The organism is Butyrivibrio sp. AD3002 (genome assembly GCF_000420905.1).
In the GTDB taxonomy this organism is placed as follows: domain Bacteria; phylum Bacillota; class Clostridia; order Lachnospirales; family Lachnospiraceae; genus Butyrivibrio.
On sequence record NZ_ATVV01000013.1, the window covers coordinates 1 to 57,671 of the forward strand.

Here is a 57,671-nt window from a genome sequence, read left to right on the forward strand (position 1 = left end):
GAAAACGCTTGGGTGACTTATCCGTCACGGTCATGATATAGCTGCACAGATCTTTCGCCTTTGTTATGACGGATAATTCGCTCTTCGCTATAAGACATCCTCCTTTTCCTTCGATCTTTTGAACACAAAAACCGCCGAACCTGACAGGGTATAGTAACCCCGTCAAGTCCGACGGTTATCCATCACGAATATAGTATTCAGTTTCAAGCGCCTCGCAAGACGCAAAAAGGGCGCAGTTAGCCCATGCTCTGCTCTGCTCTGCTCTGCTCTGCTCTGCTCTGCTCTAAGGAACGTAGTTCTATTCCGCATTACTGTCAAGTATCGATGCTTCAATGCTCTTCCTCATTTTAGAATGTTGATAAATACCATATCTTGATTATATAGAATTATCTCTAAAATGAGTGTTAAAAAACAAAAAAAAAACTATTAAGCAACGCTTTATCAAAAAGTACATAAGATAACAGGAAGCATTCATTATACCCATCGAAGTACAATAGATGGAATTCAAGCCAATTCAGCTGATGAACTACTCAAAAAATTGATGTCTGATCAATGACAAAAGGCATCTTTACTGAACAATCATTCAAAGCAAGCACCTCAAATTTTTGTTATAATATAGTTATATAGATATGGAGGTACTGCATTATGACTAATGAACAAGCATGGGATTATGCAATAGGAATGATAAAAGTCGATGATCTGGAACCAACAGATGACTTTAAAGAGTATATTGAAAAAGAGAAAAATGGCGAAGTAACCATGGAGGATGCTAAAAAATTTCTGGATAAGAAATATCTCAATTTATAAAGAAGAGGATGTTTTAGGCGGACAGTCGATTGAGTATTCAGATCCTTTTGATATTGTTAACGATGTACATCATGTATTATCTGATATGCGGGAAAAACCATGGAAAAGCATGGATAATGATACCGTTACTATTGAGTTTTGTGATTCATTAGCCAAACTATGGAAGATTCATCCCTTTAGGGAGGGTAACACAAGGACAACCGTTACCTTCTGTTGTCAGTTTATTGATGATCAGGGACATATTATTAATAGAAAGCTTTTTGAAGATAATGCAAGATATGTAAGAACAGCTCTTGTTGCTTACAATGCCTACTTTTCTGATGGAAGTAATTTCTCAAAAAAGGAATATCTGGAAAGAATAGTGAGAGACTCACTCAGTTGATTTTTTTATTTCTTCCAAATTATCTTTATTGCGAAATAACGACAATATATTTACCAAACCTCCGCAAAGCATTTTATCTTGCGGAGGTTTAGTTTCGTGATTGATACAATTTCACTGGTTTTGAATTCGCATCCAATAACGGTCTTTGCTTTTAGTTTCGAAATATCCATCAAGATATATCAAAACTCCAAGATATGTAACCTGAAATAAGATTAGCAGTGCCACAAGGTTGATGCTCATGATACTGTGGATACCTTCACCGAAGACTATGACAGCACCTGTGGATAGCCTCATCTTTTATATCCCCAAGTTCTTCCAGTCCAACAGTTCTTCTGAAAAAAGCGCTCTTTAGAACATTCTTACATTCATTTATAGTGATCCTTATGATCCAAGCCTTTTCATCCTGGTGACTGGCAAATTCTTTTCCTGCGGTTATGTACTTCAGAAATACCGTCTGACATATATCCTGCGCCTCACTCCTACTTTTCACGTACCCCGAACTGATTCGCAAGATCATGTCTGCATAGTTGTCGACTATCCGCCTTGCTTCCATTTCCTCCATGTAATGCTGTCTCACTTTCTGATTTCCTTTTAGAAGGCCTTCTATCTATAAAACAATTCATGATGTCAAAACCTGACACTTATAATAAAAATACTAGGAATTTTCATTATAAAGGCCTATGTAGCTCCCATATTGTATTATTTCGCCTTTATCATCACCCATATATGGATAGAATAGAGGCATTGAAATAAATAATATTAAATGATACTATTTAACTAAACATACGCAAATCATATAGTTATGCGGAGGTTTAGGATGATTTATACTTACGAAGACAGTGTAAAACTATTCGGAACAAAATACTATCTAAAAAAAGCCGTTAAGGACGGGCAAATATATCAGCAGGAAAAGGGTATCTACTCTGATAAAAAGTATGTTCCTGCACTAGCCATCATTGCTCAAAAGTATCCTAATGCTGTTTTTACAATGAATAGTGCATTTTATTATTATAATCTAACAGACAGAATCCCAGAGAAATACTATCTTGCTACAGACAGAAATGCTGCGAAAATTCCTGATAAACGGGTTGTACAGATTTTTGAAAGAAGCGACTTATTGCAGCTGGGCGTTGTTTCTATGGATCGAGAAGGCTGCAGCATAAATATCTATTCAAAAGAAAGATTATTGGTTGAGCTGATACGCCATAAAAGCAAAGTTCCCTTCGATTTATATAAGGAAGTACTTCTAAATTTCCGGGATATTATCTATGATATGGATATTCAGGCAGTCCAGGAATATGCGTATGAAGTACCTAAATCTTCTATGATTTTACAAACATTACAACTGGAGGTTTTATGATTGATATAGACTTAATGATCAAGAAAGAAATAGAGAATGGCTATGGAGATGCTAACGCTCAGGCGAAAGTTTGTCAGGACCTTATTCTTAAAGCTATAGCAAAAAGTTCACTTAATAGGAACGTCACCATAAAGGGTGGCGTTGTTATGCGCGGAAAGACTGGAAATGTCAGAAGAGCAACACAGGATTTGGATCTTGACTTTATCAGATATTCTCTTAGCGATGCCTCTATAGATGCCTTTATTTCAAAGCTAAATTGCCTAGAAGGTCTGACTTTAAAAAGGGTAGGCGAAATAAAAGAATTAAAACAACAGGACTATCACGGAAAAAGGGTATTTGTACAGATCACTGATTCCAAGGGGTTCACAATTGAAAACAAAATGGATTTGGGCGTACATAACAAGCTTGATATTGAACAGGAAGAGTTCTGCTTTGACATAGCTTATGATGATGAAGGTGCCAGTCTATTGGTTAATTCAAACGAACAGATGATAGCAGAAAAGCTAAAATCTCTTTTGAAATTTGGAACGCTTTCCTCACGTTACAAAGATATTTTTGATATTTATTATCTGAGCCAGCATATTAACAAGGATACTATGCGGAAGTGTTTTAAGACCTACATCTTTGACGATCCTAATATGCGTGAAAAAGACCTTAATGGAGTATTAAGAAGATTGAGCCTCATTTTTAAAGATAAGCTTTATGTCAGCCACCTTAATGCAACAGACATAAACTGGCTTGAAGAAGATATAGACGTTGTTATCTCTGGAATTATTTCATTTATCAAGAAAGCGTAAAGACTTACCTAAACATCCGCAAACCAACACGTTTTGCGGATGTTTAGGTCACTTATCCCTTGGTTCATCGTTTCTGCAACTTTTCCCAATAGCGCTCCCTGTTTTGAGTTTCAAAATATCCATCAAGGTATATTAGAACACCAAGATATGTTGCCTGTATAATGATTAACAGTGCCACAAGATTGACCCTCATGAAACTGTGTATGCCTTCTCCGAAAACTATGACAGCACCTATGGATACCAACAGCACCTTAAGAGACAGGCTGCACCATCGTTCTCTGTAGTACTGGACAATTCTCCAAATGCCGTAACAGATGCCAACAGCTAAAGCGGTGTAGAAGAAAACGCTTGTAATTCTGAGTAGCCATGCCATTCCGGTGGAATAGGCATATCGCTGTTCGATTCCCTCAATATACCTGGAATAGTATGGAATTTCCAACCAGTAAGCATAGTCATTTATTCCATTCCAAGCCCATACGAAGGGCAACGTTAGTGCATCCAGCACGTCATTTAGAAATGCAGGATTGGCGATAAGACAGCAGAAGAGAGTAGAAGCGAGGGATCTCCAGGCTATCTTTTCTTTCTTTTTTGCCATCTTAACTCTGATATCAGCAGTTCGAATTGCAGCACTTTTTTCATTGACTGCCTCAGCTACTTTGGAATCAGCAGCATCCCTGTAATCCGCAATGTCCTTCTTGGCTTTAAGCTCGGCAGCCGCCTGGGCTGCCTGAGCTTTTTTAACAGCATCAGCATTTGACATGTTGACAAGTCTTTTGGTATCAGCGAGAAGGCTCTGAGTGTCTGCGAGATCTGCGACTAATTTCTGCTGTTCTTTCCTGCTCATGAGCCCTGCGCTGTTCCTCAAGTCGTCGTTCTCTTTCACGATTTCTAGATTCTGCTTCTGCGTGTACAATAACTCCTCGCTGGTTTTTGCTACTGTCGATGTCAGCTTCAACTTTTCTGATGAGAGAGTCTGTATCTGATTCTCCTTTAATGCTATCGTCTCGTCCTTCTGCCGAATCACTACTTTCTGCTTCCGTATTACCTCCGCCTGAGCCTCCACCAGAGATTCCAGCGATAGCTGATTCGACTTCTGCATAGTATCGCTCGAAGTATTCTGCTTCGGGATCTTCGGTGCTGTCTCTGCGTTCTGTGGCTTCTGTGTTTCCAAGCCTGAGTTCATTCTGTCTTTCAAATTCAATTGCTAAATCCTCCTTGTTCACACGGAGACCTGAAAAGGTCTTTTCAATCATGCTGTCACGGACCTTATCTCCGTTTTCATTTTCAAATACTATATGTTTGCGTTTGTCCTCCCACTTCACAGACCAGCCTTTCTCTGCCATTCCGGAAATGAATTCCTCTTTGCTGGCTGACTTTGGGATTACTTCCATAAGGGCAATTCCGCAGTCTGCCAAAAAGCTCTTTTTTGAGTCATTAGTAAGAAGCTTGTAAGTATTTTTGTTCCATGTGATGATCTCGCCTGACTCGATAGGAGTACCATCAAAGTGATGTCCTTTCTCAGCTACATTCAGTCCTCTTTCACGGCAAAGGTTGTTGGTAAATACCTTCTGCTGTTCCAAGTCTTTTTTAGACTGATGGAGCTTTCTGCCATCAATATAGGAAACGCTGTTGGTTACGATATGACAGTGAAGGTGGTCTCTGTCCTGATGAACTGCAATAAGGCTCTGGTGCCCTGAAAAGAATTCCTCCGTAAAAGCCCTTCCTATTTCAAGAACTTCAGCAGGAGTGACCTGTTCATCTTTGTGAAAACTGATGACGTTATGAGCACACATCCTTCCCGAATCCTTATCCCACAGTTTCTTTTCTTCCAGCCAGGCCCTATACACCGCATCGTAGTTGACTGTAGGTTCAAGATAAGGCCCGATCACATCCAGATATCCTTCCCTGACCTTTTCATCCTTTAGTACGTACTCTATGGTATTTCTCAAGCCCCCGTGGCTTTTAGCGGGCTTACCGACTGCCTTATTAATCGCCATCTGTTATCATCCTCCTTTCGAAATTCCAAAATCATATCAGCAATCTCATCCATTTTTTCTACTGTTGGTAAGAGACCCTGACCATTTGCAACATGTGCCATCTGATTAATGTTGGTGGCTATTCCTCTTAGCTGCCTGTCCTGATCAGCAAAATTCCTGCTGATATCCTTTATTACCTCTAACTCTTTGGCAGAGGTGATGTTTGTGTTACGGATTGCACTTATGATAAATGACTGCTGCGTCAATCCGGATTCTTTTATTTTTTCCTGCAATGCATCATATTCAGTATCATTCATGCGTATGGTGATCGCTTTATTTCTTCTTCGTTTAGCTTTTTCCATATTAAATATGCTCCTCTCTATTTTTACGCTGGTTTCCAAAGGAAGCGGATCCCTTTGGCGGATGCAGAGTTGCTGCGTGCCAGTGGCACGCGTTTAGCAACGACCGAGCCGGAAGGCGTGACCTGCGCCTCTAGACTATTGGACGTAGGGAAAAGAAATTATCCGGGGGATGATTTCTATTTCTGAAGTCCGGTAGTCGACTCCGGTGTGCAGAGGTTGGATAAACCTTTGCTGGGGGTTCCAAGGGGGCGAAGCCCATCTGGCAAGTTTAGGAAGAGCCGAAAGGCCTCTTCCGGTGCAAATGTGGCTTGCCACTTTGCGAAACTTGCCATATTTTTCCATCGCCGATATGGCACTTAAGTGTGGGACGGTGCGGCGGGCGATGGGGAAATATGTGGTCTTGCGATTTGCCCGGGCGAGAGATACCGATGCGAGCTTTTCATTCCTGCAGCAAGCTTCACTAGGCTCGAAAGAACCTCGCCAAGTGAACTTGCATGGCTCGCACTAAGCTCGTAAATACCTCGCTAAGTGCTCTGCTCAAACAAAGAAGGAGCAAACAGTCCAGTGGACTATTTGCCCCTTCGAAGTGGTCAGGTATCGAACGAACCGGGAAGAAATGAAATCGGTGCGAACTGCGCCGGTTTCATTTCTGGTAAATCGCCTTGCTCCCATGAGCAAGAAATGTTTGGCATCAATCTGATGCCATATGAATTTTATAGGTGGCACCAAAGTGATGTCATCTTAAAATTCATCAAGAAAACTTAGGGCATCTTCACTGACAGCCCTATATTCATCTGTGAGTGATGAATCCTTGGAGATTGCTGTTGTAATGTCTCTGGTTTCACAGGCAGGTATTTCTTTGATTTGCCTTATACCTGCTTCCAGTTTATTGGTGACCAGATCAGCAATTCTTTCCGCAATCATATTCCATGAACTGGTTTCAATGCTCTCGGCACTTACTGCCCCCTTACATATGAGCCTGAGTGCAACTGCATTCTTGGAAATATTTTCCTCCTCAGAAATCCTTTGGAGTAATTCCCAGGCTTCTTTATCCTGAGGATTATCCATGCGGAATCTGATGCTTAATCTCTTTTCTGACATACAATCACCTCCGGGAAGAGAGCTTACGCGCCTTTCCTCAGTATGTGCTGTGCGTTGTAGATTTCTTCGTAGCCCTTGGCTGTAGCGCAGATGTCTTCAATGATCTCTACGCTTGAGGTATCATACTTTCCAAAATTTCTGATCAGGCATCCTCCGCCTCCAATGATATGGAGCTTAACAAGCTCCGAATCATACTCGTATTCACTGAGCTTATCGAAGATCATTTCAGTATATTTGACCGCCTCCCTGTGCATGACAGCCTGAATCCTTTCTGACACTTCAGACGTTCCACTTATTAGAAAGTCTTCAATAACGCTCTCATCAGGAATCTTTCCACATTCAGCCTGTACTTCATTCATGATTTTTTTTACACACTCATGAACACCAATCTTATCGGTATATTTTTTGTCAGAGACTGGTCGGCCATTAGTGATGACCAGTGTGTTCATTGTTCCATTTCCGATATCTGCCAGCATGTGGACTCCTTTATAATCCTGGAGCGAAGCTGCTATAGCCGCATAGCCCTGAGGATAGATCGCCACATCGCAGATTCTGATGTGATAATACTGCCCGCAGTATCTGTAACTAACTTCCCTGCTTCTCATCAGGTAATCCCTGAAGGAATCTTTCTGTTTTGACATCCAGTGAAGCGGAAGCCCAACTGCAAGTATCACATCTGCCGATCTTAAGCCTCTGAGTTCCAGTTCTTTTGCAACAGCAGCCAGAGTAAGGATATAGTAGTCATCGTCTGCATTCTTATTGGCTATGAATACCTTGTGACTTTCACCGATAACGTAGTACATACCGTCAAGCTGCAACACATTTGTTGCAATAGCCGGATCCTCACTGTACTTCTTAACTCCACTCTTAAACACTGTATTTCTCGTCTTCATGTTCCCATATCCGTGATCAACTCCGATCACTAACTTTCCATCAATATATATATCTTTCATACCTTTCAATCCTCCATTTTTTCTGAAATTTGTTTTTAGTTACATAAGAGCAGTCTTTCCAACTCTTCATAGTCATACTCATTCTGCTGAAAATTGCAGAAGGCATTCTTTTTGGGCAGGGCTCCCGGCATTGTCGCGGGGCAGTTCAGCCTTTCCCTGCACCAGGCCCTGATGGTATCGTGGTTAAGGCATCCCTTATAACCATGATCCTTGATACGCTGTATCTGATAGTCAACACTTCCTTTGCCAAACTCCTTTATCAGATCTTCATATTCATCATCTGTGAGTGTGTCCTCCTTACTACACACTTCTTTAGTATTAGATTTATAGTTATTAGATATATTATTAATATATTGTGACGGATTCTCCGGCTGCGGTTTTTCCGCATACGGGTTTACCGCATCCGGATTTTCAGGACACGGTGAAGTCTCTGGTTTTCTCGGGAATTCTTTGATCACTTTCCTTGACCGATCAACTGGATCAGTGGAATCGGTGGGCTGTGTTGGCTCAGTAGGCTTTACCGGTGTCTCATGGACCTCAAGAATAGTAGAGTCAAACTTGCCTCCTCCATCCCTGCTCTGTTCTCTTGTGATATACCCTTTATCAATAAGACTGTTCAGGGTTTTAGATACCTTGTCTTTTCCATCCGGAAGTATCTGGCAGAGCCCCTTGATTGTGAGCTGCCAGCTGTCCGGTAATGATAGGAGAGTCAGAAGCATGCCTCGCTCCGTAAGCGATAAGTTTTTGTCTCTCATAATATTCTGAGAAACCAATGTGTAGTTTCCCTGGGTTTTGTTTTTTAATACTGCCATAAACTGCTCCTTTACTTGCATTAAAAAAGAGCTCAAAAAAGCTCTCCATAAACCTTGTGTGAAAGTTTATAGAGAGCTGACAATTCTACCTTTTGTTCTACCAAAAAAGCTCTATTCATCATTTTATTCTGTGTTATATGGTGTTATCATATAATCGTTGGATCGGAAAGTCCTTGAAATAACAGGCTTTGGAACGAAATAATACAGAACGGGAAATCCGTATCTATATTCGGGACGCAGAGGCCGCAGGTTCAAATCCTGTCATTCCGACTAAAGTTTAAGGACTTGAAGAGATTCAAGTCCTTAATTTTTTGCTTTCAGTATTATCCTGCTCTCTTTTGTCCATAAGAAATCCAATAACAGTACCTATTACAACTCCTGAAATCGTTCCCATCCACAGGTTTGACAAAGTTATTCCGATAATAAACCCGGCTATCATTCCAATCATGACATATAAACCTGTCCAGGAAGTCTTCTGCTTTTTCATGGAGTAATAATCATTTCCGTCCTTAAATTCCCGAAGGACATAGCCTGCTTTTTCGAGCCCGCGAACCAGGTTCTCATTCTCATGTCTGCAGACAGTACAGATTTCCTTAACCTTACCGGATTTAAATACAAAGCTGGCTACCGCATAAAATATCTCCGAAATATATCCCGCTTTATATGTATCATCAAATGAGACACTAAAATGGATCTCCCCATGGACATTGGTATTCTCAAAGCGAAGACTGCCTATCTTCTTTTTATCTACGTTTTTTAAACATATATCCCACTCTTCATCCCAGATATTCTCTATGTCTTGTGGCTGTATTATAAAACGCCCTGTATCAAGCGGCAAAACATTCTCTTTCATATATCCATATCCTCGTTTCTATTTATCTATATCCAGCACGATAGTCACCGGACCGTCATTTACCGATTCAACCTTCATATCTGCCCCGAATTCACCTGTTTGCACATTAAAACCTCTGTCTCTGCACTCGGAAACCACAAGCTCATATAAAGGCTCTGAAATCTCCGGTCTTGCAGCGTCCGTAAAGCCAGGTCTTCTTGAACTGCAATCCGCATATAAAGTAAACTGGCTTACTATCAAAAGCTCAGCTCCCGCATCCTTGGGGTTAATATTCATTTTACCATTCTCATCCTCAAAAATCCTGAGTCCACAGATTTTATCGGCAATCTTTTTTGCTTCTTGCTCCGTATCACCCACCTTGACTCCCAGAAGGACCAAAAAGCCCTTTCCTATCTCTGAAACCTTCTTACCATCTATTGTAACCGAAGCCGATAATACCCTTGTTAAAACCGCTCGCATTTTATCCTCCCATTCATAAAGCCTTAAGGCCGTATTAACCTCTATTTTACAGGAAAAACAAAGATTTTTGCAGAAAAAAATACCTTCCCCGATTTTCAGGGAAGGTATCTGTAGTCTGTTAACAGAAAATATTACATCATCTTAAGTACTTCATCTCTCACACCGTCCATACGGGCATCAGAGAGGCCGAAATCCATCTCTTTGTAGCTCCATGCAGCACGACCGATGTTGTACTTGTTAAAGCAGGTTCCAATTGCTGTATACCACTTTAATGCATCCTCGGGAGTAGCTCTCTCTATAACACCGTATTCACCGCAGTAAAGTGCAACATTTCTCTCCTCAGCTACTCTTACAGCCTCCTGCATATACTGCTCGAAGTACTCAATTCCAAGCTTCTTATCAGGATCGTCAACTTTGATTTCCTCAGGTCTGTTTCCAAGCTGAGCAAAAGCATTCTCATCATACTGACGATATGTGGAATCAAAAGCCATACGGAAGTTCGGATCCATAGTCTCAATCCACGGTGCTCCCTGATGTGTGAAGATCAAAGGCTCATAGCAGTGGAAATTGTAGACCACGTTCTCATCATAAGGATCACAGATGTCCTTGAGTGCAACAATACTGTTGTTGTAATAACCTCCAAGAAGAATCTTGATTGTCGGAGCATAAACTCTGATTCTCTTGATACACTCGGTTGAAATGCGATTCCAGGTCTCGCCGTACTCAGGCTTTGTTACCTCATTTAAAAGCTCAAAGGCAAGTCTGTCTTCATACTTTCCAAAACGCTGCGCAAACTGCTCCCAAAGCTTATAGAAACGCTCCTGAAATTTCTCATTTTCAAAGAATCCTGCTTCCTGCTCGCCGCTGTCAAAGCTGTAGCCATAAGTCTTATGAAGATCAAGCACGGTATTAAGACCGTATTTTCCGGTCCAGTCAAGAGCCTTCTGAATATATGCAAAGCCTTCCTCTTTATAAGTTCCGTCCTTCTCCTCAACAAGATCGTAGTCTACAGGAATTCTTATATGATCAAGCCCCCAGCTCTTTATCTTTTCGATATCGCTCTCTGTAATAAAATTGTCGTAACGCTCTTTGGTATGATCGCACTGTGACAGCCATCCACCAAGGTTAATTCCATGTGAAAATCCCGGGAATTGTTTCATTTCATTCTCTCCTTAAATCTTATTCAAAATAGAAATCTACAGGTGACTATTTTATTACTGCATATATCTTATTTTATACTAAAACCATATTATTTTTATCAAAATCATGGCCTTATTATGATAATTTAAGGTCACCCTCGCCAATCCAGCCGATCTTTCTGAAAAATGCTCCGAAAATACATGTAAGAACTGCAGGAAGAATAAAGCAGATAAGCGCAAGTCCAAGCCAGTCAAATCCGGTAATTCCTGCCTTTGCACCTGTAGCAACGTCATTTACCCATCCGGCATAAACACCAATCTGTCCAACAAGTCCGCAGGTTCCCATTCCGGAGGCAACCGCACTTGCGGGATCGTTCATCTGAAGATGGAACACACATGTTGCAATAGGTCCTGTTATTGCACTTGTGAGTATCGGCGCAATCCAAATCTTAGGGTTCTTAACAATGTTTCCCATCTGAAGCATTGATGTTCCGATTCCCTGTGAAATGAGGCCGCCCCACTTATTTTCCTTAAATGACATGAAGGCAAAGCCGATCATCTGTGCACAGCAACCTGCTACGGCAGCTCCTCCCGCAAGACCAGTAAGTCCAAGGGCTGCGCAGATGGCTGCAGAGGAAATAGGTAAAGTAAGAGCAATTCCCACAACCACGGAAACAATGATTCCCATGAGGAACGGCTGCTGCTCCGTAGCCCACATAACCACGCCTCCGACTGAGGAAGCCGCGGTTCCGATAGCAGGTGCAATTAAGGCTGCCAGCCCAACACCCACAAGAATAGTTACTATCGGAGTTACCAGAATATCTACCTTCGTTTCTTTAGATACCGCTTTTCCGAACTCAGCGGCAATTATTGCTATGAAAAGAACAGCAAGCGGGCCACCGGCTCCGGATCCACCCGAAAGTGTTGTACTTCCCAGAGCATTAGCTGCATATCCAACCGTTACAAGTGAAAAAAGTACAAGGGGCGGTGCCTGTAGCGCATAACCAATCGCTACGGCCATAGCTGCTCCGCTCATCGACGAAGCATACTTACCAATCTCGGATAACCACGCAAGTCCGCACTGTGTGCCAATGGTGTTAAGAATTGTTCCAATCAGCAGCGACGCAAACAATCCCTGCGCCATTGCAGACAGTGCCTCGATACCGTATCTCTTTCCGGAGATTACGATATTCTTTCTTTTCAAAAACTCTTTCATTACTCCTCCTTGCCTCCTTATATCAGCCTCTTTAGGCTGTATACGTGAAGGTCTTAAAAAATTATTAGTTTCCGAACACGCCCCCATACGCGTTCATAGATTTATGCTTCAACGACAGCTGTCACGAAGGCTTCAAGCTCCGGTTCATCTGTCACATGAAGTGCACTCTTGATCGTGAGAACAGGCTCTACTATAGTTACATTTTTAAGAGTCTGAAGCTTCTCTGTCATGAGTTTACCTGAAGCAGGTGCCCAGGTTCCGTTTTGCGCAAGTGCGAATATTCTGTTCTGAACTGTAAGCGCCTGGCAGTCTGACAGGAAGTTCTCCATAGGAATATATATTCCGTTATTATATGTAGGGCAAAACAGTACAATCTTGCCGCAGCGCCAAACCTCGGATATCAGCTTTGAAGGATGGGTCTGTGATACGTCATAAACACTGACCTTCTTTCCGCTCTTTTCACGAATCATGGCTGCTGCTCTCTGCGCCGCACTCTCTGTATGTCCGTAGAGACTTCCGTAAATGACAACAATTTCGTCATCCTCGGGAGTATAGGTGCTCCACTTCTGATATTTATCTATAAACCATGCTATATTCTCTCTCCAGATCGGACCATGAAGCGGACAGATATACTTAATGTCGATGGCTGCGGCCTTCTTAAGAACTGCCTGAACCTGCATACCGTATTTGCCAACAATATTAGCATAGTACCTTCTGGCCTCGTCAAGGAATTTCTTCTCGAAATCATATTCATCCGCAAAAATTCCCGCATCTATTGCACCGAAAGTACCAAATGCATCAGCACTAAACAATGCTCCGGTTGCCTTATCATAGGTAAACATTGCTTCCGGCCAGTGCACCATAGGTGCCATTACAAAGGTCAACGTGTGCTTACCAAGCTCAAGGGTATCTCCTTCAGCAACAGTGATTTTACTCTGAGCGCCGAGCTCCGGGAAAAACTGTGACAGGAAAGTGAAAGTTTTAGCATTACCAACCAGCGTTACCTCAGGATACATAGCAACAACAGTAGCTATCTGTGAGCAGTGGTCAGGCTCCATATGATTAATGATCAGATAATCAAGCTTCTTATCACCGAGAACGCCGGCTACATTTTCCAAAAACTGATCGGAGATTGAAATATCGGCTGTATCAAAAAGTGCTGTCTTTTCATCCGCAATCACATAGCTGTTGTAGGATACACCATCCTCAAGAGGGAAGATATTCTCAAACCTCGAGAGTCTTCTGTCGCTTCCTCCAACCCAGTAAGTTTCATCTGTAATCTTTGTGTAGTTGATCATTGTTTCTGCCTCCTTTTACCCTCATCTTTTAAAAACGGACGCCAATACTGTAATTGGCGCCCGTATAAAATCAGTCTATTTCTATCTCTTCGTCCTCTGGATTCTTTGCCTCCGTGGATTCATGATATTCTTTCTCTGTATTAACACTCCAGATGTTGCTCCTGTCGCGTGTGCCTGAAAGAATATTCTTTACAGTTTCAAAAGAAGTGCACATTGAGTGGTCTATATTGTTGTATCTGTGCTGTCCGTTACGTCCAACGCAGAAAAGGTTGTCGATGGTGTTGAGATAATCTACAAGTGTGTCCATCTCATCATAGGTGTCAAAGTAAGCCGGATATGCCTTTTTAACACGCTCTACATGATAATCAAGAACCTCTTTTTCCTCATCGATGAGGTTGATCTTAACCATCTCCTTGATTGCCATCTTGGCAAACTCATCATCTGTCATACTCCACATGGAATCGCCTTCGTTGCAGAAATACTCAAGACCCATCCATACGGTATTATCAATATCCTTAACAAGATAAGGTGACCAGTTGTTGTAGATCTGGAAACGTCCCATAGATACGCTGCGATCATGAACATATACCCAGTTATCCGGAACGATGTTTCCAATTGTTTTGGTGCTTGTCTTATTCTCGAGATTAAGATGCGGAATAAGAACACCCAGTGTCATGTAATCTCTGTAAGGAAGTCCTGCTGCGATTCTTGCAGGATCAGCGGGAACATCATTCATTCCTGCCACGAGATCCTTTATAGGCATGGAGCTTATTATGTAATCACCCTCTATGGTGACATTCTGTCCATCCTTCACATAAGTAACACCTGTGAGATGGTCTCCATCCTTATTAATCTTGGTAACCTTTGCACCTGTAATTATGGTACCGCCCTTTTTCTGAATTTCGGATGCGGTTACGTCCCAGAGCTGTCCGGGACCGAGCTTCGGATAACTGAACTCTTCGATAAGAGATGTCTCAACCTTTCCGCCTGTCTTGCCGCTCTTTTTCTTAAATGCATTGGCAAGAACCGCCATTATGGAGACACCTTTAACGCGCTGAGCTCCCCAGCTGGGATCGATCTCGGAAGGATGTCTGCCCCAGAGGTTAGCTGTGTAGTGCTCAAAGAACATTGAGTAAAGCTTCTTGCCGAAACGATTTACGTAAAAGTCTTCAAGTGAATTCTCTTTGCGCTTAAAGAGCATCGCCTTTATGTATGAAAAGCCTGCTACGATAGTTGTGCCGAGTCCCATGTTCGTGAAAGTCTCAACCTTCAGTGTTATGGGATAATCAAAAAATTTGCCGTTAAAGAAAATACGTGAAATACGATTTCTTCTAAGCATAACCCTATCCTCTGTCTCAGGATCGGGACCGCCCTTTACAACAGTAGACGGACGTTTTAAAACTATATCATCATAGGACGGGCTTCCCTGTCTGGGGAGCATATTATCCCACCATTCATTAACTTCAGGGACCTTAGAGAAAAATCTGTGTCCTCCCATGTCCATACGGTTTCCTTTATACTCAACCGTTCTGGAAATACCGCCGAACTTGTCTGTCTCCTCAAGGACAACAACTTCTATATCGTTGGCTTTTTCCAATAACTCATATGCTGCCGTAAGTCCGGCCGGACCGGCACCTATGATCAATGCTTTCTTCATCTTACTATTTGCTCCACTATCTTATTAATATACGTTCACAATAGTGTAATTTTATCATTTAATAATCTCTATGTCGACTGCATATTTGTTTTTAATGACAAAATTGTAGCCTCCACAACCTTCATATCTATGGGCTTTGACACATGTGCATTCATTCCCGCATCAAGTGCTCTCTGCACATCATCGGCATAGGCGTTCGCAGTCATAGCAATTATCGGTATTTGTGAGGCACCCTCCTTGTCCAGTTTCCTTATTGCTGCCGTCGCCTGATATCCGTTAAGGAATGGCATCTGAATATCCATAAGAATCATGTCATAATATCCGGGCTCTGCCTTTTCAAACATCTCCACAGCTTCCCTGCCGTTGGATGCCCTCTCGATCACAGCACCTTCCATGTTCATTAGCTCTGAAAGTATGTCTGCATTTATATCATTATCCTCTGCTGCCAAAAGCCTTATTCCCTTAAGCGGTTTTTCAAGTTGCTTTTCCTTTTCCGTACCAACCCTGCATACAACATTTTCCATGAGTTGACGGAAAGTAGATAGGAAAAACGGCCTTTGCAGGAAATCATATATTCCGGCCTCCCTGGCCTCAGCCGCAATTTCTTCCCACTCATCAGTTAACAGGATAAAAACAGGCTTATGTTTAAGCGGCTTTTCCTTGAGATATGATGCGACCTCAAAGCAGCTAAGGCTCCTTATCTGCATGCCAAAAACAATGACATCAATGCTCTTATCTTCCTCATCACCTGCATCTATGAGCTTAATTGCCTTGTATCCGCTCGAGCAGATAAGGACTTCTACCCCTGTATCCTCAAATACTGTCTCTATGTTATGGCACTCATCTATATCTTCGTCAATTACAAGTAATCTGCGGATTTTGTTCTTTTCCCAGAAATCATCCGCCTCATGTCTGATACTCTGAAGTCTCAGGGTTATTACGAAGGTGGATCCCCGGCCCTCCTCGGAGTCTACCGAAATGGTTCCGCCCATCATCTGTACCAGACTCTTGGTTATGGCCATTCCAAGACCTGTGCCCTGAATTCCAGAAGTCTCCTTTCTCTCCTCTCTGGTAAAGGCATCAAACAGCTTTTCCTGAAAATCCTTGCTCATTCCTATTCCGTTATCTCTTACTGAAAAACGCACATCCCAGTAATCCCCGCTGGTGCACTTTTCTTCTGATACGGAAAAGACAATTCTTCCGCCTGTCGGTGTATATTTGACCGCATTTCCAAGAATATTTACAAGCACCTCATTAATTCTTTTTTTGTCGCCGACAAAACGATCCTGGGGCATTGATCCGGATTTTATCTGATAATCCAATTGTTTACTTTTAGCCTGAAAAGCCACAACGGAATTGACCTCTTCCAAAAGAAGCCCCAGCGCAAATTCTTCATTGTGAATATTTGCTTTTCCGCTTTCAATCTTACTCATGTCAAGAACATCGTTCAAAAGCGAAAGAAGATTCTGACACGCAAGTCCGATTTTGTGTGTATAATCCCTGACTTTCTGTGGATTGTCTGAGTTCTTGGCAATCAGAAGATTAAAGTTTGTTATGGCATTCATGGGCGTTCTGAAATCATGGGACATATTTGCGAGAAAGCTCGTTTTTGCCTCATTAGCGGCATTAGCAACCTCAATCATATCCTCCATCTGGCGCTTTCTTTGGATCTCCTCTGTAATATCCACCCAAATCAGAAGGAAGTTGTCGCCTCCGTCCATATCTGTGTGGTTAATGCTGCCTCTGAAATATTTTGTCTCTCCTGTTTTCTGATTATGTGCTTCTAATACTTCGGCCTCTATAGTCTGTCCCATCGGAACCTTTTTAATAGTGTCGTCCGAAGGCGGAATCTCTTCCTCTACCCTCACTCCCAAATCTATAAGATTTCTGATGTCCTTGTAAATGAGTTCTCTGTCCACGCCAAGAATTTCCTCAGCATTATCAGTCAGAAATTCAACCTTAAAATCCTTTGCTGAGAAAATAGCAGCTACCGTTCTGTTTTGTTTTATAACATAATCAAAAAACCATTCCTTGCACCGGATTTTTTTGTCCTGTGCTTTTTCTTTATTATCACTCATAGGCTCTCGTGCCCCCTGACCTTAAGTGCTTTGACCGTATTCTCAAAAAGCTTTAAATCAATCGGCTTTGGTATATGTGCATCCATCCCCGACTCACTGGTTTTTTCTATATCATCCTTAAATGCGTTTGCACTCATCGCTATAATCGGAATCTTGCCTGCATCCTTCCTGCCCTCATCCTTCATCGCCCTAATGGTCATAGAGGCCTGGTAGCCATCCATGTTTGGCATTTGAATATCCATTAGAACCATGTCATAGTAGCCTTCACCCTTTTCTTTGAATGCTTCTACAGCTTTTTCACCGTCCTCAGCTACGTCCACAAGCGCTGCGCCCTGCATTTTAAGTATTTCTGTAAGTATTTCCGCATTCAGCTCATTATCCTCTGCCGCAAGGAAACGCATCCCCTCAAATGTATTCTCATCCCCGGAATCATCCTGCATATTTCCGTTTTCCAAAACCTCTTCAATCTCTCTTATCTCATCCAGTTCGGTTTTGGGCGCTATATCAAAGGCCAGTCTCACGGTAAAGATACTGCCCTCATTAATCTTGCTCTCAACATTAATGGTTCCGCCAAGCGATTCAACCATCTTTTTGGTTACCGTAAGTCCAAGACCTGTACCCTGTTCCTTGCTTGCATTTTTCCTCTGTTCCCTTTTGAAGGGCTCAAAAATGTGCTCCAAAAATTCACTGCCCATCCCGATTCCGTTGTCCTTGATCTCGAATCTGAGCATAAGCCTCTCGGTATCTTCTTCATTTTCGGGAGTGATATCAACATTAATGATTCCGTCATTCTCTGTGTAAGTTACAGCATTCTGAATTATGTTCTTAAGAATTATCTCAAGCTTAAGATCATCACCGACAAATATATCCTCTTTGACCTTACCTCTGTCTATCGTAAGCTTCAGCCTTTTGTTATCCGCAAGCGCTCCCATCTCCTGCCCGACTCTGTTAAGAACATCACTCAGATAAAATCTCTCATACCTGACCTCGTCGCCTCCTTCTTCCATCTTGCTTAGATCAAGCACGCAGTTGATCATATTGAGCATATTGCGATGAGCATACTCGGCCTTTTCTCCGTATTCCCGGACTTTATCGGGGTCATCTGCATTTTCTTTCATAAGGTTCAGATATCCCGCCAATGCGTTCATAGGTGTCCTGAAATCATGGGACATGTTGGCAAGAAACCTTGTCTTTGTTTCATTCGCGGAATTGGCAACAACAAGCATTTCCTGAACAGACAAATAACGAACTATCACCATAATGACAATTAGAACAATAGCAAATGCCACAATAAGCAGTATATTGTTGATCATTTTTACCTGAGAAATATTCTTATCTACAGCATTTGCCGGAGTAAGGCATACAAGCATGCTGTCATCAATTCCGCAGGGCATAAAAGTTATATAGTAAGCTATCTCATCCAGTTCCATGACAATAACACCGGTCAAACGGCTTTCAATTTCTGCCCTGAAGCCTTTTCCGATGGGATCATACAAAACCTCGCCGTTTTCCGAAATGTAATCGACAATGTTTTCTATTTCCTGAGATTGCTTTACAGAGGTGATTATCAGATTTCCGCTTTTATCTACCAGGTAGTTCAAAGATCCGGCCATGTCACTTCTCTTTACAGAGAGCCGGCTCTTCATCTGATAGGAATCAAGCCCCATACCAATTGCGCGATAAGTGACACCCTCATATTTTCCGGGCTTTACACTTAACACAAAAAGGTCCAGACGCTTACCGTTTGTACCAATTATGTGGGAAACCTGCTTATCCCCTACGGTTTTAAGGCGATTGATAAAGTCCTTGTTCTCATCAATCGAACCTATATTACCTTCCGTATCCAGATAGTTTCCCTCTTCATCAAACAGGTATATCTGCTCGACGTCCCATATTCTCTTTTCTGTGGAAATGTAAGAATTGAAATCTTCTATCCCTGATGATTTCTCGTGTTCAAGATGATATGACCAGCTTCGAAGGAGCTTATAATATCTCGTAAATCTGGTCGAAATAATAGACTCCAGCTGCGAATAATAAGTTGTCAGCTGAACCATGCGATCGCTGTATATGAATCTGCTCTGAATGCTGTTCACCATGAATATCAAAACAGCAAAAAGTATGACAATGGCTATCGGCACTGTCCACTTTGACTTTATTGCACTACGCATATTATCCCCTCATAAAATAGTGCACTTAAAAATCTTTATCTGAGTTCGTACATTCTGTCTCCTTTAAAATACTCTCCGCATTTGGAAAACTCAGACAATACCAGATTATAACTTTTCACATTATCCATCCATGTATCTATACATATTCCCCTTGTAACAACAGGACATACTGTTATCCTGATGTCACGAAGCTCCGACTGAAAAGTCATGAGCGCTCTCCTTGCATGAAACGCCTGACAGCAAAGGATTATGTGGCGTATATTTTCCTCTTTCAGATCCTCTTCTATTATTCTTCTGGAAAACTTCGCATTCTCAAAGGTGTTTGTTGATTCCTCTTCAAGGATTACTGCATCCTTATCGACACCCTCTCTTATCATGAGCTTAGTAAGAAACTCTGCCTCCGTTACAGCTCCGTCCCTGTCCCCGTTACTTGCAGAATATCTGTTAAACTCATCCTCAAGACTCTCATAAGTCATATAAAATTTTCCGGTGACAAGTATCTTTGGTGCAAAACCTTTTTTCCACAGTTCTGCTCCGTGAAAGGCAAGTTCCTGCAGCGGTGCCCCGGGAATAAGAATAATATCTGCCGGAGTTGGCTCGTCAGAAAGAAAAATAAATTTTCCTATTTCTTCGAAGGATGCTATATTTGCTGCTTTCATCGAATCATTACCTTTTTGATCTCAGCTATATAATAATAGTGATAATCACCCTTTGCGTAATAATCGGCAATCAATCTTCCGTTAACAAAGCATTCTTCCTTCATAAGCTGCTTATACAGAACTCTGCATATAATGACATTATCTGCCTCGTCTATAAACGGAACACCGTCATCAAAGTTCACATTAAGCTTTGCATTCTTTATCTTGTCCTCATCTCTTCCGGATACAGAACCAAGATATTTCTTAAGAGATTTATATGTGTCATGATGAAGAAATGAAAGTGAAAACTTCTTCTGGGCATCAATGAATTCCTTTGTATATCTGGACTCACGAACATAAATAATGGCACAGGTTTTATCCCAGATATGCGTTATACCGCCCCAGGATATCGTCATGGTATTGGCTTTTTCTTCATTTCCCGCTGTAAGCAGTGCCCAGGTATCGCCTCCAAATTTAAAAGCGCCTTCCAATATTTCATCCAAATCAACAGGTTGGAATACATGAAGTCCCATATTTCTTCCTCCTTAAAAGTCTCTTAGCTTATCTTCTTCTGTCAGTTCCGTGTTCTCTATCTTCAGGATAGTTATGTCATAGCTGTAGTCACTGTTTACTTCTATAGTGAGCTTGTCTCCCACTTTATGTCCGAGAAGCTGTTTCCCCATGGGAGATTCTATACTGATAAGGCCCTTTAAAGCATTTCCTCTCATGGTGGTAACTATCTTATAAGTAGCTTCCGATCCGTCATCCTCCAGTCGCACTGTGACGGTCTTATTCATTCCTACTTCATCCTCCTTACTGGAGTCATCTATTATCTCAGCGGTCTTTATCATTCTCTCAAGAAATCTGATTCTGCTCTCATTGGCATTTTTAGCTTTCTTTGCCGCATAATATTCAAAATTCTCGCTTAAGTCTCCCTGGGCTCTTGCTTCCTTAACATCCTCAAGGAGTTCCTTTCTGACAACGGCCTTGCGGTGCTCTATCTCCGCCTCCATGTCCTCGATGTCTTTTTTTGTAAGCTGGTTGTGCATTTTATTAACCTCCCTATTCCCCTCATCCGTCGTTTCCCTTACGGGAAAGCATAGGATGATATACTAATTTTACACGATATATTGAAAAAATAATATTAAGAAACAGTAAAATATAAAAAAGCTGCCACAGGAAAACCCATGGCAGCTTTACATTTTATATATTCGCTTTTATCAAGCCTTACCGTCAGAACCAAGAACGTTGATGATCTTGTCGTGAACGATTTCCTTAACATAAGCGCGGCCGTCGCCAAGATACTGACGAGGATCGAAGTGCTCAGGATGCTCAGCGAAGTGCTGACGGATACCTGCTGTCATACCAAGACGAAGATCGGAGTCGATGTTGATCTTGCAGACTGCACTCTTAGCTGCTGCACGAAGCTGCTCATCCGGAATACCGATAGCATCCTTCAGAGCGCCGCCGTTAGCATTGATGATTCCAACGAACTTCTGAGGAACTGCTGAAGAACCGTGAAGAACGATCGGGAATCCGGGAAGTCTCTTAACAACTTCCTCAAGGATATCAAGACGAAGCTTGGGATCCTGGCCGGGCTTAAACTTGAAAGCACCGTGGCTTGTTCCGATAGCGATAGCCAGTGAATCAACGCCTGTACGCTTCATGAAATCCTCAACCTGATCAGGATTTGTATACTGTGCTGCATCATCAGCAACGTTTACATCATCCTCAACACCTGAAAGTGTACCGAGCTCAGCCTCAACTGTGCAGCCCTTTGAATGAGCGTAATCAGCAACCTTCTTGGAGAGCTCGATGTTCTCTTCGTAAGGCTTTGAAGAAGCATCGATCATAACAGATGTAAATCCGTTGTCGATACATTCCTTACAGATTTCGAAGCTTGCACCGTGATCAAGGTGAAGAGCGATCGGAATAGATGTTGACTCAGCAGCTGCCTTAACCATGTTTACAAGGTAAGGGAACTGTGCATACTTGATTGCTCCTGCAGAGCACTGAAGGATAACGGGGGACTTGAGCTCGTCACAAGCCTCTGTAATAGCCTGAATGAACTCCATGTTGTTGATATTGAAGGCACCAACAGCATATCCACCGTCATATGCTTTTTTGAACATATCAGTCGTTGTAACTAATGGCATAATTTGTACCACCTTTCGTAAATATTGTTAACAAAACACTGAAAATATTATAGCTCATTACTTAAGGCAAATACAATCTTTATTTGCTATCAGATTGGTTTTTCCTAAGGATTTTTATGATACAATAAAGCGTGGAATTTCCGATTCAAATTCATTTTTTTCGTTAACGGAAATCCGTATTACCTTTGGGGAGGAAATAACGTGAATAAAAAGCTCTCACTTTTCATAAAAACAGCAGTGTTTCTCGCTATTCTCTGCGTTTGTTTTATCTGTATGTCACTTCTTGTAGAGCGCAAATCCAGCTTCAATAAAAATCAGGAGTTTTTCGAGGAGGCCAAAAAGGATCATATCGATGCATTTTTCCTTGGTTCCTCTCATGTCATAAACGGAATCAATCCTCTGCAGCTATTTGAGGATTACGGATATACTTCCTACAACCTCGGCGGTTACGGAAGCGTTCTTCTTTCAAGCTATTGGCAGATGATGCTTGCTCTCGATTACTGCACTCCTAAGCTGGTGGTTGTCGATTCGTATATGCTGGAAAACAATATCAGATACATAGATGATCCCGAGGCAAATGTAAGCAGCGATGAGCTTCATCTCAATATTGATCGTTTTCCCTTAAGCAGAACAAAATATCACGCCATAAACGATATGTTTCAAGACAGAGACGAAAAATACCCTTATTTAGCTGACTTCATTGTCTATCACGACAGATGGAAGGAGCTTGAGGCAGACGACTTCAAGCGCTTTACAAAGGATGCTGACGTAAATCGCATGATGGGAGCGGTTATGGAATATGGCATCCACTCTCAGGAGTATACCTACACCGATTTTCAGGCAGGGACTCTTGAACAGGAAACCGTCGGAACCGCTTATCTTCGAAGGATCATTGAAGAATGTCAGAGCAGAAACATTCAGGTTGTGGTAGTAACCCTTCCCTTCCTTGCCATGTATGATAATCAGGCAGCTGCTCATACTGCGACTCAAATAGCTGCAGAATATGGTGTCCCTTCACTCAATATGCTCGAGATTCCCGGAATAATTGATGTCAATACCGATATGGAGGATGCCGGTCACCTGAATGTACTTGGCAGCAGAAAAGTCACTTCCTGCCTCGGAGATTTCATAGCACAGAACTGTCCTCTCCCGGATCACAGAGAGGATTCCGGATATGAAAAATGGAATAATTACATCGGGGATTACAATGCAGAACTGGCTTCGATGTGCGAAGGAAATGATGACCTGTACACTCAGCTAATGATGCTGCAGCTGAATAACTCCAATAAAACCTTCACCATTTCGGTAAGAGGTGACACTGCTGTTTATTCCGACCCCAGCCTTGTACGTCAGCTTCATTCACTTGGCGCCACGGAAATGCTTGATCAGGCAGTTTCTTCAAACTGCTCCTATATGATGATTTCCGATCATGGAGTGATCACAGAATTTGTCGGAGATTCAGAAAATGAATTTTCTGTGGAAACCTCTGACGGAGTATTTTTATACAGTCCTGCAAGTGCAATATACAGGATTCTGTATGTAAACGGTGATACTGAGAATAACTACCTATATTCCGATGATCATGCCTATGCGGATGTGCAGCTTTTGTTCTTCTCGGGCGGCGTTTGCACATCGCATCAGTACTACACCTGCGATCATTTCACCTATGATTATGACCAAAGATAATTAAATCCGGAGGATGACATGCAATTTGTTTCACTTAAATTTCTACTGTTTTTACTAATAACCATATCCGTTTATTTTGTTCTTCCAAAAAAGATAAGATATATCTGGCTTCTTGCAGCGAGCTGGGGATTTTACTATAAGCTAAGCGGTAAGCTCCTTTTACTGCTTATCGCTGTTTCGGTTATAACCTATGTGGCTGGAATTCTTATGGGAAGATCCTATACTTCCGGAGAAAACAGAAAAGGCAAAAAACCTGTACTCGTTACAGGAATTGTTCTCCTGCTCCTTGTTCTCGGATACTTTAAATATACGGGATTTCTTCTTGAAACAGTCAAATCGCTCCAGGATGCCCTCGGGATTGAGCCGCTCGGAATCGTCGCAGAGATCGCGCTTCCTGTCGGTATATCCTTCTATATTTTCCAGGCGATTGGCTATCTCGTAGACACCTATAGAGGAAAAATGCCCGCTCAAAAGAACTTCCTTCGTCTTGCTCTTTTCATCTCATTTTTTCCTGAAGTTATGTCGGGACCTATTGAGAGAGCCGGCAATATGATTCCTCAGTTTGAAAATCCGAAGGACTTTTCCTATGAAAACATGAGGGAAGGACTTCTTCTCATGCTGTGGGGATATTTTCAGAAGATCATAATTGCCGACAGGCTTGCTCCCCTTGTGGATCACATTTACTCATCTTACAGTAACTACACCGGAACGCTTCTGTTCCTTGCTACAATTTTCTATACGCTGGAAATATACTGTGACTTTGCCGGTTACTCCAATATAGCAATTGGAAGTGCAAAAATACTTGGCATAGATATCATGAAAAACTTTGAGCAGCCCTATCTGTCGCGCTCAATTGCAGAGTTCTGGCGAAGATGGCATATTTCTCTTTCTTCCTGGTTAAGGGACTATATCTATATACCTCTTGGCGGAAACAGAAAGGGCTATGTCAGAAAACTGATAAACATATGTATCGTATTTGCTTTAAGCGGACTTTGGCACGGTGCTGCCTGGACCTTTGTTTTCTGGGGACTGCTCCACGGCTTGTATCAGGTAATCGGTATCATTACAAAGCCCCTTAAAGAAAATCTGACAGCAAAATTAAATATTGACCCGCAGGGGCTTGCGCTCCGGCTGGTCAATATAGTGGTTACCTTTATTCTTGTAAACATCGGCTGGATCTTCTTCAGAGCGCCTTCCTTCAAGGTTGCACGTTACGTTCTTACAAACATGTGGAAGTTTAAGCCCTGGGTATTATTTGACGGAACACTTTTCAATCTCGGACTTCCCGAAGCTGACATAAGGCTTCTCGGTGTTTCGATCATCGTCCTGGCTATAGTTGATGTATTAAACTACAAAGGCATTGTGGTTCGAAAAGCCCTGACAAATCAAGCGCTTTGGATCAGATGGATAGTTTACTTTGCCGCAGTACTGTTTATTGTTACCTGTGGTGTCTGGGGACCCGGCTATGATGCAGCATCATTTATTTATTCTTCTTTCTAAAGTATGCTGCAATAATAACCAAAACAAATGCGAGTGTTACAAGCTCAGCTATTCTCCAATATAAAGGTTCTCTGAATCGAATCTTTATAACTGAGTCACATCCCGTGGGAAGAGTGATCCTGAGTTTATTATTATCTCCTGCAGACAGCTTATAGCTTTGCGCACCATCTGTAGCGTAGTAGTGAGGATATGCAAGAAGCGGAAGGTCTGCATAGCCCTCTTCCCCGGAGCTGTTGATCAAATGAAGTTCATACACACCTTTTTCTCTGCTTTCTCCATCGTAGGTTATTTCCTCCGATGAAGGAAGCACAGATGCATACTGAAGTCTCTCAAGATCTGTACCTGTCAGCATGTACTGTCTGTCATCATCGAATGAAGTCCATTCATCAATACTCTCAATAGACACAATATTTGTCTGCTTTTCAAGAAATGTATTTATATATCCTCCGCTCTGCCAGATGGTAAGCGCAAGAATCACCGCACTCATAACATAAGCCGGTCTGTGCCTTCTTATAATCGCATATAGAGTACAAATCAGCATTGTTGCCGCGGTAAGGTATCTTGCAGGATACTGAATACTTCCAAGTAGCTTAAACAAAAGCTGCGCCTTGCTAAGTAAAAGATCATATGGGAAGTAACAGGTACTAAGTACAATTGCAAATACTGAAAGCGCTATCAGCGTTATTGCTACCCTCTTATTCTCTATCTCTTTTCTGTCCTTAATAAGAACAATCACAGCTATCACACAAATAAGAAGAAGTGCCAGCCCGGGTGACTGGGGAAGCTCATCCACTGGCTCTGTTCCAAGCTCCAATATTGGGGCAAGAACATTGTAAAATGCTCCGCCGAGCTGCCTCCAAGTTATGCCAAAGGTCTGGATCGGAGTCTTTTCAGCTGAGTTAATTAGCATTGGTGCATTCTTGTAATAATCCATAAGGGGTACAAGCTGCCACAAATTGAAGACAAGCGTCCCCACCGCTGCACCTATAAGACTCTTCCATCTTCCCTCTGAAAGCATAGTCTTTATATCAGCTATCACAAATATGACAATAAACAGCATCGCCATCACAACGCTGAGAAGATGCGTCATAAAAAGGCCTGTCATACCAAGGCCAAGGATAAATGCTCCGCGCCCGCTATTTTCATTCCTGTGGATTCTGGCAAGGCCAAGGACTATGAGCGGCAAAAATGCAAAGGCACTGTATTCTCCGACAGCTTCTCTCGAAAGGAGATCCGTCAGTCTCCAGAAGGAGAGCACATATAAAAGCATTGTGATAGCAGCTGTAATTCTGTCGCCTGAAATATACTTAAAGCAAAGATATGCAGTAAGCGCCGTGAGAATCTGTATCAGCGCGAAGTACCACATATATGCCATCCATAGCGGCATTCCCATAAGATGAAGAACCGCCGGAATATATAAAAGGGCATCTCCGTACATAACGCCTACCGGATAGCCATAGTTATTAAACCAGTAGTGCTGCATCTTTACCGGGAATTCCCCGCATTTTAGACCCTCTGCAATTCCCGCAATTCTTCTTAAGTGGAACGGAAGATCATGTCCGAAAGGTACTCCTGCCTTATCGGATTCCTCTTCAGAATTCGCAATGTCTACAGGCTCTCCACACCAAACGATAGATGAGCCTTCAAATTCAAGAGTCTGGTTACAACCGATGCTATAAAGTGCATCTACAGCCTCGGGATTTCCCTCAAATACAAGATAGACATAATCCGGGCTGAGGTCCTCTGGCATATTAAATAAATATCTTCCGTAGAAAGAAGTATCCCCCATGTTAAAGTCATAGGGTGACAGCTTTGTTCCGAGCAAATAGTAAATATATGGCGGAATATATGGCTGGTTGTTATGAATTACAACAACCTGCTTTTCAGCAAAATATTCCTCTTCGGAAAGAACCTTTATAGGTTCATCCAGAGGCTTTTGGAAAAGATAGAGATTATCGGAATAACTTCCCAGATATTTAGTAAAGAATGCTCCTCCAAAGCCTATGAACACTGCCCCGAGAACAACGCCAGCTGCCAGATATAGCTTCTTGTTTTTGGAAAAAAGACCAAGCAGGACATCCATTCCAAAGGCCGCAAAAAAGGCAAGCGTAAAGAATATTCCGTTCATCTTATTTACGTTTGGCCCGTCTCCTCCGAGCATTGAGCCTATAAGGAGCTCCGCCAGAAACCAGATGAGAGGCAAAAGCGCAAAATTCAGCTCTTTTTCCTTAACTGATTTTCCTATGGAGATGAATGAACGTATAAGTCCTGCCACAATGAAGGGAATTGTAATATAGTACATCGTTCCAAAGGTAGGAATACTGTTGTAATCAAGGCTGTCATAGAGAAATATGCTCTTTAAAGCATTTATAAAGCCCGAAAGTGTCGGCGCCATTATCTCTCCGCCGCGGTAGAAAGTAAGTGCCGGCATTGTGATGATTCCAAACACTATGGACTCTCTTCCCGTGATATTGACATATTGCGTTATAAGGAGCGGAAGTGCCAGGATTCCAAGCGGAATAACAAAGCAAACAACTCTCAGTATGTTTAATTTCTTTGAAAAAAGAAGTATCAGGAAAAATACCATCAAAAAGATAGGCATAATGGCATAGCAGATTGCATAAGTATAAAGAGATACTCCCGCAAAAACGCCGGCAAGAGCATAGTCACCTGCTTTTCCCGAATCCACTGCTTTCATAAGTCCATATAAAAACAGCGTAGTCATTCCGAGCATGAGATTACAGTCAAGACCAAACCTGGCACTCATAACAAATGCAGGGCATACCGTATACAGGACGGGATAGATGTAAGAAGCCGCTGAATCCTCACCGCAGACCCTTCTGACTATCGCTTCTCCGGCAAAGAGTGTTATAAGTGAAAAGAGCACACCCGGCAGTCTTATCGCGATCATATTAAGTCCCATAAACTTAATAAATATCGCTGCCACATATGCGTAGAGTGCACTCTGTCCGCCGCCGTAATTTATGAGATATACAGGAAATGACAAAAGATTTCTGTCTACGCCGTAGTTAGCAAGGCAAAATGCATCGTATGCCATTCCTGCTTCATCCACGTGAAGCCCTGCTGGCGCAGTCTGAAGGAAAATAAGCCTCGAGCACACTGCAATTATATAAACTATAATAAAATACCAATTTCGTTTATTTATGCTTTTTGTATCAGACAGCATTCTTTTTCTCCGTAACTAAAAGTATTATGAGTGCTATGATTCCAGCTATCGCCATCAATATTCCCATGGTCAACCCAGGTGTGTGATATCTAAGCTCAATGCTATGGGTTCCCGCACTAATTGGAGTCCCAAGGAACATGATATTGGCTTTTTCCGGAGTTCTTTTTTCTCCGTCTACATATATTCTCCATCCCTTATCATACGGAATGTTAAGAACAAGGTAGGAATCCTGACCGGCACTTATAGTGCCGGTAATTTCATTTGTCATAAGCGACAGGGCATTTCTGTGAAGATTATTATCTGTCATTGTTTCTTCCGAGAGTCCGGCTGCATTTTCCGTAAAGCCGTTCATCGGCTGACATATAACCTTCAGCGCATCAAAACTGTATTTTCCTTTTGCGGTAAACGTTATCTTTATGCGGGTTCTTGCCTCATCGCTGTAGCACATATTCACCAGATAATTGTGCCAGCCGCTGTAGAACTGGCTTAGCGGTGTCTTATAAAAAATCGTCTTGGTAACCTGCCTGTTTTCCGGTGTGTCCGTGGAAACAATTATATTTACCGCATCATACTTACTTTCACACTGGAGGTTCTCAAAATATAAATAGGTTTCGCAGCCAGGTACCCCTTCAAAGGTCAAAGTACATTCAGCGTTGTCCTTTTTTGCCTTAAAATATCCATCCTTTACCTTCACACCATCCGTGTCGGTTATCTCATAAGGTACCTCGACATCCGAGTAATATGTAGGATCTTGAACATTCATTTTCGTAAGTTCACTGTCATCGTTTTTACTTTCCGATTCCCTGACGGCGCCATAAAGAAGTGCCTGCTGCCTTTTTATCGGCGAAAGCGCATCATAATCATCTCTTGAAATAACCTGATCCTGTGTATATCCAAAGGCAGGGACGTTATTTCCCGCATATATTCCGAAATTGTACCACTCGGAGAAGGGCGCATAGTCATAGGGCACATAGCTCTGCTCCTGTTCGTTGTTGTATCGAAGAGAATAATATTTAACTCCCGAAAGAGTCAGTGGAATCGCTCTGTCATCAAGCCCAAAGAACTGGAAATTTGCCATCTCGTTAATTGCCATTGACTGCAAAAAGTCTGATACGGAACCGTTTGCAAGACTCCAGTAAAACTGAGTTGAAGGAATACTGTAAGGAAGCGAAGCATTGAAGGTAAGATTTCTTCCGGTATAACTGTAATATTGCTCATAGCCCTCGGGAACTGTCTCTGTCAACGCTCTGAGCTCCGTATTCATGACAAGCTTGTCATACTCCTCGGGCGACATCTTATCCACATAACCGCTCGGAAGGTTTCCTGCCTGCGGCGCATTGGCTGCATATCCGTTTTGAACAACAGCAAGAAAAACCAGTAATAATATCGCTGCTCTTCTTACACTTGCCGGAATCTTTTTTATCAGAATTATTATCCAGAACACTCCCAGAAATACCAGCTGGGGGTAAATCAATTTGGATGTATCTCCGAATATAAGAACTGCTGCCGAATATAGGATACAAATAACCCCGAGGATAATCTGTTTAACCATGCTGAGCTTATCCCCGTTTTCCGTAAGCTCTGTCGCCAGATAGGATAGCAACAGACAATATGCAAAACTCCAACGATTTATTGTATAGGAAAAGCCGGTCATAACATACCCGGCAACCGGGAACAAAAGCATCAATGTCATAAGCAAGGCAAGGATTCTCTGTCTTAAAAGCGTCCCTTTCTCATCCTCTTCTCTTTTGAAGATAAGAAAAACAAGTGCCGGAAGCGCGATGAAAGTAAAGCCTATAACCGTGTCATAGGACGGGAAATATCTGTACGCAATAAGACTTCCGATCAGTTCCTTATAGTACTCTGCCTTGTAGATAAGCGGAACACCATGAGAGCCGAGTCCGGCTCTTGGATTAGACAAAAATGCGAGAATTACAGGCAAAAGGATTGGCATGGATATTAATGTTCCGATAATGCCCATGCACATAAATCTTCCAATGAGCTGAAATTTCACAGATAATGTCTTAACCTCATCAGAGGTAAATATGTAGATTAGCCCGTAAACAAGCGTCATCAACACAAGCATGTAGAAGAAATAGAAATTACTCACAGCGGATAGAACTACCGCCAGAATAAACGGAAGCGATTTCCTTTTACTAATAAATGTTCTCACTCCATACACAAGAAGCGGAAGGCAGATCATCGGCTGAACAAACTGCGGATTCCACATTCCTATGAACATAACTATCCCGCAAAAGGAATAAGATATTGCTCCTGTGAGCTTTGAAACAAGAGTAAATCTTTCTTTTCCGGATACCAAAAGCAAAAAGGAAAGTCCCGCCAGATATGGACGAAGCAAAATAAGAAATTGAAAATAGTAATAGACGTATTTTGAAGGCAAAAATGCCATGGGGAGATTCAATGGATCTCCCACGGCATAATATTGCATTGAGGTCAGAAAATCGGCTCCGTATCCGATTCCCAGATCATAACTTTGAATATCGAATTTGTGCTCGGAAAAAATCCTGTGTGCAACACCTCTTAGAAATCTTCCGTATTTTGAGAGTGCATTAATATGCTGCTCGAACGCATCCGTCGCATTTATCATGGACTTTTTGCTGTAATAAAACCAGCCCCATACAAGCAGTGCGGTAATTATATATAAGATAGTAAAAGAAAAAAACACTGCTTTCTTTGAATGTCCTGCTGTATTCTTCATTGTCCAAATCCTCGGATACGTATTTTGTATTATTACATGCGGAAGAAGTTGGTGGACCAGAAGGATTCCTCGTTCACCGCAGTAATTCTGCTATATTGCAGAACAACGGCTGAATCAGCGCCGTAGGCTCTGACAAGCTTGCCGTTTTTTACACTATAAGTTAAAGCGTCTGTCTTAAAGCCCTTAGAACCGCTCTCCATAACCCTGACAAGTCTCGCTTCCTCAGGTATTCCAAGCGGAGCAAGGCTTATCTCGCTTACCGTAAGATAGTCTTTTGTGTTTATTACGACTATAGTGGCACTTATACGATTGAATCTTCCATAGGCAAGGATGCCCTCACCGGCATCCAGTCTGACCAGCGATCCGGTTTTAAGCTCTACGCTTGTCTTATGAAGATGGATCATCTCCTTGTGAAACCTTATCATCTCCTGGTCTTCGGTTCCCCAGGGATACGTTCTTCTGTTATCGGGATCCGTAAAGCCGCAAACGCCAGCCTCGTCCCCATAATAAATTGTAGGTGCTCCGGGCCAGGTCATCTGGACAACAACTGCCTGCCTCATGATAGCCTTACTTACACCCTCTTCAGCGGCTTTGTGTCCTCTGGTGCCGCATCTGCCCACAACATGATTTGTTCTGGTAAGAAATCTCGAATGGTCGTGATTCGAAAGTTCATTCATGGCCACAAGAAGAGACGGATGTGAAAAGTTTTCTGCCGCCGCACCCAACATGCAATCCCAGAATCTGTCCACATTGCCGATAAACTCGCCATGATAACCGTCACTGTGCTTTTCCATTCCCGTCAGGAAATAGGTCAACGGCTCCATAAAGGCATCGTAGTTCATAACGCTGTCCCACTCGCCGCCTACAAGCCAGTTATGCGCACTTCCGTAATGCTCAGCCAAAATCAGGGCGTCTGGGTTGGCTTCTTTTACAGCCTTTCTGAATCTCCTCCAGAAGCTGTGATTATAGTCCTCCGAATGTCCCAGGTCCGCTGCAACATCCAGTCTCCAACCGTCAGCAAAATACGGAGCGGAAACCCATTTCTTTCCGATTTCGATTATGTAGTCCTCAAGCTTTTTACTACCCTCATAGTTGAGCTTTGGCAGAGTATCATATCCCCACCATCCCTCATAATTATTGTTATAGGGCCAGTTACCGCCTGAAAAACCGAAGTAATCATGATAAGGGCTGTCCTTCGAAACATAAGCTCCCTTTTCATATCCCTTGGCATTTTCATATATACACTCTTTGTCCATCCACTTGTTAAAGGATCCGCAGTGGTTGAACACACCATCGAGAATTACTCTGATTCCGCGCTTATGAGCTTCCGAAACCACTTTTGCAAAAAGCTCATCCGATGCCTCCAGATTTTTCTTGTTTGTAACTCTGTCTATATACCTTGTAGCATCCTTGTTCGAATAACTATTGGTTAAAAGTTTTCCTTTATCCGATACAATTTTTCCAAAATGAGGATCGATATGGTCGTAGTCCTGAGTATCATATTTATGCGATGAAGGAGATACGAAAAGAGGATTAAAATAAATAACCTCTATTCCAAGATCCTTAAGATAATCAAGCTTATCCAGGACTCCCTGAAGGTCTCCGCCATAGAATTCTCTTATATCAGCGTCAGGATCCGGATATTGATTCCAGTTTGTAACCTGAATGCTTTTTCCGCCAACATAATTGTACTCATCTGTAAGAACATCATTATCCGGATCTCCGTTTCTGAACCTGTCAACAAATATCTGATACATGACAGCTCCCTTCGCCCAATCCGGCGTATAGAAATTCGGAATCATTCTGAATTTGAATTTATCGGGAACAGTTTCCCCTGCTCCCCTCTGATCATAGTAAAGAGTCTCCCCCTCTGACTCAATCCTGAAATAATACTGAACTATACCACTGGTTTTAGGTACTATGCCCTTGGCAAGATAATAATCAAAGCCGTCCTCCGAATGGTGTATCTTCATCTCAACCTCATCGGATGCTACTTCGCTGTCATAGATAAGCGTTATCCTGCCGGCATCGCCCTGTCCGCACCGAAAATATACAAAAACCTGCTTTCCGGGTTTTGGCTGTGGCGGCTGGTAGTAATCCAGCGTCAAATCATGGAACAATCTGTCCCGCCTAATCATAAATAATCTCCTAAAAAATAGATATAAAAAAAGACAGCTTAGGGTTGCTGTCTTTTTTAGAGAAGGTATTTCTTTCTTATGGGTATAGCAAAAAACTTTAATGTATTGGGGGTTACAAGAGTATATTAGCACCACCTCGATAATGGGTAAATACTCACGTTTCACAAAATTACTAAAACCCCGTATGCATTTTTGTCTATTTTGCACAAGCGTCAAATTTTATCTGCCAGTGCAGCTATGTCTTCTCCCAGTGAAACAGCCTGATGGAGCGTGAAAAGAGCTTCAAACTCTGCACGTCCTATTTTTTCTTTTTGAATTAAAAGCTCAGCGCTGGAGTGAAGAATATCCTCATAGGATCTGAGAATCTCTTTTGCCTTTGCATAGCACAAATCGATGATATCCTTGACCTGCTTATCAATCTCGCCAGCCATAAGCTCAGAATTGCGCTTGTTGTGCTGGATATCATAACCGATAAACACGTCTTCTTCCTGCTCGTTATAATTGATGATACCGATCCTCTTGGACATGCCATAAACAGTAACCATCTTTCTTGCTTCGCTGGTAGCTTTCTGAATATCGCTTGATGCTCCGGTTGTAATATCTCCAAAGATGATCTCTTCGGCAATTCTTCCGCCGAGGACAACCATTATCTCCTGAAGCATTTTGCCTTTCGTAAGGAACATCTCATCCTTTTCGGGAAGCGGCATCGTGTAGCCTGCTGCTCCCATACCTGTGGGAATAACAGATACCGTATATACAGGTCCTACATCGGGAAGAACATGGTAAAGTATCGCATGTCCGGCCTCATGATAAGCAGTTATCTTCTTTTCCTTATCGGAAATGATATGACTGTGTTTCTCTGTTCCTATCCCAACCTGTACAAAAGCTTTCTGGATGTCTGACTGCGTGATGAAGCCTCTGTCATCCATCGCAGCATTGATTGCAGATTCATTTAAAAGGTTCTCAAGATCCGCTCCGGTAAATCCTGCTGTAGTCTGTGCAATGCTCTGAAGATCAACGGTCTCTGCAAGAGGCTTATTTCTTGCATGAACCTTAAGTATCTCCTCACGTCCTCTGACATCCGGACGGGCAACCGTGATCTTTCTGTCAAAACGTCCGGGACGAAGTATCGCGGGATCAAGAATGTCTACACGGTTTGTGGCCGCCATGACAATTATTCCTTCGTTTACACCAAATCCGTCCATCTCAACAAGAAGCTGGTTCAGTGTCTGTTCACGCTCGTCATGTCCGCCGCCCATACCGGTTCCGCGGCGTCTTGCAACCGCATCAATCTCATCGATAAATATAATACAGGGTGAATTCTTCTTTGCATCTGCAAAAAGGTCTCTTACACGGGAAGCTCCGACACCTACGAACATCTCTACGAAATCGGATCCCGAAATGCTAAAGAACGGAACACCGGCTTCACCAGCGACAGCTCTTGCAAGCAGGGTTTTACCGGTTCCGGGAGCACCTTCCAAAAGTACACCCTTTGGTATTCTGGCTCCAACTCTTGTAAACTTTCCTGCATCCTTAAGGAATTCGATTATCTCGGCAAGCTGCTCTTTTTCCTCAACAAGTCCTGCAACGTCCGTGAGCTTTATCTTGTTATCATCGCCTGTGGACAGCCTTGCTCTGCTCTTGCCAAAGTTCATCATCCTGCTGTTGCCGGATGACTGTCCCTGCGCATTATTCATCATCACAAACAAAAAGGTGATGACGAACAATCCTACCAGAATCGGTATAATGCTGCTTATCAGAAGATTCTCACCGGGAACATCCCTTACTACAGGGTCTATTCCGTTCTCAACAAGAATTGCTTCGATCTCGGAAATATCCGTAGCATATAATACCTTTTCGTTTTTATTGGTAAGAACAATCTTTACAACTCCGGTCGGAGTCTCCTCATTCGGAACGATTTCCGCGGAATATATCTTGTTTTCCTGGAGATCCTTGACCAGCTGGCCTCTGGTGTAGGCTGTATCCGATGACTGAATTCTGCCCTTACCGTACTCAAGAAAAGCAAGAGCCAAAAGCAGAACTATAATCAGTCCAAAGTAAAAACTAAAGCCCCTATTTTTATTCACTGTTTATCCCCTTTAATCGAACTCTACAACCCCAATGTAAGGAAGGTTGCGATATCTCTGATCATAATCGAGACCATAACCCACAACAAACTCGTCCGGAATCTCAAAGCCTGTATAATCAACATTAACATCCATTACACGTCTCTCGGGCTTATCAAGAAGAGTGCAAAGCTTGATGCTTGAAGGACCTCTGTCAGCAAGCATCTTAAGAAGATAGCTGAGCGTTCTTCCGGAGTCCACAATATCCTCTACTACAAGAACATCTTTTCCTGCAATGGGCTCATCAAGATCCTTTACAATCTTAACAACGCCGCTGGATTTTGTAGAAGATCCATAGCTTGAAGCTGACATAAAGTCCATAGTTACGGGAACCGTGATTCTCTTTGCAAGCTCACACATAAAGAAAGTACCGCCCTTAAGTACGCAAATAAGATGTACTGTCTTACCGGCATAGTCTTTGCTTATCTGCTCACCGATCTCCTGAATTCTTTTGTCAACTTCCTCCTCAGACAGTAAAACTCTAACTGATTCTGCCATATTTACCTCTTTTCCGGGAGTGCTCCTGCGCTCCTTGTTCCTTTATCTTTTTGTTACTGCAACTTCCAAAACTCTGTTTGAATCATCACTCAGTCTGTAGGCATCTCCCATACGATGCTCGGGAACCCATAGAACATTGTCCCCCTCTGCAAGTATGTAAAGCGCATCTCTCTTATCAACCGGGATTTTTTCATCTATCATGAATTTCTTCAGTTTTTTATTTCCGTTACCTACCGAAATGGTATCACCCGTTTTTCTGGTGCGGAATTGCAGACTATTCTTTATTTTATCATAATTGAACCATTTCGTATATTCTCCCATAGGGATTTTAAGGTCACTTTTATAGGGAAAAATTCTTAAATTTACGACTCCGAGACGCGGAACTTCAAGTTCCACCTCACCGCCCTCTCTCAAAGCCTTCATATCAACGCTGATATCTTCATTTTCCATACCTTGGCTCTTGTCGAAACAGAGCTTTAGTTTGTCATAAGTCCTGATTGCTTGTATGCCATACGGAAGGCTTAGTTTTGCTGACCCATCGGTGCTTAAGGGAAGCCTTGTCAATTCTCTGATATGCACCGCCTGAATATCCTTCACGTGCGGATATAAAAGGTGAATACCGTTTGTGATCAGCCTTTCCCTTATTATCTCCGGCTGTGCTGCAAGGCTGCCACAGTCAAGTACCACCTCGTCCTTACTGCTCTCTACTAGCCATCCTTCAACCAGTCTCGCCTGCTCATCAATATAATCATCTATTCTTGAAAGGTAAGCTGCTGTTTCCGCGACGTGCCTGTCAGCTTTAGCATTTATCTGCTCCTTCGCCACCGGAATGACGTTGTGCCTGATGCGATTTCTGGTGTAATCATCAGTAAAATTGCTGCTGTCATTACAGTATTTAAAACCTTTTTGTTTTAGATATTCCTCTATTTCGCTTCTCTCTGTTTCCAAAAGAGGCCTTATCAGTACGACGCCGTCGCGTTCTCCCTTTGCTCTTATTCCCGAAAGTCCTTTAATCCTGCTGCCTCTGAACAGATTATGAAGAACCGTCTCCGCCTGATCGCCCATATTGTGAGCGGTAGCTATTTTTACAGTCTTCCCGGTCTTTCTCGAAAGCTCACCTGCTATATCAAGAAAAGCTTTATATCTCTCATTTCGCCCGGCTTCTTCCTCAGACAAATCTGCCTTTTGGACTATACTCGGTATATTAATATCCCTTCTGTAAAAAGGTATCTCATATTCACTACAAAGCTTCTCGACAAATAGCGCCTCCTCTTCGGCAGCCTCTCTGATCATATGATTGATATGAACCACCGCAAGATCAAAAGACTGTTCCTCCCGGAGCTGCCGCAAAATATGAAAAAGGCAGACAGAATCAGCCCCTCCGGATACACCGGCAAGAACAACTTCACCGTCTGCGATAAGCTTTTCTTCAACTATGTACTTTTTTATTCCTTCACCTAATCTGTCTTCCATATATTTGATATCAGAAAAGCTCCGGAACTTCTCGCCTCCGGAGCCTTTGTTTTTATTTAGTTTCCTGAGCTCTCATCCTTGAAGATTATCTCTCCCGGATATACAAGGCCCAGCTTTTCCTTTGCAACCTTCTCAATATACTTTCTCGTTGTAGTATATGTCTCAAATTCTGCTATCTCTTCACTGCGTGCCTGCTCTGTCTCTATCTGCGTCTGAAGAGTCTCTATCTTGCTGCGGTACTGATCTCTCTTCTGCACCAGACTGAAACTCCTTACAAGAACCACAATAAGAAGCAGAGCCACTGCAACAGTAGCCATTATCATTCCATATGTATTTTGAACGTTGCCCCTTTTATATCTTGCCTTAGCTGCCATTATTACTCCCCATCCGAAAAACTTTATATCATTATCGTTATTTCGGAGATATAACCTCTCAAGTATATTTTAGTACTTGAAAAAAGCACTGTCAATGTGAGTGGTCAGATGTAACGATAAAGCGATGATACATCCTCTTTATGGATAGTCTCCTTGACATCCAGAACTTCAACTTTCACATCCTTATTACCGAAACTGATTGCAATAATATCTCCCGCCTTAACATCTGTGCTAGCCTTTGCAACCCTGTCATTTATCATAACTCTTCCTGCATCACAGGCTTCATTTGCAACAGTTCTTCTCTTTATAAGTCTTGTTACCTTCAGGTATTTATCTAATCTCACGGTTGTCCTCCACTTACCTCCTCGGGTTTGGCATCATCGCCTGTCCCCTCGGAGCCGCTGTCACTGTTTCCACTGTCTTCCTCACCGCTGTCGCCACTTCCTCCATTATCGGGCTCATCGGGTTTACTTACGGGAGTAAGCGCAGGGAATGTATAGGTTACATTAGTTTTTTCCTTATCTATCTGTATAGTATAACTCTTCGTCTCATAACCTTCCTTCTGAAGAGTTACCATGTGCTGGCCTGCAATTTTTGTAAAGCTGACCGGCATTATTCCCACATAGTTCCCATCAAGATACGCTTCAGCGCCTATAGGTGCATCGAAGGTCACTTTATAACCGCTGATGGTATTTTCATCTTCCTCATCTTCACCTGTATCGGAAGAGTCAGAGTTATCACCTGTTGATGAAGCATCCGAACTCTTTCCACCAGAGCTTCCTGATGAAGAGGATGAACTGGTATCCGCCTCCGGGGCCTTTGTTGCAGCTGCATCGGGATCAACACCTGCCGTCTTGCTGCTTGATGCGTCGGAAGATGCTTTGCTTTTCGAATTATTCTTAGTAGTCTTGGATGATGCTGTATTTGCCGCATTTCCACTACTTACGGTACTACTGCCGTTATCGCTGCTGGTCCACATGCCGGTAGTATCTATTGTATTAGCCGCATCAGAAGCCTCTGCATCGCCGTCAGTTACCTCACCTTCCTCGGATGAATTCGTACCATCCTTGGGAGTAAGATCGATAAATAAAGTAGCATCCCTTTCAGCTACTTTCAGGATATGATCCTGAGGCTCATATCCTTCAGCCATTACATGCAGCTTATGCTTTCCATAGGTATAGCTGTGCGGAACCTCTTTAAGTACCTCTTGCCCATCTACAAATACTCTGGCATCGTTGGGTGTAACAATGAAGGTGACATTACCTTCCTTAATCTTCTCAACCTCTGCTACGCTTGTATCAATTACAGTCTCTTCATTGCGGTTTACAACAATTTCCGATGAAAACTTCGCTCCGTTACCGCTTATGCTGACATTATAATTTCCCTCAGGCGCACTTATAAGCATCCTTGGAGTAATCTTGCGAATTACCTCTTTATCAAGTTCAATCCATGCACCTACAAGGCTCCTGTCGTCCACAGTATCAGACGACAGACTAACATACCCGTGTCCCCTGGTCACCACAATACTGTAAATCTCTTTATCAAGCCCACTTACCCTGAGCGTATCCGTAGCAAGAATATCTTCGGCATTTACTGCCTGCCCGTCAGAAATGATAAGGGTTCTGGGTGTGATATGAAAAACAGTGCCGTTTATTTTGGCTGTCTCATCACCGCGAACCAGATCAAAATCATTTACATCATTTTCGACCCAGGCTTCGGTTGATACCACGAGAGAATTAAGGTGCTTTACACCTTTCAAAAAAGTAATATCCACAACCTGTCCAACCTCAAGCATTGATGCAGACATAGGCTTACCGTGGATATCATAGATCATAGAAGTATTATCATAGCTGAGGGTATAGTTTTTACCCACATCATGATTTCTGAACTGAATTGTATGGGATAAAGTGTTGATCTGCTTAACAGATGCGGTATCCGCAGAGTCATATTTCCCCAAAAGAGAGACTCTTACCTTGCCATCATCCATCACATCCGTCACTTCCGCATATGCGTACATCGGCTGCATGGATGCGAAGGCAAGTGCAAACAGCAATATGAAAAAATTTCTCATTTTCTTTTTCATAAGCTTCCCCCTTTTCCAAATCTCCCTTTGGAAATCACCCCGTGTTTTTAGTCCTTCCCTTTCCTAAATCCGGCTAAATTAGTTTCATCAAGCAGGTATTCCCTGCTGTTATGCGAAGGCTCCTCCAGAACATCCGCAAGCATGTTTGCAAGAATATCCCCCAGCTCCCTGCCGGGCTTTATTCCCAGTGCTATCAAATCCCTGCCGTTAACGGAAAGATCCTTAAGCGACAGACATTCTCCGTCATTTCTTATTTCGTCGTAAAGATCTGAGATCTTTTGAATCCAATCAAACTTTTCATCCTGTCTGTAGCTGCTCTGAGCTATTGTGTCCGCTCTCTTGATCTTCAAAAACATCGGAAACAGCTCTGTTCCGATTTTATTTGCAGCTCTTCTGACATTTTTCTTTTCCGCAGGAAAACGCCAGTCATGGACAAGTATCAGTTTTTTTACATCATCCATTGTATCCCGGTCGAATTTCAGACGGCGAAGAACCGCATAGGCAGTTTCCGCACTTTTCTCCGCATGACCGATGAAATGATCAACACCTTCATCGTCTGTAGTGCGGCATGACGGTTTCTCAATATCATGAAAAAGCATTGTGAGTCTGAGAACCTTATTTGCTTCAATCGCTTCAACAGTTTTAATAATATGCTCTCCGACATTGTAGGCGTGATGCGGGTTATTCTGAGGTGTCTCAAAACACTTATCAAACTCCGGCATAAACACCCCTGTAAGACCGGTCTCGTAAAGCTCTCTGATTTTACCCGGATTATCCGAAGTAAGAAGCTTAACAAGCTCCACCTGCACTCTCTCAGCACTTATTCTTGATAACGTTGGCGCAAGCTCTGTTATGGCCGCTCTTGTTTTCTCTTCTATATCGTAGTCAAGCTGCGCTGCAAACCTGACCGCTCTCATCATACGAAGAGCATCCTCTGTAAAACGCTCCTTCGGATCTCCGACGCATCTGATTGTCTTTTTTTCAATATCCAGAAGACCGTCAAATTCATCAATCAGACCATCCTCATAGCTGTAGGCCATGGCATTGATTGTAAAATCTCTGCGCTTTAAATCTTCGATAAGGCTTGCCGTAAATGTTACATCCTTGGGATGACGTCCGTCCTCGTATTCGCCGTCTATCCTGTAGGTTGTAACCTCAAAGCCCTCTTTGTTTATCATGACCGTAACTGTGCCATGCTGAATTCCCGTATCTATCGTTCTTCCGAATATGCTCTTAACCTGCTCCGGTCTGGCACTGGTAGTAATATCCCAGTCTCCCGGCTGCCTGCCCAGTATACTGTCGCGCACGCATCCGCCAACCACATAAGCTTCAAAGCCTTTTTCATGAAGCTTATCCAGAATCTCTGCCGCCGGCACAGGTATATTAATTTTTATATCTTCTCTTTCCAATCTCTTTTTATTGTAATCTTTCTTTGTTAAAAAAATTTGTTCAAAATATATTAATATGCTCTGCCCCAGTAAACCATCTTGGTTGCGGGTTTACCACAGCATACACAGGTTCCTGCAAGATTCTCCTGCTCAAAAGGAATACATCTGCTGGTTACGGAATAGTCTTCCTTAATCTTATCCTCGCACGCTCTGTCGCCGCACCACATAGCCTTTACAAAGCCCTTGGTATCCTTGAAGGCTTCCTCAAACTCTTCCTTAGTAGTAGCAGCAAAGGTATGAGTATCAAGGTGGTTCTTAGCTCTATCGTACATATCCTGCTGAATCTTGGGAAGGAGCTCAGCAACCTTAGCTGCAACCTCATCAATAGGGCATTCAATCTTTTCTCTTGTATCTCTTCTTACAAGTACGCACTTGCCAGCCTCAATATCCTTGGGACCAACCTCGATGCGAAGCGGAATACCACGCATCTCCTGATCGGAGAATTTATATCCGGGACTTCTGTCTGAGTCATCAAGCTTAGCTCTGAAATCCTTAAGAGCCTCAAGCATCTTTCCTGCTGTCTCAAGTACGCCTTCCTTCTTCTGCTGGATAGGAATGATCATTACCTGAACAGGTGCAATTCTCGGAGGAAGTACAAGTCCTGAGTTATCTCCGTGAACCATGATCATCGCACCGATAAGTCTTGTGGTTGCACCCCAGGAAGTCTGGAATACATGGTGAAGCTTATTATCTTTTCCTGCATATTGTATCTCGAAAGCCTTGGCAAAGCCGTCACCGAAGTTATGGCTTGTCGCAGACTGAAGCGCTCTTCCGTCATGCATAAGAGCCTCTACAGTATAAGTAGCTTCAGCACCAGCAAACTTCTCCTTCTCAGTCTTCTGACCCTTGATAACCGGAATAGCCATATCCTCTGCAAGGAAATCAGCATATACATTCAGCATCTGCTGTGTGCGCTCCTCAGCCTCCTCAAAGGTAGCGTGTGCAGTATGGCCCTCCTGCCAGAGGAACTCTCTTGATCTGAGGAAAGGACGTGTCTCCTTTTCCCAGCGGACAACGCTGCACCACTGATTAAGTACCTGCGGAAGATCCTTATATGAATGAATCTCCCCTTTATAATAATCGCAGAAAAGAGTCTCTGAAGTGGGACGAACACAATATCTCTCTGTAAGGGGCTCGATTCCACCATGTGTCACCCATGCAACTTCCGGCGCAAAGCCCTCTACATGATCCTTCTCCTTCTGAAGAAGAGACTCGGGGATCAACATAGGAAGATAAGCATTGGTTACGCCTGTCTTCTTAAATCTCTCATCCAAATGCTTCTGAATAAGCTCCCATATAGCATAGCCTGCAGGCTTGATAACCATAAATCCCTTTATATTTGAATAGCTGATTAGTCCAGCCTTGGTAACAACGTCGGTATACCACTGAGTAAAGTCCTCATCCATAGAGGTAATTTCTGAAACCAGCTTCTTTTGATCCTGTGCCATTTTCTCACTTCTCCTCATTTAATTTAATTATATCTCATTGCTTCATGAACATATTCTCATTGCTGCGTTCATGAAGTCATAGTTTGTTTCATGATAATGCGTAAGTCGGCTGTTTGTCAACGCTGGCACCTTTGTTGCGCTCGCTTTTCGTAGTGTTTGTATGTGTTAGTATGAGGGATAATATTCTTATTAGGAAAACCATTATTCGGAACTCTTTTGTTTGGGGCATCCTTGTTCGGAACTCTTTTGTTCGGAGCCAGAACAACAAAGTGCTGCTTATGATGGGATTTTGTTGCATAAATAGCTCTTATTCACATCCGACACAATAATATGATTCTAATGAAAAGATTTTGTTGTATATATGGTTCTGTTTGTGCAATAAAACTGTTGAAAATAATTTGATTTGTTGTTCGCAGCAAGAGAGCGTACAATAATTTTTAAAGTAATGAGTAGTTTTGTTGCAACTTAGAGCCTGTCCGTACAACAACTATATTGAAATACCGCGCATTTGTTGTTTCCTGCTATAAATGGTTATCAAAACCAGATTCACACAATGGAAACTTTTAAATTTTCTTATCCGATTAAGTTGGTATTTTAAGCCATTTCTGGGTACTTTTTGTAAAAATTGTTTAAAATTTGAAAATTTTTTAAAAAAATGCTTGCATTATAAAAAAATCCGTAGTAATATATCACTTGTCGCTAAGACAGCGACTCAAACACCAATAAATAAGCGCTTCTAGCTCAGTTGGTAGAGCACCTGACTCTTAATCAGGGTGTCCAGGGTTCGAGCCCCTGGAGGCGCACGCCGAGTACTGTTTTGTGGGTATATCCCATGGGGCGGTACTTTTTTTGTGCGAAGCAATAAACCATGCAAAAATGGAGATATTAGAGTTCGCGGGAACTTGCTCACTAAGAACTCTTTATATCTCCATTATTATACGGCGCATGCCGCGTAATCTTACCTATTCATCCCCCCGTCATACACAACGGAGTCGATAACCTTCCTGGTATCATTACAATAAACCACAATATTTATTCCATCCCACTTCTTGGCATATTCGACGTCATCAATTTTGATTGAGCAATCGCTTCCTGCATAATAACCCTTAGAAGTAACTGAATAATCAACAATTTTATCTCTCACACTACCGACAAAATGAAGCGGTTCCATTCCGGCATCCTCATTGACATCCTCTTCATTCTTAACGGCGCAGTAACCGTCATATTCCTTTGAAGGGAGCTTAAATCCCATCTTGGAAAAGGCCTTCTTTACCGCATCTGTCACACAGAAGGACATGTCATTCTTCGCAGCCACCAGCACTGTGTAGCGCGGCTTATCTATCTTTTCAAGATACTCATCAATATCCTTTATATTAGCGATCTTACAGTCCTCAACGACCTGTTCGTAGTATTCCCGTGTATCAGCCCACTGATGGTCGTATACCGCGCCTTCTACGCCGTAATCCTCCTGCAATAGCTTAGCGATATACTTGGATACTCTCTTGGCTCCCCAGATATTGGTATGCCAGTCATCATTCATATCCTTGGCCCAGTTAAATTCGGAATCTGTGTACGCGATATATTCATTAAAATCGCAGAACTCCACACCATTCTCACTAGCATACTCCTGAACAGCATTATGCCTGTTCTCATCCCATCCGGTAGACGGAGTTTTTGTAAGAACAAGATTAATCTCATTATCCTTACACAGTTCCACAATCTTATCCAGATAATTCACCATCACCGGCTCAGGCTCTGCGTAAGCCTCATAATTGCTGATAAGAATCGGCTCATAATCCGGGGTGGAATCCCCCCTCTTACTCAAGGCTGAAAATCCCTTAAGTTCATAATGATTTTCAAGACTTAAAAAATCAAAATCATTTTCCGAAAGCTCCATCCAGCGATTGTGGAATCTCACATTTCTGAAAATGTAGCTGTTAACAGTCTGTTTGGGATCAAGCCTGCAGATATCATGTATAGCTTCCCACTTAACATCCGACCACTTCATTGCATCCATAGCCATTCTGGTGAAAGACTCCGAGGTATTAAGCGGCTCCGTCGGATCAAAGGTATAAAGCATATTTGTTTCGACCACAACCGCACTCGGTTTTTGATATCTAAGTGTTTCCTTAAGCCAATAATAGGAAACCACGAGATTTTGCTGCTCACAGGCAAGGTTATAGCTTGTGATTCCGTATTTATCATATATGACCTGCGGATTAAAAGCGGCTGCCGCATGGCTGCTTCCAAGGAAAATAACATCCACAGTGTCCTTATCCATCTTATAAAAACCCTTGTATGTCGAAGTTGTCGGCCACAGGTCCTCAAAATACTTTTTAGGGGTTATAACATAATTAACAATAGTAATGACAAAGCAAGCTATTAATGAAAAAAGTACTACCCTAATAGCGAATGAAACACGCTTTCTCATCAAAAACCTCCGTAAATAAAATCCTGCGCATCAAAGCCAAAGCCATAAGTGCCAAACAGAATAATACCAACAATTGCCGCAAGATAGACTCCCCATCTGATAAGAAGTGGCTGAGTAAAAATCCTCTCTCCCACGGACTTTCCTTCCTCCTGGTACTTGGATACCTTATGCAGGATAAAAATTCCGATTCCCAAGATAACCATCTCTCTCCACTCTAGTCCGAGCGTGAAAAGTCTGTCATTCATAAGAACCCAGGGATTAAATTCCGTAATCATATTTGTAATCAGTTCCAGACCCTTCCTCAGAGTATCGGCTCTGAAAATGATCCAGGCAAAATTCACAAGAAGGAAGGTTCCTCCCTGTTTAATCCATTTTTTCTTCATGGAATCCGGTTTTATGCCGCATACGGAATATATCTTCTCTCTAAGTTCAAAGGTGAGCTCTCCCACTACCTGATAGAAGGCATGAAGAAGCCCCCACACCAGGAACTTAAAGCCTGCACCGTGCCACAATCCGCTTATGAAGAAAGTAATGAAAAGATTGATATTTTTTCTTGTTTTACCCTTTCTATTGCCGCCAAGCGGAATATAGATATAGTCCCGAAGCCATGTACTAAGAGAAATGTGCCATCTTCTCCAGAAATCCTTTATCGACGTCGCAAAGTAAGGACGTTCAAAGTTATTTTCAAGCCTTATTCCAAAGAGTCCGCTGACACCCCTTGCAAGAGTTGTGCACGCCAAAAAGTCAGTATATAACTGAACACTGTACAGGAATGACGCAATCCATATATACGCCCCGGAATATGCCGGATAGTTATCAAATACCGTATTTACTATTATTGCAGCCTTATCAGCAATTACAAGCTTAAGGAAAAAGCCCCAAATGATAAGCTGAAAGCCTTTTACAACCTTCTCTTCATCAAATCTATTGCCCTCGGTAAGCTGGTGCGAGAGATTTTCATATCTTGGAATAGGTCCCTGGATTATCTGAGGGAAAAAGCTTGCGAACAAAGTGAATTTCGCAATATTCTTTTCCGGGCCTGTTTTTCCCATATATACATCTGCCATATAGCCTATAAGCTGCAACGTATAAAAGGAAATTCCCAAAGGAACGAGCCAGTTTATCGGCTCTCTTCCAAGTATCTCATTAATTACAAAATTGGAATTCTTGATCAAAAACCACGGTGTGACGACTCCCAGAATCCCCAGTATAAATACCGCCTTTTTCCCGGCACCCGAAAGTTTATCAGTAAGAAGTGCCACCAAATAACTTATGAGAATCGTTCCAAGGAAAATCCACCATCCGGTCTTATAAAACAAAGCATAAAAAGCTATATTCGCAGCTAAAAGAATTAGCCATCTGAATCTGATGGGAAAGATATAATAAAGAAAGAGTGCAGCAAGCACCAAAACAAAATATTTTAATGAGATGTAAATCATTAAGTTCCCTGACCCCAAAAATAAAAAACACATAAAACCAACGGTAGAATGATACCAAAGACTTCCTCTTGAATCCATATTAAATTAATACAAAAAAGAGTCCTAAATATTAGAACTCTTTTCCCATTCTCATAAATAATTTACTGATCCTCAGTAGATACATTTGCTGCTTCGTCCGGATTCTCAAGCATTTTCTGCATTGTCTTCCAGCCAAGCACCGCACATTTAACTCTTGCGGGCATATGTGCTATATCCTGAAGAGCTGCTGCCTCATCGAGCTCTTCAATCTGCTCCTCATCCTTGATCTCACCCTTGATCATTCCCATAAAGGTTCCAGCAAGCTTAATAGCATCTTCCTTAGATCTCCCTATAACCTGATCTGCCATCATATCTACAGAAGCCTGTGAAATAGCGCATCCCGATCCCGAGAACATCGCATCCTCTATAACACCATCGACTATCTTAAGCTGAAGAGTGATGTCATCTCCGCAACTGGGATTTACTCCCCTAAGCACAAGATCAGGATTCTCCATCTCACCCTTATGGGAGGGACGAAGATTGTGCTCATTAACTATTTCTCTGTAAAGTCCTTTTAAATCCATTTTTTAATCCTCATAACCCATTACTGAACGCACCTTCGCAAGGTGGTCAAGGAATCTGTCCACTTCCTCTTCAGTATTATAGAAGTAAACACTTGCTCTTGCGGTTGAGCCTGCTCCGATAAACTGCATAAGTGGCTGTGCACAGTGATGTCCAGCCCTTACACAAACGTGGTCATCATTTAATACCGAAGAAATATCATGCGGATGAACACCCTCCATAGTGAAGGTAACGATTCCGCTATGCTTAGCGGGATCTGATGATCCGTAAATTTTTATATATGGAAGCTTTTTCATTCCCTCCATCATACGAACTGTAAGCTTATGCTCCTGCTCGGCTATAAAGTCAAAACCGACCTTCTGAAGATATCTGATTGCAGCCTCAAGTCCTACGGCACCTGCCGCATTGACAGTTCCTGCCTCAAACTTGTGCGGAAGCTCAGCGTAAGTCGCATCCTCTCTGGTAACATATTCTATCATCTCACCGCCTGTAAGGAAGGGTCTCATTTTTTCCAGAAGTTCTTTTCTTCCGTATAATGCACCTATTCCCATGGGACCCATGAGCTTATGTCCGGAGAAGGCATAAAAATCAGCCCCAATTTCCTTAACATCGACCGGAATATGCGGCGCAGCCTGAGCTCCGTCTACAACCACGGTTGCTCCCTTCTCATGAGCGTATGCCGCTATTTCCTTCACAGGATTGGTTATTCCGAATACATTCGATACATGTCCGATGGAAACAATCTTTGCCTTATCGGTAATCTTGCTCTTATACTCAGCTTCTGTTATAACACCCTCTTCATCGGGTTCCAGGAAAACAAGCTTTGCTTTCTTCTGCTTAGTCACCATCTGCCAGGGAAGGATGTTGCTGTGATGCTCCATCACGCTTATAACAACCTCATCACCCTCACCTACATTATCAAGTCCATAGCTGTATGCCACAAGATTAAGAGACTCTGTGGTATTTCTTGTGAAAATTATCTCCTCAGTAGAAGCTGCTCCGATAAAATCTGCCACGGTTTTTCTGGCATTTTCGTATCTCTCTGTCGCATCAACACTCCAGTCATACAAACCTCGAAGAGGATTTGCATTGGAGTTTTCATAAAAATCCTTTATGGCGTCAACAACCTCATTAGGTCTCTGAGAGGTTGCTGCATTGTCAAAATATATGTAATCCCCTTTATTTAGAATAGGGAAATCTTTTCTGAAATCTTCGGGTCTGGACATTGTATGCTCCTTAAAGAATAGTTCTGATATATTGCTGAATCCTGATGATAATAGCTTCGTCAGGAATCATTCTTGCTATGCTCTCCATGCGGGCACGAATCATAAGCTTCTTCGCACTCTCCTCATCGATTCCGCGGCTCTCCATATAGAAAAGCGTGTCATCGCCGAGCTGTCCGATGGATGCTCCGTGGCGTCCATCCACATCCTCTTCTCCGCAGAGGATAACAGGCATGGTTCTGTTTATTACATCGGGGCTAAGAAGGAGTGTGTCCTCCTGCTCGTCTCCGACAGAACCCGCACTTCCTGCCTTGAAATCCAGCGTTCCTCTGAAAGTCTTAACAGCTTCATCAAGAAGAACACCTCTGAAGACCATGTTGGAATTAGTCTTTTTGCCCATCTGATCAGCCACATAGTTCATATCGTAGCCCTGCTTATGACGGCAGAGGTATCCGGTGTGATTATTGAATACACTGTTATCTCCAAGAAGTGTAACTCTGCAGCCTCCCCAGGTGTGTCCTGCTCCGAGCTGCATATTTATTGCTTCAATATCAGCCTTGTCGTCGCATACACCGCCGATATCGTCAAAGTGAGCCATTTTCTCACTTATGGTCTGTACTTTAACAAGATTGATTTTTGCACCTTCCTCAGCAAGAAGTCTTGTCTGTATTCCTAAAAATCCGCCGTTATCAGGTTCTGAAACATATTCCATGATTACTGTTATCTCAGAATCCTTCTTCGCATGGATAACCTGGCTTCCGAGTACGCAGTCCCCGTCACTAAGCTCATATCTGATCGTCACGGGCTGCGATACCTTCTGTCCCTCCTCGGCACTGATGACTGTCACTGGAACATTCATTTCCTGCATGAATGAATCAATCTCCACTCCCATTCCGGTGCGGACTGTCTGTGCATCGTTAAGTGGCATGGTGTCTCCGTTAGGTCCGGGTATATCCAGCTTTTTTGCGGCTATCTTTTCATTTACTGATTTGAAAATCTTTCGGATATCTTCCTCTGTTGCATCATCTTTGACAGAAATCCCACCGGGAAGTTCTCCTGTAACAGGCGTTTTTTCAGCCTTTATCTCAATATCTTTTATCTCTATCTCACTGTCGTTTGACTTTAAAAAGCGATAAGTCAGCGCAGGAAGATGATTAACTTTTAATACCTTACTCACTTTCTCAGCCTCCTGACATCTCGAGTTTGATGAGGTTGTTCATCTCAACCGCATATTCCAAAGGGAGCTCCTTAGAAACCGGGTTAGCAAAACCGCTGACAATAAGCGCTCTTGCATCCTCTTCTGATAATCCTCTGGACATAAGATAGAATACAGCTTCGTCACTGATTCTTCCTATCTTTGCTTCATGTCCTACATCCGCGTCATTGGTTCTTATATCCATTCCCGGAATAGTATCCGCGCGGGAGATGGAATCAAGCATAAGAGAATCACAGGAAACAGAAGTCTTTGCATGCTTTGCTTCCTTATTTATGGTAACGGAACTTCTGTAGGTTCCGATTCCGCCTGACTTGGATATAGACTTGGTCGATATCATGGAAGACGTGTATTTTCCCTGATGAATAACCTTGGCTCCGGTATCGAGGTTCTGTCCCTTTCCGGCAAAAGTGATTCCGGTATACTCCATATTGGAGTGATCACCCTTAAGAATTGTCATAGGATACAGGTATGAGGTGTGTGATCCAAAAGAACCCGAAACCCATTCCATGCGAGCACCTTCCTCAACCAGAGCTCTCTTGGTGTTGAGGTTATACATATTCTTTGACCAGTTCTCTATTGTTGAATAACGAAGTCTCGCATTCTTTTTAACATACAGTTCAACGCAACCTGCATGCAGGTTGGCAACGTTATATTTAGGTGCCGAACAACCTTCTATGAAATGAAGGTCTGCGCCTTCATCTACTATAATTAATGTATGCTCAAACTGTCCGGCACCTGCCGCATTAAGTCTGAAATATGACTGAAGCGGAATCTCAACCTTTACTCCCTTGGGAACATATACAAAGGATCCGCCTGACCATACAGCTCCGTGAAGAGCAGCATATTTGTGATCTGTGGGAGGTACCAATTTCATGAAATACTCATGAACCATCTCGGAATACTCTCCTGTAAGAGCACTCTCCATATCTGTGTAAACAACGCCCTGTGCTGCTACTTCATCCTTAACGTTATGATAAACAAGCTCTGAATCGTACTGAGCACCTACACCTGCAAGTGATTCACGCTCAGCTTCCGGGATACCGAGTCTCTCAAAGGTATTCTTGATATCCTCAGGAACGTCCTCCCACTTACCCTTCATGTCAGACTTTGATCTTACATAGGAAGAGATGAGATTCATATCAAGGTCATCAGTATCCGGACCCCAATCGGGCATCTCCAGCTTATTGTAAATTTCAAGAGATTTTAAGCGAAACTCTCTCATCCACTCCGGATCGTGCTTTTCCTCGGAAATCTTCCTAACAATATCCTCGGTAAAGCCATCCTCCATGCGGTAGAAGTCCTGCTCGTTCTCCACATCCTTTATGTCATAAACACTGCGGTCAATATCAACAACCGCTTTATTATTTTCGCTCATCTGCTATTCCTTATTTCAGCGGGCTACAGCCATCGCATCCTTCACATCTTACGTATTTTTCGAAACCGTGCTCATTGATCTCCTCAACAAGGCTTCCATCACCTGTTGTAACAATATGTCCCTTAACAAGAACATGAGTATAGTCAACATGAAGTGACTCAAGAATCTTGGTGCTGTGTGTGATGATTAAAAGAGCACCATCCTTCTTTTTCTGGTACTCCTGAATACCCTTGGAAACAGTTCTTACGGCATCAACGTCAAGACCGGAATCAGTCTCATCAAGGATGGCAAGCTTAGGGTTGAGCATGAGCATCTGCAGGATCTCTGCCTTCTTCTTCTCACCACCTGAAAAGCCTACGTTCAGATCACGGTCTGCATACTCACCATCCATAGTAAGAAGATCCATAGCTTCACCGAGCTGCTTTTTATATTGAAGAAGCTTTACCGGTTTGCCCGTCTGCTCATGAAGAGCATTTCTCACAAAACTTCCGAGTGAAATACCGGGAACCTCAAGAGGATTCTGGAAAGACAGGAACATTCCTGCCTTTGCTCTCTTATCAGCAGACTCATTTGTAAGATCCTGTCCGTCAAACAGAATCTGTCCCTTGGTCACATTGTAGTGGGGATTACCCATAAGTGTGTATCCCAGAGTTGATTTTCCGGCACCGTTAGGTCCCATGAGAACATGGGTCTCGCCTGCCTTGATTTCTAAGTTTATATTGTGCAGAATCGGCAGATCCTCGACTGATGCTGAGAGATCTCTGACCTGCAGTAATGACTGTTCTGACATTCTATTACTCCTTTATATCCAATAAGCCATGCTTTATTTGCACATAATCCGAATTATTATAGCATATATTAATGAAAATATGGAACTTATAGTTTATGATATTTTATAGCATCTATTTACCTATCAAGTTACTAGGTATTATATTAGCAAATCTGTAATTTGGCAACATATTAAATTTATGAAATTTGCAAAACGCAGGATATTAATGATTAAATAGAATTCATAAGCATTGATTTTTCTTTTGGAGATTATATATGAATTTCTGGATTCCGATTTTAGAAGATACCATAGAAGACGGGCTTAAGATTCTGCCCTTTTTATTCATCACCTATTTAATAATGGAATACTTAGAGCACAGAACCGGTGACAAGACAGAAGAGATGGTTCAAAAAGCAGGTAAATTCGGTCCTCTCTTCGGAGGCGTGTTCGGTGCATTTCCCCAGTGTGGTTTTTCCGCAGCGGCGTCAAACCTATATGCCGGAAGAGTTATTACTATAGGAACGCTTATTGCTATTTATCTTTCCACATCAGATGAGATGGTTCCGCTTTTTATTTCCGCACAGGTTCCCATATCCAAAATGATAATTATTATCGCTATGAAAGCTGCTTTCGGTGTATTCTACGGTTTTCTGATTGACCTTATTGTCAGACGCTATCGCAGATGGAAGAAAAAATCCGAGATTGAAAAAATGAAGATCGATGAGCTTTGTAAAAGAGAGCACTGTCACTGCGAGGAGGAAACTCCTAAGATTTCGGCTCACAGAAGTCAGAAAGAGAGTAAAGAAACCATTACCAAGGCATCAGTCGCCAAAGAGATGCAAACTTCTCATGACCATTCGCATGAAGGACACGGGAACATTCTTCGCTCCGCCTTTATTCACACAATTCATATTTTTATTTATATTCTGATATTTACACTGATATTAAATGCCCTTATAGAACTCGTTGGTGAGGATACGTTGGCAGGTATACTTTCCGGGAACGCCGTGCTTAGTCATGGTCTTGCCGGTATTGTCGGCCTAATACCCAACTGTGCCGCATCCATTGTTATAACCGAGCTCTATCTGAGTGGAATCATAACCTTTGGTGCTATGATGTCCGGTCTTCTCGTAGGCGCCGGCGTAGGTCTTCTTATTCTTTACAGAGTAAATGAAGGCACCGCTAAGAACTTACAGATTACTATCATTCTGTATCTTATCGGCACCTTCACAGGTTTCATTCTTGATTTAATTGGAATTGTAGTATAGCCCTCAGCTTTTTTTCATTATCGGAATAGTAATCATGAATTTCATGATGTTTTCTCCCACGGCCTTAGCTTCTATAGTACCGCCGTGTGAGTTCACTATGGCCTTTGCAACCGAAAGACCGATTCCGTAGCCCCCGGTTTTACGACTTCTGGAGTTTTCTTCCCTGTAAAAACGGTCAAACAGTCTGTCCAGTTTACCCTTAGGTATATTTTCGCAGCTGTTTGATATCTCCAATATAGCATTCCTTGAACTTTCGTCTCCACTTAGAGAAACACTCACTTCTCCTTCATCAGGAGTATATTTCATGGCATTATCTATCAAAATCGTACATAACTGCTGAATGGAATTTCTGTCTCCGTTTATATGTATATTCTCAGCAATTTCTCTTGTATACTTAACCTTTTTAAAATCTGCAACCGCAATAAAAAATGTCGCACTTTCCTCAAGAACAGCGCTCATATTTAATTCGGAAAAGACGGCATCAATATTCTCTTCCTCCATCCTGGAAAGAGTAAGCAGATTTTTCACAAGACCGTCCATGCGCTTTATCTGGTTCTTTGTGCTCTTGGTCCACTCACTCTCACCCGCTTCAAGCTCTATTACATCCATGTTTGCAGATATCACTGCAAGAGGAGTTTTAAGCTCATGTCCTGCATCGGTAATAAATCTTTTCTGCTTTTCCAGTGATTCCACAACAGGCGCAACCGCCTTTCCTGAAAGCAGGAATACAAGAACAAACATCGCTATAAGTGCTACCAGACCTATCAAAAGTGTCATAAAAAGCAGCTTATTGGCATTATAGAAGCCTGCACTGCAGTCCATGAATATCATGAGATAGGATCCGTCATTATTTTGATGAACAAGATATCTGTACTGTCCTCCGATATAGCCTCGTCCAAAGCTCTTTGTCTGAAACAGTTTATTTGCATATTCTTGCGCTTCTTCTTCGGAAACAGCAGCTATATGCGACGTATCCGTCTCTTGCGTTGTTCCCATCTTATTGAGCTTTACCCAGAAGTATCTTGACTGAAACGGAATCTCAAGAGATCTGTTGTATGCCATCCTGTCTCCAAAGAAAGGTGCAGGTCCCATCGTATTTACATCATCACTTTTAGAAGCAAAATTCTGATCATCCTGATTATTTATACCCGGTGGTAGCGGAAATAATTCTTTCATATCGGGAAAGTTTCCATCGTTCTCTGAAAGGATATCAAGAGTTTCATCCGCACTTGTTTGAACCTGGGTAAAATTAACTATGTTTATAACGCCTATTATCCCTATCAATATAACCAAAAGAGAAATCATCGCCGTCAGGACGAATTTGCGCCTTAGTTTTTTTACCATTGTGTTTTATACCCCTCATATAGTCATCGGTTCCGAAAATACAATTGCTTTTTTAACTGTACTCCCTAAAACTAAAACCAGCCTAAATTCGTTCTATTTTATTTCATGCATGGAATATCCTACTCCGCGGGATGCCTTTATTTCGCAGGTGGCTTCAAGTGCTGCCAGTTTTTTTCTAAGGTTACTTATGTAAACCCAGACAACATTCACATCAGCCTCCCCATCTGCCCATATTCTGTCCATGAAGGCATCAACAGATATAACTCTTCCGGGATTCTCCATCAGCATCTCAAGCATCTGAAACTCTCTTCCCACAAGCCTGACAGGCTCTTTACCCCCGGCTTTAAGTTCATAGCTTGCCCTGTCGAGCTCCAGATTACCGCATCTTAAATTATTCGGAGCAAAATCTCCCTTTCTTCTCGTCATCGCACGTATTCTGGCAAGAAGCTCTCCCATCTCAAAAGGCTTTGTCAGATAATCGTCAGCGCCAAGATCAAGACCCTTTATCTTATCGTCCGTCTCTGATTTTGCAGTAAGAAACAAAACCGGTGTATTAATACCCTTTTCACGGATTTTCTTTAGCACTTCCGTGCCCTCCATTCCGGGCATCATTATATCCAGTATTATCCCGTCATACTGGCTTGAAAGAATATAATCCAGTGCATCCTGTCCATCGTATACCGCATCAACCGTATAGCTTGAATGCTTTAATATGGCAACAAGCGCGTTTGATAATTCCATTTCATCCTCTGCAAGAAGAAGTTTCATGACTTAAATCTCCTAATATTTCTTTCTATAAAAAAATTTTATCAGATATTCTCTACAGGAATTATGAAGTTTGTATGAAATATTCCAGCAGCATCAGCTCTACAACTCTGTCATAGCTTGCTTTTCCGTCATTTACACCATTTACTTTCAGTGTAGTATCTACGAAAGTATCGGCTGCCTTCTTCACAGTCTCGGTATCAAGCGGAGAACTCTCCTCAACCTTCTTCCAATTCTCTTCGGTTAGGAAAACATTGTCTTTCTTTACCTGATCTGAGATTTTTACATGCGACAGATACTCTTCCTTGGAAACGTTTGCGTAAAAAGCATTATTTACATAATTTAGAACTCCAAGGTATCCGCTGTATCTAAAAAAGATGTCGTCTGAATTAATGCAGGCAAGATATGCAAGGAAGTTCGCCTCATCCTCAAAAATATAACTCTTTGTATGCGCAAGCTCATGGCACATTGTGAAGGGCTTGTTGGTTATATACATAATATCGTTGTAATTAGCTTCCATCGAAAACGGGAAGAAATACCCCTGCATGTACTGCTGACTCATAAATCCCGAAAAGACGAGCTGTTTTGGAGTAACATAATACCCCGACAGCTTCGGAAATCTGTCTCCAAGCGCCGACATCGCTTCTCTGGCGGTTTCCTTCATCTCCTGCTCATCATAGCTAAACTCTCCGTTCTCATTCCTCGGAACTTCAGTTGACATCTGATTACAAATATTTACTATCTCATCACGAAGCTCAGTAAGCTCAGCTATTGTGAACTCTCTTTTTGTACCATCTTCAAGTTTGCTGTTTTCATAGGTATCGGATATGGGTGTGGTGTGATAGTTCACAAAGCAGTTTAGAGTCATAACCAGTGCGATAATAATCAAAAGTCTTATTGTGTGTCTTCTTATCCACTTTGAAAACAGAATCATAACAAGCCAGATTAGTCCCGCGATTATCATAAATTCCCCGACTGAAAAGGGAAATTTCGATGTGAATCTTCCATATGTATTTACCCAGATCGGAAAAATCTTAGCGCTATAGATATCTGAAAATCCGGGAATCACCCATGAAAAAATATTCAGGAGAATCGTTATTATGAGAAGAAAAACAAATATCGGCTCACCGGCGATAGATTTTTTTTCTGTCTTATTATCTGTATTTTTATTTTCCGAACTATTACTCTTCATTTGTTTTTGCCTCTTAAGTTTTTCTGTTTTTTGTCTTTTACAGACGTATATATTATACTCAATACCAGATGGTTATGCATCAGATCAAACTTTTGGGAGAGCCCGTAATATGTCAAAGAAAAGCCTTCTTGTTTTTACATCTTTATTAACAGCATTTATACTTTCTGCCTGCGGATTATCCGAGGAAAACCTTGCCAAAATGACTGAGACAAGGGATGCTCTTACCGCACAGAAGAATGATACACAGACACTTTATGAAAAACTGACTACCGAAGATTATAGTGATGAGCTCTCGGATTTTTCTGCTAAGTATGAAGAGTTCAATTCTCTTGATTTTGAAAAACTCAAAGATAAGGACGCCGAAGAACTGATTCCTCAGATGGAAGCACTTACGCAGTCTTATAAAGATCTTTACTCAAAAATGGATAAAAGCCTTGAAGAGTCTATTGCTGCTGCCGATGAAGCCGCAAAACATACAGAGGTCTTAAAGCACATCGAAAACCATACCGGCTACAATCTGACTTCAATAATTTTTAAAGATGTAACTACCGGAGCTGAAACCGAAAATTATCTTAAAGAAGGCAGTGTTTTGGAACCCTGGCAGATTCTTTCCGGCGTCACTCTGCCTTTATATGCTGACAGCACAGAGTGGTCCTTTGTCACAACTGATACCGAAGGTAATATAGTAGAATATCCCGTAAGCTCAGAAGAATTGAATTCCGATGGTCAGTCCATAATAATAATCGGTTCAAACTAAATTATTGAGACTTTCTTAAAATTCACGAAAACCTCTTAAAAAAGCGGGAAAGCCCTTGAATTTGCCTATTTTTAGGACTATATTGTTGGTGCAGGAAAAGGCAAAAAGAGGAGAAAATATTATGACAAAGTATAAGCCGGATGACAAAGTCATCATTTTGGATTACAACAACAAGCCTTTAGTACCTCAGGTTGTCGCCAGAATTGAAGAGGTTTATTCTGACGGAAAAGTAAGGCTGGATCTTCCGGATGGAGCAGCATGTTTTGAGTATCCGGATCACTTCAAGAAAATTGATGAAGAGTCTTACACTAAGTATCTTCAGGCAGTTCGTGCCAGAGAACAGGAGCTTCCGCTGGATCTTAAGATGGATATCAGAAAGTTTGTGGCAAAGCGTCCCCGT

Annotated in this window: 50 protein-coding genes and 1 tRNA gene (1 of these 51 running past the window's edge); 10 read left to right on the forward strand and 41 right to left on the reverse strand. The window is 42.3% G+C overall.

What is annotated here, in order from left to right; all coding sequences use genetic code 11:
- The first annotated feature begins 645 nt into the window (after positions 1 to 645).
- Together G596_RS25210 and G596_RS21740 are read left to right on the forward strand one after the other, a co-directional pair.
- Positions 646 to 807, forward strand: a complete 162-nt coding sequence (locus G596_RS25210) for a hypothetical protein (RefSeq protein WP_022761718.1) — start codon at positions 646 to 648, stop codon at positions 805 to 807.
- On the forward strand, positions 767 to 1,189 hold the full coding sequence (locus tag G596_RS21740; protein WP_022761719.1) for a Fic family protein: 423 nt from the start codon (positions 767 to 769) through the stop codon (positions 1,187 to 1,189). The genes G596_RS25210 and G596_RS21740 overlap by 41 nt, the downstream gene beginning before the upstream one ends.
- Before the next feature lie 111 nt (positions 1,190 to 1,300).
- Here G596_RS21740 and G596_RS26080 read toward each other — a convergent pair whose 3' ends face one another.
- Both G596_RS26080 and G596_RS21745 read right to left on the reverse strand, forming a co-directional pair.
- On the reverse strand, positions 1,301 to 1,483 hold the full coding sequence (locus G596_RS26080; protein ID WP_442855850.1) for a DUF6040 family protein: 183 nt from the start codon (positions 1,481 to 1,483) through the stop codon (positions 1,301 to 1,303).
- Positions 1,446 to 1,751: an RNA polymerase sigma factor gene (locus G596_RS21745; protein WP_022761720.1), complete on the reverse strand. Its 306-nt coding sequence runs from the start codon at positions 1,749 to 1,751 to the stop codon at positions 1,446 to 1,448. The genes G596_RS26080 and G596_RS21745 overlap by 38 nt, the downstream gene beginning before the upstream one ends.
- Before the next feature lie 255 nt (positions 1,752 to 2,006).
- On the opposite strand from G596_RS21745, the gene G596_RS0110080 reads away from it, so the two are divergent.
- Together G596_RS0110080 and G596_RS0110085 are read left to right on the forward strand one after the other, a co-directional pair.
- The gene (locus G596_RS0110080; protein ID WP_026671285.1) at positions 2,007 to 2,549 is read left to right on the forward strand and encodes a type IV toxin-antitoxin system AbiEi family antitoxin domain-containing protein; all 543 of its coding nucleotides are present in this window, start codon (positions 2,007 to 2,009) and stop codon (positions 2,547 to 2,549) included.
- Complete coding sequence (locus G596_RS0110085) at positions 2,546 to 3,346, forward strand: nucleotidyl transferase AbiEii/AbiGii toxin family protein (RefSeq protein ID WP_022761722.1); 801 nt, start codon at positions 2,546 to 2,548, stop codon at positions 3,344 to 3,346. The genes G596_RS0110080 and G596_RS0110085 overlap by 4 nt, the downstream gene beginning before the upstream one ends.
- 64 nt (positions 3,347 to 3,410) lie before the next feature.
- Here G596_RS0110085 and G596_RS0110090 read toward each other — a convergent pair whose 3' ends face one another.
- The 18 genes from G596_RS0110090 to fba form a co-directional block, all read right to left on the reverse strand.
- Positions 3,411 to 4,190: a DUF6040 family protein gene (locus tag G596_RS0110090; protein WP_022761723.1), complete on the reverse strand. Its 780-nt coding sequence runs from the start codon at positions 4,188 to 4,190 to the stop codon at positions 3,411 to 3,413.
- Positions 4,126 to 5,343: a relaxase/mobilization nuclease domain-containing protein gene (locus tag G596_RS0110095; protein WP_022761724.1), complete on the reverse strand. Its 1,218-nt coding sequence runs from the start codon at positions 5,341 to 5,343 to the stop codon at positions 4,126 to 4,128. Before G596_RS0110095 ends, G596_RS0110090 begins: the two co-directional genes overlap by 65 nt.
- The gene (locus G596_RS0110100; RefSeq protein ID WP_022761725.1) at positions 5,292 to 5,684 is read right to left on the reverse strand and encodes a plasmid mobilization protein; all 393 of its coding nucleotides are present in this window, start codon (positions 5,682 to 5,684) and stop codon (positions 5,292 to 5,294) included. The genes G596_RS0110095 and G596_RS0110100 overlap by 52 nt, the downstream gene beginning before the upstream one ends.
- A 741-nt stretch (positions 5,685 to 6,425) precedes the next feature.
- Positions 6,426 to 6,785: a hypothetical protein gene (locus G596_RS0110105; RefSeq protein WP_022761726.1), complete on the reverse strand. Its 360-nt coding sequence runs from the start codon at positions 6,783 to 6,785 to the stop codon at positions 6,426 to 6,428.
- 23 nt (positions 6,786 to 6,808) lie between these two features.
- A complete protein-coding gene (locus G596_RS0110110) occupies positions 6,809 to 7,738 on the reverse strand; it encodes a ParM/StbA family protein (RefSeq protein ID WP_022761727.1) in 930 nt (309 codons plus the stop codon).
- 35 nt (positions 7,739 to 7,773) lie between these two features.
- Positions 7,774 to 8,550 carry a helix-turn-helix domain-containing protein gene (locus tag G596_RS23775; protein ID WP_049944862.1) on the reverse strand — a complete coding sequence of 259 codons (777 nt, stop codon included), beginning with the start codon at positions 8,548 to 8,550 and terminating at the stop codon, positions 7,774 to 7,776.
- A gap of 295 nt (positions 8,551 to 8,845) precedes the next feature.
- On the reverse strand, positions 8,846 to 9,403 hold the full coding sequence (locus G596_RS0110120; protein WP_022761729.1) for a GNAT family N-acetyltransferase: 558 nt from the start codon (positions 9,401 to 9,403) through the stop codon (positions 8,846 to 8,848).
- 18 nt (positions 9,404 to 9,421) lie between these two features.
- Complete coding sequence (gene dtd / locus G596_RS0110125; RefSeq protein ID WP_022761730.1) at positions 9,422 to 9,862, reverse strand: D-aminoacyl-tRNA deacylase; 441 nt, start codon at positions 9,860 to 9,862, stop codon at positions 9,422 to 9,424.
- A gap of 131 nt (positions 9,863 to 9,993) precedes the next feature.
- Positions 9,994 to 11,022 (reverse strand): glycoside hydrolase family 5 protein, encoded by a 1,029-nt coding sequence (locus tag G596_RS0110130; protein ID WP_022761731.1) that lies wholly within the window; start codon positions 11,020 to 11,022, stop codon positions 9,994 to 9,996.
- A gap of 115 nt (positions 11,023 to 11,137) precedes the next feature.
- Positions 11,138 to 12,217 (reverse strand): PTS transporter subunit IIC, encoded by a 1,080-nt coding sequence (locus tag G596_RS0110135; RefSeq protein ID WP_022761732.1) that lies wholly within the window; start codon positions 12,215 to 12,217, stop codon positions 11,138 to 11,140.
- 101 nt (positions 12,218 to 12,318) lie between these two features.
- The gene (locus tag G596_RS0110140; RefSeq protein ID WP_022761733.1) at positions 12,319 to 13,515 is read right to left on the reverse strand and encodes an FprA family A-type flavoprotein; all 1,197 of its coding nucleotides are present in this window, start codon (positions 13,513 to 13,515) and stop codon (positions 12,319 to 12,321) included.
- 70 nt (positions 13,516 to 13,585) lie between these two features.
- Positions 13,586 to 15,172: an NAD(P)/FAD-dependent oxidoreductase gene (locus G596_RS0110145; protein WP_022761734.1), complete on the reverse strand. Its 1,587-nt coding sequence runs from the start codon at positions 15,170 to 15,172 to the stop codon at positions 13,586 to 13,588.
- A 68-nt stretch (positions 15,173 to 15,240) separates the two neighbouring features.
- A complete protein-coding gene (locus G596_RS21755; protein WP_022761735.1) occupies positions 15,241 to 17,250 on the reverse strand; it encodes a hybrid sensor histidine kinase/response regulator in 2,010 nt (669 codons plus the stop codon).
- The gene (locus tag G596_RS23780; RefSeq protein WP_022761736.1) at positions 17,247 to 19,418 is read right to left on the reverse strand and encodes a hybrid sensor histidine kinase/response regulator; all 2,172 of its coding nucleotides are present in this window, start codon (positions 19,416 to 19,418) and stop codon (positions 17,247 to 17,249) included. Before G596_RS23780 ends, G596_RS21755 begins: the two co-directional genes overlap by 4 nt.
- A gap of 35 nt (positions 19,419 to 19,453) precedes the next feature.
- On the reverse strand, positions 19,454 to 20,077 hold the full coding sequence (locus G596_RS0110160; protein ID WP_022761737.1) for a YdcF family protein: 624 nt from the start codon (positions 20,075 to 20,077) through the stop codon (positions 19,454 to 19,456).
- Positions 20,074 to 20,589, reverse strand: coding sequence for a flavin reductase (locus G596_RS0110165; RefSeq protein ID WP_022761738.1), 516 nt, complete (start codon positions 20,587 to 20,589; stop codon positions 20,074 to 20,076). The genes G596_RS0110160 and G596_RS0110165 overlap by 4 nt, the downstream gene beginning before the upstream one ends.
- Positions 20,590 to 20,601: 12 nt before the next feature.
- On the reverse strand, positions 20,602 to 21,105 hold the full coding sequence (greA, locus tag G596_RS0110170; RefSeq protein ID WP_022761739.1) for a transcription elongation factor GreA: 504 nt from the start codon (positions 21,103 to 21,105) through the stop codon (positions 20,602 to 20,604).
- 171 nt (positions 21,106 to 21,276) lie between these two features.
- On the reverse strand, positions 21,277 to 22,212 hold the full coding sequence (gene fba, locus G596_RS0110175) for a class II fructose-1,6-bisphosphate aldolase (protein WP_022761740.1): 936 nt from the start codon (positions 22,210 to 22,212) through the stop codon (positions 21,277 to 21,279).
- Between the two features lie 201 nt (positions 22,213 to 22,413).
- Here fba and G596_RS0110180 point away from each other — a divergent pair, with 201 nt between their 5' ends.
- Positions 22,414 to 23,898, forward strand: a complete 1,485-nt coding sequence (locus G596_RS0110180) for a hypothetical protein (RefSeq protein ID WP_022761741.1) — start codon at positions 22,414 to 22,416, stop codon at positions 23,896 to 23,898.
- A gap of 18 nt (positions 23,899 to 23,916) precedes the next feature.
- Complete coding sequence (locus G596_RS0110185; RefSeq protein WP_022761742.1) at positions 23,917 to 25,398, forward strand: MBOAT family O-acyltransferase; 1,482 nt, start codon at positions 23,917 to 23,919, stop codon at positions 25,396 to 25,398.
- Here G596_RS0110185 and G596_RS0110190 read toward each other — a convergent pair.
- The 11 genes from G596_RS0110190 to proS all read right to left on the reverse strand — a co-directional run bounded on the left by G596_RS0110190 (position 25,379) and on the right by proS (position 42,892).
- Positions 25,379 to 28,585 (reverse strand): glycosyltransferase family 39 protein, encoded by a 3,207-nt coding sequence (locus G596_RS0110190; RefSeq protein WP_022761743.1) that lies wholly within the window; start codon positions 28,583 to 28,585, stop codon positions 25,379 to 25,381. The genes G596_RS0110185 and G596_RS0110190 overlap by 20 nt on opposite strands.
- Positions 28,575 to 31,304, reverse strand: coding sequence for a YfhO family protein (locus G596_RS0110195; RefSeq protein WP_022761744.1), 2,730 nt, complete (start codon positions 31,302 to 31,304; stop codon positions 28,575 to 28,577). Before G596_RS0110195 ends, G596_RS0110190 begins: the two co-directional genes overlap by 11 nt.
- A 32-nt stretch (positions 31,305 to 31,336) precedes the next feature.
- On the reverse strand, positions 31,337 to 33,442 hold the full coding sequence (locus G596_RS0110200) for a glycoside hydrolase family 13 protein (RefSeq protein WP_022761745.1): 2,106 nt from the start codon (positions 33,440 to 33,442) through the stop codon (positions 31,337 to 31,339).
- A 212-nt stretch (positions 33,443 to 33,654) separates the two neighbouring features.
- Positions 33,655 to 35,529: an ATP-dependent zinc metalloprotease FtsH gene (gene ftsH, locus G596_RS0110205; protein WP_022761746.1), complete on the reverse strand. Its 1,875-nt coding sequence runs from the start codon at positions 35,527 to 35,529 to the stop codon at positions 33,655 to 33,657.
- Between the two features lie 12 nt (positions 35,530 to 35,541).
- Positions 35,542 to 36,066: a hypoxanthine phosphoribosyltransferase gene (gene hpt / locus G596_RS0110210; RefSeq protein ID WP_022761747.1), complete on the reverse strand. Its 525-nt coding sequence runs from the start codon at positions 36,064 to 36,066 to the stop codon at positions 35,542 to 35,544.
- Positions 36,067 to 36,108: 42 nt separating this feature from the next.
- Positions 36,109 to 37,539 carry a tRNA lysidine(34) synthetase TilS gene (gene tilS / locus G596_RS0110215; protein WP_022761748.1) on the reverse strand — a complete coding sequence of 477 codons (1,431 nt, stop codon included), beginning with the start codon at positions 37,537 to 37,539 and terminating at the stop codon, positions 36,109 to 36,111.
- A 56-nt stretch (positions 37,540 to 37,595) separates the two neighbouring features.
- The gene (locus G596_RS0110220; protein ID WP_022761749.1) at positions 37,596 to 37,913 is read right to left on the reverse strand and encodes an FtsB family cell division protein; all 318 of its coding nucleotides are present in this window, start codon (positions 37,911 to 37,913) and stop codon (positions 37,596 to 37,598) included.
- A 104-nt stretch (positions 37,914 to 38,017) separates the two neighbouring features.
- Complete coding sequence (locus G596_RS0110225; protein ID WP_022761750.1) at positions 38,018 to 38,257, reverse strand: RNA-binding S4 domain-containing protein; 240 nt, start codon at positions 38,255 to 38,257, stop codon at positions 38,018 to 38,020.
- Entirely contained in the window at positions 38,254 to 39,996 is a 1,743-nt protein-coding gene (locus G596_RS0110230) for a PEGA domain-containing protein (RefSeq protein WP_022761751.1), read from the reverse strand. The genes G596_RS0110225 and G596_RS0110230 overlap by 4 nt, the downstream gene beginning before the upstream one ends.
- Positions 39,997 to 40,043: 47 nt before the next feature.
- Positions 40,044 to 41,390, reverse strand: coding sequence for a CCA tRNA nucleotidyltransferase (locus G596_RS0110235; protein ID WP_026671289.1), 1,347 nt, complete (start codon positions 41,388 to 41,390; stop codon positions 40,044 to 40,046).
- Between the two features lie 65 nt (positions 41,391 to 41,455).
- On the reverse strand, positions 41,456 to 42,892 hold the full coding sequence (gene proS, locus G596_RS0110240; RefSeq protein ID WP_022761753.1) for a proline--tRNA ligase: 1,437 nt from the start codon (positions 42,890 to 42,892) through the stop codon (positions 41,456 to 41,458).
- 730 nt (positions 42,893 to 43,622) lie between these two features.
- Here proS and G596_RS0110245 point away from each other — a divergent pair.
- A tRNA-Lys gene (locus G596_RS0110245) sits at positions 43,623 to 43,695 on the forward strand.
- A gap of 155 nt (positions 43,696 to 43,850) precedes the next feature.
- Here G596_RS0110245 and G596_RS0110250 read toward each other — a convergent pair.
- From G596_RS0110250 to sufC, 7 genes are all read right to left on the reverse strand, one after another.
- The gene (locus tag G596_RS0110250; protein WP_022761754.1) at positions 43,851 to 45,323 is read right to left on the reverse strand and encodes a hypothetical protein; all 1,473 of its coding nucleotides are present in this window, start codon (positions 45,321 to 45,323) and stop codon (positions 43,851 to 43,853) included.
- Positions 45,323 to 46,642, reverse strand: coding sequence for an MBOAT family O-acyltransferase (locus tag G596_RS0110255; RefSeq protein WP_196805216.1), 1,320 nt, complete (start codon positions 46,640 to 46,642; stop codon positions 45,323 to 45,325). Before G596_RS0110255 ends, G596_RS0110250 begins: the two co-directional genes overlap by 1 nt.
- A gap of 260 nt (positions 46,643 to 46,902) precedes the next feature.
- The gene (gene sufU, locus G596_RS0110260; protein ID WP_022761756.1) at positions 46,903 to 47,364 is read right to left on the reverse strand and encodes a Fe-S cluster assembly sulfur transfer protein SufU; all 462 of its coding nucleotides are present in this window, start codon (positions 47,362 to 47,364) and stop codon (positions 46,903 to 46,905) included.
- A gap of 3 nt (positions 47,365 to 47,367) precedes the next feature.
- Positions 47,368 to 48,588, reverse strand: a complete 1,221-nt coding sequence (locus G596_RS0110265; protein WP_022761757.1) for an aminotransferase class V-fold PLP-dependent enzyme — start codon at positions 48,586 to 48,588, stop codon at positions 47,368 to 47,370.
- 10 nt (positions 48,589 to 48,598) lie between these two features.
- Positions 48,599 to 49,762 carry a SufB/SufD family protein gene (locus G596_RS0110270; protein WP_022761758.1) on the reverse strand — a complete coding sequence of 388 codons (1,164 nt, stop codon included), beginning with the start codon at positions 49,760 to 49,762 and terminating at the stop codon, positions 48,599 to 48,601.
- 4 nt (positions 49,763 to 49,766) lie between these two features.
- The gene (gene sufB / locus G596_RS0110275) at positions 49,767 to 51,176 is read right to left on the reverse strand and encodes a Fe-S cluster assembly protein SufB (protein WP_022761759.1); all 1,410 of its coding nucleotides are present in this window, start codon (positions 51,174 to 51,176) and stop codon (positions 49,767 to 49,769) included.
- A gap of 10 nt (positions 51,177 to 51,186) precedes the next feature.
- A complete protein-coding gene (gene sufC / locus G596_RS0110280) occupies positions 51,187 to 51,966 on the reverse strand; it encodes a Fe-S cluster assembly ATPase SufC (protein WP_022761760.1) in 780 nt (259 codons plus the stop codon).
- Positions 51,967 to 52,220: 254 nt separating this feature from the next.
- Between sufC and G596_RS0110285 the strand changes: the two genes are divergently transcribed.
- Positions 52,221 to 53,213: a putative manganese transporter gene (locus G596_RS0110285; RefSeq protein WP_022761761.1), complete on the forward strand. Its 993-nt coding sequence runs from the start codon at positions 52,221 to 52,223 to the stop codon at positions 53,211 to 53,213.
- A gap of 3 nt (positions 53,214 to 53,216) precedes the next feature.
- Here the strand turns inward: G596_RS0110285 and G596_RS0110290 are convergent, their stop codons facing one another.
- The 3 genes from G596_RS0110290 to G596_RS0110300 form a co-directional block, all read right to left on the reverse strand.
- Positions 53,217 to 54,557: a sensor histidine kinase gene (locus tag G596_RS0110290; protein WP_022761762.1), complete on the reverse strand. Its 1,341-nt coding sequence runs from the start codon at positions 54,555 to 54,557 to the stop codon at positions 53,217 to 53,219.
- A 93-nt stretch (positions 54,558 to 54,650) separates the two neighbouring features.
- Positions 54,651 to 55,325 carry a response regulator transcription factor gene (locus tag G596_RS0110295; protein ID WP_022761763.1) on the reverse strand — a complete coding sequence of 225 codons (675 nt, stop codon included), beginning with the start codon at positions 55,323 to 55,325 and terminating at the stop codon, positions 54,651 to 54,653.
- A gap of 61 nt (positions 55,326 to 55,386) precedes the next feature.
- Positions 55,387 to 56,514, reverse strand: coding sequence for a DUF3810 domain-containing protein (locus G596_RS0110300; protein WP_022761764.1), 1,128 nt, complete (start codon positions 56,512 to 56,514; stop codon positions 55,387 to 55,389).
- 109 nt (positions 56,515 to 56,623) lie between these two features.
- Here G596_RS0110300 and G596_RS0110305 point away from each other — a divergent pair, with 109 nt between their 5' ends.
- Positions 56,624 to 57,271 (forward strand): hypothetical protein, encoded by a 648-nt coding sequence (locus G596_RS0110305; RefSeq protein WP_022761765.1) that lies wholly within the window; start codon positions 56,624 to 56,626, stop codon positions 57,269 to 57,271.
- Positions 57,272 to 57,392: 121 nt separating this feature from the next.
- Positions 57,393 to 57,671: the 5' portion of a hypothetical protein gene (locus tag G596_RS0110310; protein ID WP_022761766.1), read on the forward strand. 237 nt of this gene lie beyond the right edge of the window; the window shows 279 of its 516 coding nt (coding positions 1-279); its start codon is at positions 57,393 to 57,395; the stop codon falls past the right edge of the window.

Coding starts and splice junctions, on each gene's coding strand:
- G596_RS25210 (WP_022761718.1), top strand. CDS start 646: ATGACTAATGAACAAGCATGGGATTATGCAATAGGAATGATAAAAGTC.
- G596_RS21740 (WP_022761719.1), top strand. CDS start 767: ATGCTAAAAAATTTCTGGATAAGAAATATCTCAATTTATAAAGAAGAG.
- G596_RS26080 (WP_442855850.1), bottom strand. CDS start 1,483: ATGAGGCTATCCACAGGTGCTGTCATAGTCTTCGGTGAAGGTATCCAC.
- G596_RS21745 (WP_022761720.1), bottom strand. CDS start 1,751: ATGGAGGAAATGGAAGCAAGGCGGATAGTCGACAACTATGCAGACATG.
- G596_RS0110080 (WP_026671285.1), top strand. CDS start 2,007: ATGATTTATACTTACGAAGACAGTGTAAAACTATTCGGAACAAAATAC.
- G596_RS0110085 (WP_022761722.1), top strand. CDS start 2,546: ATGATTGATATAGACTTAATGATCAAGAAAGAAATAGAGAATGGCTAT.
- G596_RS0110090 (WP_022761723.1), bottom strand. CDS start 4,190: ATGAGCAGGAAAGAACAGCAGAAATTAGTCGCAGATCTCGCAGACACT.
- G596_RS0110095 (WP_022761724.1), bottom strand. CDS start 5,343: ATGGCGATTAATAAGGCAGTCGGTAAGCCCGCTAAAAGCCACGGGGGC.
- G596_RS0110100 (WP_022761725.1), bottom strand. CDS start 5,684: ATGGAAAAAGCTAAACGAAGAAGAAATAAAGCGATCACCATACGCATG.
- G596_RS0110105 (WP_022761726.1), bottom strand. CDS start 6,785: ATGTCAGAAAAGAGATTAAGCATCAGATTCCGCATGGATAATCCTCAG.
- G596_RS0110110 (WP_022761727.1), bottom strand. CDS start 7,738: ATGAAAGATATATATATTGATGGAAAGTTAGTGATCGGAGTTGATCAC.
- G596_RS23775 (WP_049944862.1), bottom strand. CDS start 8,550: ATGGCAGTATTAAAAAACAAAACCCAGGGAAACTACACATTGGTTTCT.
- G596_RS0110120 (WP_022761729.1), bottom strand. CDS start 9,403: ATGAAAGAGAATGTTTTGCCGCTTGATACAGGGCGTTTTATAATACAG.
- dtd (WP_022761730.1), bottom strand. CDS start 9,862: ATGCGAGCGGTTTTAACAAGGGTATTATCGGCTTCGGTTACAATAGAT.
- G596_RS0110130 (WP_022761731.1), bottom strand. CDS start 11,022: ATGAAACAATTCCCGGGATTTTCACATGGAATTAACCTTGGTGGATGG.
- G596_RS0110135 (WP_022761732.1), bottom strand. CDS start 12,217: ATGAAAGAGTTTTTGAAAAGAAAGAATATCGTAATCTCCGGAAAGAGA.
- G596_RS0110140 (WP_022761733.1), bottom strand. CDS start 13,515: ATGATCAACTACACAAAGATTACAGATGAAACTTACTGGGTTGGAGGA.
- G596_RS0110145 (WP_022761734.1), bottom strand. CDS start 15,172: ATGAAGAAAGCATTGATCATAGGTGCCGGTCCGGCCGGACTTACGGCA.
- G596_RS21755 (WP_022761735.1), bottom strand. CDS start 17,250: ATGAGTGATAATAAAGAAAAAGCACAGGACAAAAAAATCCGGTGCAAG.
- G596_RS23780 (WP_022761736.1), bottom strand. CDS start 19,418: ATGCGTAGTGCAATAAAGTCAAAGTGGACAGTGCCGATAGCCATTGTC.
- G596_RS0110160 (WP_022761737.1), bottom strand. CDS start 20,077: ATGAAAGCAGCAAATATAGCATCCTTCGAAGAAATAGGAAAATTTATT.
- G596_RS0110165 (WP_022761738.1), bottom strand. CDS start 20,589: ATGGGACTTCATGTATTCCAACCTGTTGATTTGGATGAAATATTGGAA.
- greA (WP_022761739.1), bottom strand. CDS start 21,105: ATGCACAACCAGCTTACAAAAAAAGACATCGAGGACATGGAGGCGGAG.
- fba (WP_022761740.1), bottom strand. CDS start 22,212: ATGCCATTAGTTACAACGACTGATATGTTCAAAAAAGCATATGACGGT.
- G596_RS0110185 (WP_022761742.1), top strand. CDS start 23,917: ATGCAATTTGTTTCACTTAAATTTCTACTGTTTTTACTAATAACCATA.
- G596_RS0110190 (WP_022761743.1), bottom strand. CDS start 28,585: ATGCTGTCTGATACAAAAAGCATAAATAAACGAAATTGGTATTTTATT.
- G596_RS0110195 (WP_022761744.1), bottom strand. CDS start 31,304: ATGAAGAATACAGCAGGACATTCAAAGAAAGCAGTGTTTTTTTCTTTT.
- G596_RS0110200 (WP_022761745.1), bottom strand. CDS start 33,442: ATGATTAGGCGGGACAGATTGTTCCATGATTTGACGCTGGATTACTAC.
- hpt (WP_022761747.1), bottom strand. CDS start 36,066: ATGGCAGAATCAGTTAGAGTTTTACTGTCTGAGGAGGAAGTTGACAAA.
- tilS (WP_022761748.1), bottom strand. CDS start 37,539: ATGGAAGACAGATTAGGTGAAGGAATAAAAAAGTACATAGTTGAAGAA.
- G596_RS0110220 (WP_022761749.1), bottom strand. CDS start 37,913: ATGGCAGCTAAGGCAAGATATAAAAGGGGCAACGTTCAAAATACATAT.
- G596_RS0110230 (WP_022761751.1), bottom strand. CDS start 39,996: ATGAAAAAGAAAATGAGAAATTTTTTCATATTGCTGTTTGCACTTGCC.
- proS (WP_022761753.1), bottom strand. CDS start 42,892: ATGGCACAGGATCAAAAGAAGCTGGTTTCAGAAATTACCTCTATGGAT.
- G596_RS0110250 (WP_022761754.1), bottom strand. CDS start 45,323: ATGAGAAAGCGTGTTTCATTCGCTATTAGGGTAGTACTTTTTTCATTA.
- sufU (WP_022761756.1), bottom strand. CDS start 47,364: ATGGATTTAAAAGGACTTTACAGAGAAATAGTTAATGAGCACAATCTT.
- G596_RS0110265 (WP_022761757.1), bottom strand. CDS start 48,588: ATGTCCAGACCCGAAGATTTCAGAAAAGATTTCCCTATTCTAAATAAA.
- sufB (WP_022761759.1), bottom strand. CDS start 51,176: ATGAGCGAAAATAATAAAGCGGTTGTTGATATTGACCGCAGTGTTTAT.
- sufC (WP_022761760.1), bottom strand. CDS start 51,966: ATGTCAGAACAGTCATTACTGCAGGTCAGAGATCTCTCAGCATCAGTC.
- G596_RS0110285 (WP_022761761.1), top strand. CDS start 52,221: ATGAATTTCTGGATTCCGATTTTAGAAGATACCATAGAAGACGGGCTT.
- G596_RS0110290 (WP_022761762.1), bottom strand. CDS start 54,557: ATGGTAAAAAAACTAAGGCGCAAATTCGTCCTGACGGCGATGATTTCT.
- G596_RS0110295 (WP_022761763.1), bottom strand. CDS start 55,325: ATGAAACTTCTTCTTGCAGAGGATGAAATGGAATTATCAAACGCGCTT.
- G596_RS0110300 (WP_022761764.1), bottom strand. CDS start 56,514: ATGAAGAGTAATAGTTCGGAAAATAAAAATACAGATAATAAGACAGAA.
- G596_RS0110305 (WP_022761765.1), top strand. CDS start 56,624: ATGTCAAAGAAAAGCCTTCTTGTTTTTACATCTTTATTAACAGCATTT.